This window comes from Streptomyces sp. NPDC006197 (assembly GCF_040613865.1).
Classification (GTDB): domain Bacteria; phylum Actinomycetota; class Actinomycetes; order Streptomycetales; family Streptomycetaceae; genus Streptomyces.
In genome coordinates this window covers 55463-99426 of the sequence record NZ_JBEXSZ010000011.1, presented here as the reverse complement: position 1 = coordinate 99426, position 43964 = coordinate 55463, and the positions used below count along the sequence as shown (strand labels likewise).

At 72.8% G+C, this 43964-nt stretch carries 40 protein-coding genes and 2 pseudogenes (1 of these 42 cut by a window edge); 20 read left to right on the top strand and 22 right to left on the bottom strand.

Annotated features, from left to right (window positions below):
* Positions 1-95 precede the first annotated feature (95 nt).
* The 4 genes and pseudogenes from ABZ318_RS05810 to ABZ318_RS05795 form a co-directional block, all read right to left on the bottom strand.
* Positions 96-2639, bottom strand: a pseudogene (locus ABZ318_RS05810) (alpha-amylase family glycosyl hydrolase); the annotation flags it as partial.
* 140 nt (positions 2640-2779) lie between these two features.
* A pseudogene (locus ABZ318_RS05805) lies at positions 2780-5848 on the bottom strand (alpha-amylase family glycosyl hydrolase); the annotation flags it as partial.
* Between the two features lie 141 nt (positions 5849-5989).
* Complete coding sequence (gene rfbB / locus ABZ318_RS05800) at positions 5990-6982, bottom strand: dTDP-glucose 4,6-dehydratase (RefSeq protein WP_356901248.1); 993 nt, start codon at positions 6980-6982, stop codon at positions 5990-5992.
* Positions 6979-8046, bottom strand: a complete 1068-nt coding sequence (locus tag ABZ318_RS05795; RefSeq protein ID WP_356901247.1) for a glucose-1-phosphate thymidylyltransferase — start codon at positions 8044-8046, stop codon at positions 6979-6981. Before ABZ318_RS05795 ends, rfbB begins: the two co-directional genes overlap by 4 nt.
* A 240-nt stretch (positions 8047-8286) precedes the next feature.
* On the opposite strand from ABZ318_RS05795, the gene ABZ318_RS05790 reads away from it, so the two are divergent.
* From ABZ318_RS05790 to ABZ318_RS05730, 13 genes are read left to right on the top strand one after another with little or no spacing between them, the layout of a single operon-like run.
* Positions 8287-9579 carry an aminotransferase class III-fold pyridoxal phosphate-dependent enzyme gene (locus ABZ318_RS05790; RefSeq protein ID WP_356901246.1) on the top strand — a complete coding sequence of 431 codons (1293 nt, stop codon included), beginning with the start codon at positions 8287-8289 and terminating at the stop codon, positions 9577-9579.
* The gene (locus ABZ318_RS05785; protein ID WP_356901245.1) at positions 9576-10598 is read left to right on the top strand and encodes an ATP-binding cassette domain-containing protein; all 1023 of its coding nucleotides are present in this window, start codon (positions 9576-9578) and stop codon (positions 10596-10598) included. Before ABZ318_RS05790 ends, ABZ318_RS05785 begins: the two co-directional genes overlap by 4 nt.
* Positions 10595-11410, top strand: coding sequence for an ABC-2 family transporter protein (locus tag ABZ318_RS05780; protein ID WP_356901244.1), 816 nt, complete (start codon positions 10595-10597; stop codon positions 11408-11410). The genes ABZ318_RS05785 and ABZ318_RS05780 overlap by 4 nt, the downstream gene beginning before the upstream one ends.
* Positions 11407-12207 carry an ABC-2 family transporter protein gene (locus ABZ318_RS05775; protein ID WP_356901243.1) on the top strand — a complete coding sequence of 267 codons (801 nt, stop codon included), beginning with the start codon at positions 11407-11409 and terminating at the stop codon, positions 12205-12207. Before ABZ318_RS05780 ends, ABZ318_RS05775 begins: the two co-directional genes overlap by 4 nt.
* Positions 12208-12215: 8 nt before the next feature.
* The gene (locus tag ABZ318_RS05770; protein ID WP_356901242.1) at positions 12216-13730 is read left to right on the top strand and encodes a phosphotransferase; all 1515 of its coding nucleotides are present in this window, start codon (positions 12216-12218) and stop codon (positions 13728-13730) included.
* A gap of 1 nt (position 13731) precedes the next feature.
* Positions 13732-15855: a glycosyltransferase gene (locus tag ABZ318_RS05765; protein ID WP_356901241.1), complete on the top strand. Its 2124-nt coding sequence runs from the start codon at positions 13732-13734 to the stop codon at positions 15853-15855.
* Positions 15848-16963, top strand: a complete 1116-nt coding sequence (locus tag ABZ318_RS05760; protein ID WP_356901240.1) for a sugar phosphate nucleotidyltransferase — start codon at positions 15848-15850, stop codon at positions 16961-16963. Before ABZ318_RS05765 ends, ABZ318_RS05760 begins: the two co-directional genes overlap by 8 nt.
* A gap of 12 nt (positions 16964-16975) precedes the next feature.
* On the top strand, positions 16976-20062 hold the full coding sequence (locus tag ABZ318_RS05755) for an HAD hydrolase family protein (RefSeq protein WP_356901239.1): 3087 nt from the start codon (positions 16976-16978) through the stop codon (positions 20060-20062).
* Entirely contained in the window at positions 20059-22137 is a 2079-nt protein-coding gene (malQ, locus tag ABZ318_RS05750) for a 4-alpha-glucanotransferase (RefSeq protein ID WP_356901238.1), read from the top strand. Before ABZ318_RS05755 ends, malQ begins: the two co-directional genes overlap by 4 nt.
* A 19-nt stretch (positions 22138-22156) precedes the next feature.
* Complete coding sequence (locus tag ABZ318_RS05745) at positions 22157-23317, top strand: sedoheptulose 7-phosphate cyclase (RefSeq protein WP_356901237.1); 1161 nt, start codon at positions 22157-22159, stop codon at positions 23315-23317.
* Complete coding sequence (locus ABZ318_RS05740) at positions 23314-23718, top strand: cupin domain-containing protein (protein ID WP_356901236.1); 405 nt, start codon at positions 23314-23316, stop codon at positions 23716-23718. The genes ABZ318_RS05745 and ABZ318_RS05740 overlap by 4 nt, the downstream gene beginning before the upstream one ends.
* Positions 23699-24787, top strand: a complete 1089-nt coding sequence (locus ABZ318_RS05735; protein WP_356901235.1) for an ROK family protein — start codon at positions 23699-23701, stop codon at positions 24785-24787. The genes ABZ318_RS05740 and ABZ318_RS05735 overlap by 20 nt, the downstream gene beginning before the upstream one ends.
* Positions 24787-25758 carry an NAD-dependent epimerase/dehydratase family protein gene (locus ABZ318_RS05730; protein ID WP_356901234.1) on the top strand — a complete coding sequence of 324 codons (972 nt, stop codon included), beginning with the start codon at positions 24787-24789 and terminating at the stop codon, positions 25756-25758. The genes ABZ318_RS05735 and ABZ318_RS05730 overlap by 1 nt, the downstream gene beginning before the upstream one ends.
* A gap of 35 nt (positions 25759-25793) precedes the next feature.
* Here the strand turns inward: ABZ318_RS05730 and ABZ318_RS05725 are convergent, their stop codons facing one another.
* Positions 25794-26663 carry an alpha/beta hydrolase gene (locus tag ABZ318_RS05725; protein WP_356901233.1) on the bottom strand — a complete coding sequence of 290 codons (870 nt, stop codon included), beginning with the start codon at positions 26661-26663 and terminating at the stop codon, positions 25794-25796.
* Between the two features lie 67 nt (positions 26664-26730).
* Here ABZ318_RS05725 and ABZ318_RS05720 point away from each other — a divergent pair, with 67 nt between their 5' ends.
* Positions 26731-27186 carry a MarR family transcriptional regulator gene (locus ABZ318_RS05720; RefSeq protein WP_356901232.1) on the top strand — a complete coding sequence of 152 codons (456 nt, stop codon included), beginning with the start codon at positions 26731-26733 and terminating at the stop codon, positions 27184-27186.
* Positions 27187-27338: 152 nt separating this feature from the next.
* Here ABZ318_RS05720 and ABZ318_RS05715 read toward each other — a convergent pair whose 3' ends face one another.
* The 3 genes from ABZ318_RS05715 to ABZ318_RS05705 all read right to left on the bottom strand — a co-directional run bounded on the left by ABZ318_RS05715 (position 27339) and on the right by ABZ318_RS05705 (position 28769).
* Positions 27339-27776, bottom strand: coding sequence for a DUF2267 domain-containing protein (locus ABZ318_RS05715; RefSeq protein WP_356901231.1), 438 nt, complete (start codon positions 27774-27776; stop codon positions 27339-27341).
* Positions 27777-27842: 66 nt separating this feature from the next.
* Complete coding sequence (locus ABZ318_RS05710; RefSeq protein WP_356901230.1) at positions 27843-28238, bottom strand: DUF2267 domain-containing protein; 396 nt, start codon at positions 28236-28238, stop codon at positions 27843-27845.
* A 99-nt stretch (positions 28239-28337) separates the two neighbouring features.
* Positions 28338-28769, bottom strand: a complete 432-nt coding sequence (locus tag ABZ318_RS05705) for an Hsp20/alpha crystallin family protein (RefSeq protein ID WP_356901229.1) — start codon at positions 28767-28769, stop codon at positions 28338-28340.
* Positions 28770-28895: 126 nt separating this feature from the next.
* Between ABZ318_RS05705 and ABZ318_RS05700 the strand changes: the two genes are divergently transcribed.
* On the top strand, positions 28896-29525 hold the full coding sequence (locus ABZ318_RS05700) for a type III effector protein (RefSeq protein WP_356901228.1): 630 nt from the start codon (positions 28896-28898) through the stop codon (positions 29523-29525).
* A 182-nt stretch (positions 29526-29707) separates the two neighbouring features.
* The gene (locus tag ABZ318_RS05695) at positions 29708-30121 is read left to right on the top strand and encodes an SsgA family sporulation/cell division regulator (RefSeq protein ID WP_356901227.1); all 414 of its coding nucleotides are present in this window, start codon (positions 29708-29710) and stop codon (positions 30119-30121) included.
* 58 nt (positions 30122-30179) lie between these two features.
* Here the strand turns inward: ABZ318_RS05695 and ABZ318_RS05690 are convergent, their stop codons facing one another.
* Complete coding sequence (locus ABZ318_RS05690) at positions 30180-30860, bottom strand: DUF6445 family protein (protein ID WP_356901226.1); 681 nt, start codon at positions 30858-30860, stop codon at positions 30180-30182.
* 156 nt (positions 30861-31016) lie between these two features.
* On the opposite strand from ABZ318_RS05690, the gene ABZ318_RS05685 reads away from it, so the two are divergent.
* Complete coding sequence (locus ABZ318_RS05685; RefSeq protein WP_356901225.1) at positions 31017-31613, top strand: TIGR03086 family metal-binding protein; 597 nt, start codon at positions 31017-31019, stop codon at positions 31611-31613.
* A gap of 301 nt (positions 31614-31914) precedes the next feature.
* Entirely contained in the window at positions 31915-33171 is a 1257-nt protein-coding gene (locus ABZ318_RS05680) for an extracellular solute-binding protein (RefSeq protein ID WP_356901224.1), read from the top strand.
* Positions 33172-33175: 4 nt separating this feature from the next.
* Here the strand turns inward: ABZ318_RS05680 and ABZ318_RS05675 are convergent, their stop codons facing one another.
* The 11 genes from ABZ318_RS05675 to ABZ318_RS05625 form a co-directional block, all read right to left on the bottom strand.
* Positions 33176-34069 (bottom strand): SDR family oxidoreductase, encoded by an 894-nt coding sequence (locus tag ABZ318_RS05675; protein WP_356901222.1) that lies wholly within the window; start codon positions 34067-34069, stop codon positions 33176-33178.
* 111 nt (positions 34070-34180) lie between these two features.
* Positions 34181-34804, bottom strand: a complete 624-nt coding sequence (locus ABZ318_RS05670) for an NAD(P)H-dependent oxidoreductase (RefSeq protein WP_356901221.1) — start codon at positions 34802-34804, stop codon at positions 34181-34183.
* Between the two features lie 88 nt (positions 34805-34892).
* Positions 34893-37025, bottom strand: a complete 2133-nt coding sequence (locus ABZ318_RS05665) for a SpoIIE family protein phosphatase (protein ID WP_356901219.1) — start codon at positions 37023-37025, stop codon at positions 34893-34895.
* 248 nt (positions 37026-37273) lie between these two features.
* Complete coding sequence (locus tag ABZ318_RS05660; RefSeq protein WP_356901218.1) at positions 37274-37654, bottom strand: gas vesicle protein K; 381 nt, start codon at positions 37652-37654, stop codon at positions 37274-37276.
* Complete coding sequence (locus tag ABZ318_RS05655; RefSeq protein WP_356901217.1) at positions 37644-37886, bottom strand: gas vesicle protein; 243 nt, start codon at positions 37884-37886, stop codon at positions 37644-37646. The genes ABZ318_RS05660 and ABZ318_RS05655 overlap by 11 nt, the downstream gene beginning before the upstream one ends.
* A complete protein-coding gene (locus tag ABZ318_RS05650) occupies positions 37873-38739 on the bottom strand; it encodes a GvpL/GvpF family gas vesicle protein (protein WP_356901216.1) in 867 nt (288 codons plus the stop codon). The genes ABZ318_RS05655 and ABZ318_RS05650 overlap by 14 nt, the downstream gene beginning before the upstream one ends.
* Positions 38736-39194 (bottom strand): gas vesicle protein, encoded by a 459-nt coding sequence (locus tag ABZ318_RS05645; protein WP_356901251.1) that lies wholly within the window; start codon positions 39192-39194, stop codon positions 38736-38738. The genes ABZ318_RS05650 and ABZ318_RS05645 overlap by 4 nt, the downstream gene beginning before the upstream one ends.
* Positions 39195-39287: 93 nt before the next feature.
* Entirely contained in the window at positions 39288-39536 is a 249-nt protein-coding gene (locus ABZ318_RS05640) for a gas vesicle protein GvpG (RefSeq protein ID WP_356901215.1), read from the bottom strand.
* 44 nt (positions 39537-39580) lie between these two features.
* Positions 39581-40297, bottom strand: coding sequence for a GvpL/GvpF family gas vesicle protein (locus ABZ318_RS05635; protein WP_356901214.1), 717 nt, complete (start codon positions 40295-40297; stop codon positions 39581-39583).
* A 2-nt stretch (positions 40298-40299) separates the two neighbouring features.
* The gene (locus tag ABZ318_RS05630; RefSeq protein WP_356901213.1) at positions 40300-40761 is read right to left on the bottom strand and encodes a gas vesicle structural protein GvpA; all 462 of its coding nucleotides are present in this window, start codon (positions 40759-40761) and stop codon (positions 40300-40302) included.
* Between the two features lie 27 nt (positions 40762-40788).
* Positions 40789-41151, bottom strand: a complete 363-nt coding sequence (locus ABZ318_RS05625; protein ID WP_356901212.1) for a gas vesicle protein — start codon at positions 41149-41151, stop codon at positions 40789-40791.
* Between the two features lie 199 nt (positions 41152-41350).
* Here ABZ318_RS05625 and ABZ318_RS05620 point away from each other — a divergent pair, with 199 nt between their 5' ends.
* Together ABZ318_RS05620 and ABZ318_RS05615 are read left to right on the top strand one after the other, a co-directional pair.
* Complete coding sequence (locus ABZ318_RS05620) at positions 41351-42328, top strand: histone protein (RefSeq protein ID WP_356901211.1); 978 nt, start codon at positions 41351-41353, stop codon at positions 42326-42328.
* 4 nt (positions 42329-42332) lie between these two features.
* Positions 42333-43385 (top strand): SRPBCC family protein, encoded by a 1053-nt coding sequence (locus ABZ318_RS05615; RefSeq protein WP_356901210.1) that lies wholly within the window; start codon positions 42333-42335, stop codon positions 43383-43385.
* 100 nt (positions 43386-43485) lie between these two features.
* On the opposite strand, the gene ABZ318_RS05610 is transcribed toward ABZ318_RS05615, so the two are convergent.
* Together ABZ318_RS05610 and ABZ318_RS05605 are read right to left on the bottom strand one after the other, a co-directional pair.
* Positions 43486-43659, bottom strand: coding sequence for a CsbD family protein (locus ABZ318_RS05610; RefSeq protein WP_356901209.1), 174 nt, complete (start codon positions 43657-43659; stop codon positions 43486-43488).
* Between the two features lie 287 nt (positions 43660-43946).
* Positions 43947-43964, bottom strand: partial view of a GlsB/YeaQ/YmgE family stress response membrane protein gene (locus ABZ318_RS05605; protein ID WP_356901208.1) — the 3' portion only. Its footprint extends 249 nt past the window's final position; 18 of the gene's 267 nt are visible here — the last part of the coding sequence; the start codon falls outside the window, past its right edge; it ends in the stop codon at positions 43947-43949.

Here is a 43964-nt window from a genome sequence, read left to right as displayed (position 1 = left end):
GCGATTGCCCAGGTAGGTCCAGGGGGAGGTGTTGCAGATTATGGAGAGGACCAGGTCCTCGACCGGCTCCGTGCCGGGGCGCTCCAGGGTGATCGCTCGAAGACCGCGCCGAAGGCGTCGCTGCGGACCGGGGTGAGCGGCCGGGACCAGTCGGTGGGGGCGGCGGCGCCGGTCCAGGTGTGCAGTCCCCAGCCGGTGTAGTCGCCGTCCGGGCGGTAGTAGTGGATGACGGCCTTCCTCTCGTCCTGCGGCGGGTAGACCCCGGCCGGGACGGTCTCGGACTGGCCGTCGGCGCCGGCCTCGACCCAGACCTCTCCGGTGCGCCGCAGTTCCACGGTGCGCCGGGGCCCGTCCGTCACGCCGTCCTTCTCGACGGTGTAGGGGACGCTGCCGGTGGCGGGGTCGACCTTGACCCAGGCGAAGGCGCCGTAGGCGTCGCGGCCGGTGAACTCGGCGGTGGTGCCGCCGGACACGAGCTTCCAGCCGGTGTAGTCCCCCTCGGGGCGCCGGTAGTGGACGACGGCGTAGTCGCGTGCGAAGGCGCTGGGCCGCGTGGGCGCGGCGGGCTCACCGGTGGTGGAGGCGGCGCGGCTGCTCGCGAGGCGTCCGCGGTCGTCGACGACGACGGCCTTGTAGCGCAGGGGGGTGCGCGCGGGCGTGTCGCCGGGCAGCGTCTGCGTGACCTTGTACGGGGCGTGGTCGGCGGAGCCGAGGACGCGCCAGGGTCCGTCGCCGACCTGGGCGGCGAAGACCACGCGGCTCAGTTCTCCGCCCCGGACGTCGGCGGAGAGCTCGACGGTGCCGGTGGCTCCGGCGGCCGGGGCCTTGAGCGTCAGGGCGGGTGCGGTGCGGGGGGTGTCCAGGGGGCGGCCGGCCTTGAGGACGACCGAGGACAGGGCCGGGACGGTGAGCGTGACCGCACGGTCGCCGTCGCTGCGGACCGCCGTGGTGTGTCCGTAGAGCGGGGTGAAGGAGGTGCGCGAGGTCCCGGTGCGGAAGGTGACGGTCCGTGGGGTGGTGGCGTTGTTGACCGCGACCAGGTACTCGGTCCGCCGCTTCGGGTCGATCCTGGAGGTGGCGTGGACTCCCGCGGCGCGGGTGTCCGCGTACCGCTCGATCTGCACGCCGTCGCGGAGGGCGGGGTGTCGCTTCGTCAGGCGGGAGAGGTCGGCGATGGAGCGGTAGAGCGGGTGGGTGGTGTCGTAGGCGTCGGTCGCGTGGGTGCGGTCGGTGCCGATGAGGTCGTCGTCGAGGTAGTCGGGGACCTTCGAGGCGAAGAGGGTCTGGCGGGCGTCCTTGTCGCCGCCTGCGCCGGTGAAGCCCTGTTCGTCGCCGGCGTAGACGACGGGGTTGCCCCGGGAGAGGAAGAGGATCTCGTCGGCGAGGCGGGCCCGGGCGAGGAGTTCCCGGTCGTCGGCGCCGGGGTTGTCCTTGCGCAGGAAGCCGCCCAGGCGGCCCATGTCGTGGTTGCCGAGGAAGGTGACCTGCTCGTAGGCGTTGGCCTTGTCGGTGGTGTAGCGGTAGTCCTGGGCGAAGACGTCGGCGAGGGAGGAGGCCGGGCGGCCGAGGGACACGACGTCGCGGACGGCCTGCTGGAGCGGGAAGTCGAGGGTGGAGTCGAGCCGCCCCCGGGTGACGTAGGGAGCGGTGACGGCGGGGTCGGAGGAGAGGACCTCGCCGAAGATGAGGAAGTCCTTCCGTCCGTGCTCGGCGGCGTAGGCGTCCAGGGCCGTGGCCCACCGGGTCCAGAACTCCATGTCGACGTTCTTGACGGTGTCGACGCGGAAGCCGTCGACGGCGAAGTCCCCGACCCAGCGCTCGTAGATCTCGGCGAGCCCGCGCACGACCTCGGGACGTTCGGTCCACAGGTCGTCGAGGCCGGTGTGGTCGCCGTAGAGGCCGCTCTCGCCGACGAAGGTGGAGTCGCCCCGGTTGTGGTACATCGTGGGGTCGTTGAGCCAGGCGGGCTTCTTGGCGTTCTGTTCCGCGGGGGCGGTGACGGGGGTGTAGGGGAGGCCGTCGGCGTCCACGGGGGCGGCGGTCCTCGTGTCGTCGAAGGGCCGGCCGGTGCTGTCCAGGTAGGGGTAGGCGCCCTTGCTGCGGTAGGCGTACCGGTTCTCGCCCGACCGGATGACGTCGGCGGTGTGGTTGGTGATGACGTCGAAGAAGACCTTCATGCCCTTGGCGTGGGCGGCGGCGATCAGCTTCCTGAGGTCGTCGTTGGTGCCGAAGTGCGGGTCGACCTGGGTGAAGTCGGTGATCCAGTAGCCGTGGTAGCCGGCGGAGGCGTCCTTGCCGGTGCCCTGGACGGGCTTGTTCTTGAAGATCGGCGCCATCCAGATGGCGGTGGTGCCCAGGCCCTTGATGTAGTCGAGCCGCTCGGTCAGGCCCTTGAGATCGCCGCCCTGGTAGAAGCCCTTGTCCTCGGGGTCGAAGCCGGTCTCCAGACGGCTGCCGGTGAGCCCGCCCCGGTCGTTGGAGGCGTCGCCGTTGGCGAACCGGTCCGGCAGGAGGAAGTAGAACTGCTCGCGGGTGAGGTCGTGCCGGGCGGGCTGGGCGGCGAGGGCCCGGTCCGACGGCGGCGGCGGGGTCCGGTGGTCGGCCGCCGCCGGGCTGTGGGCGGCGACGGCCGTCGCCATCAGCGCGACGGCGGTGGCTATGGCGACGCGTGCTCCGGGGCGTGCGGGGTGCGGCGCCGTGCGGGGTGCGGCGGGGGTGGGGGTGGCTGGCTCGTGCACGTCTGGGTCCCTTCCAGAGGGGCGGTTCAACGGGTGGGCTGTTGGACGCCGGTCGCGCCCAGGAGGGCGCCGTCGGCGGCCCGCTGGGTGGCGATCAACTGTCCTCGTCGCGCCTCGGCGGCTCGGTCGAGGTCGCGGGGATCGAGGGCGAAGGCCGACCAGCCCTCGTACCGGGGATGGCGTGCGCGCTGGTCGGCGGTGAGGGTGGTGGGGGTGAGGCGGAGCCACCGGCCCTCGTCGGAGAGGGCCCCGTCGGCGAGCGCGATGCCTCCGGGGGCGTAGACGAGCTGCTGGCTGGCGACTCCGGTGCCGGTGCCGCGCCAGACGACGGTGGTGTCGTCGAGCCAGACGGCGTCGCTGCGGCTCAGGTCGAGCGGGAAGGCCCCGCCGAGGGAGGGAGACAGGTGGACGGGGTCTCCGGCGAGGCGCCAGACCTCGCGGCCGTGGAGGCGGAAGTCGAGGACTTCGTCGGTGGGGACGTCCTTCTCCTCCTTCCTGTGGAGGATGTAGCTCAGGGAGCCGGCCCTCTCGCCGAGGGGCACCTCGAAGACGAGGCCGAAGGCGTCGCGGCGCGCGGGCCGGATCGGGTCGTTCCATTCGGGCGGGTGCGCGGCGCCGGTCCAGGCGTGCAGTCCCCAGCCGTCGTAGTCGCCGTCGGGCCGGTGGTAGTGGATCACGGCCTTGGTCGGGTCCTGGGGGGCCTCGGCGGCGGCGGGGCGGACGGCGTCGACCAGGGTGGTGCCCTGGTGGGTCCAGACCTCGCCGGCGGCGGTGACGTCGAGGACGCGTTCGGGGCCGTCGGGGACGCCGTCCTTCTCCACGGTGAAGGAGAGGCTCGTCGTTCCCTCGGGCGGGGTCACCCACGCGAAGGCGCCGTACGCGTCCCGGCCGGCGAACTCCGCGGTGACGGAACCGGCGCGCAGCCGCAGGCCGTCGCGGTCGCCGTCGGACCGCCGGTAGTGCACGACGAGGTGCCGGTGTTCCGCCTTCGGCCTGACCGGGGGCGGGTTCTCGCCGGTCGTGGTGGCGCCGAGGGCGGCGGCGGTGCGGCCGGAACCGTCCACTGCGACGGCCTTGTAGCGGACCGTCGTGCCGGCGGGCACGGTGGCGGGCAGCTGCTGCGTGACCCGGTACGGGGCGTGGTCGGCGGAGCCGAGGACCTGCCAGGGTCCGTCGCCGACCTGGGCGGCGAAGACCACCCGGCTGAGGGGGTCTCCGGAGACGGCCGCGCCGATCTCCACGGTGCCGCGGGCTCCGGCCGGGGGGACGGAGAGGGCGAGGGCGGGTGCGGCCGCGCTGCGGGGGAGCGGGGTACGGGCCCTGAGGACGACGGCCGACAGGGCGGGCACGGTGACGGTCACGCTGCCGGTGGGTCCGCTGCGCAGGGGGCGGTGGGTGCCGTAGAGGGGGAGGAGGTCCTGGTGGGGGGCGCCGGTGGGGACGTCGGCGGTGCGGGGCTCCTCGGCGTTGTTGACGGCGACGAGGTACTCGGTGCGGTCCCGGGGGTCGACGCGGGAGAAGGCGTAGACGCCCTGCCCGTCGGCGACGTGGCGCTCGATCTGGACGCCGTCGCGCAGCGCGGGGTGCCGTTTCGTCAGGCGGGAGAGCCGGGCGATCGCCCGGTAGAGGGGGTGGCTCGGCTCGAAGGCGTCGGTAGCGTGGGTGCGGTCGGTGCCGATGAGGTCGTCGTCGAGGTAGTCGGGGACCCGCGAGGCGAAGAGGGTCTGGCGGGCGTCGGCGTCACCGCCGGCGCCGGTGAAGCCCTGCTCGTCGCCGGCGTAGACGACCGGGTTGCCGCGGCTCAGGAGGAGCAGTTCGTGGGCGAGCCGGTCGCGGCGGAGCAGTTCGGCGTCGGTGGCGCCGGGGTTGTCCTGGGTGAGGAAGGCGCCGATCCGGCCCATGTCGTGGCTGCCGAGGAAGGTGACCTGCTCGTACGCGTTGGCCTTGTCGGTGGTGTAGCGGTGGTCCTGGGCAAGGACGTGCGCGAGGTCTCCGGCGGGTCCGCCGCGCGAGACGTAGTTGCGCAGGGCGGCCTGGAGGGGGAAGTCGAGCGTCGAGTCGAGCCGCCCCCGGGTGACGTAGGGGGCGGTGATCGTCGCGTCGGCCGAGAAGGCCTCGGCGAACATGAAGAAGTCCTCCCGGCCCCGCGTGGCGGCGTAGGCGTCGAGCGCGGTGGCCCACTGGGTCCAGAAGTCCATGTCGACGTTCTTGGCGGTGTCGACGCGGAAGCCGTCGATGGCGAAGTCCCCGACCCACTTCTCGTAGATCTCCTTCATGCCCTCGACGACCTCGGGACGTTCGGTCCACAGGTCGTCGTGGCCGAAGAAGTCCCCGTTGAGGCCGCTCTCGCCGACGAAGGTGGAGTCGCCGCGGTTGTGGTACATCGTGGGGTCGTTGAGCCAGGCCGGGACCTTGGTCCGTTCCGTGGCGACGGGGGTGTACGGGAAGGAGTCGGCGTCGACCCGGGGGGTCTCGGCGGTGTCGTCGAAGGGGCGGCCGGTGCTGTCGAGGTAGGGGAACGCGCCCTTGGGGCGGTAGCCGTACTCCTTCTCGGCGTAGTCGACGGTGTCGGCGGTGTGGTTGGTGATGACGTCGAAGAAGACCTTCATGCCCTTGGCGTGGGCCGCGTCGACCAGTGTCCTCAGGTCCTCGTTGGTGCCGAAGTGCGGGTCGACCCGGGTGAAGTCGGTGATCCAGTACCCGTGGTAGCCGGCCGTGGCGTCCTTCGCGTCTCCCCTGATCTGGACGGGGATGTTGGTGAAGACGGGGGCCATCCACAGGGCGGTGGTGCCGAGGCCCTTGATGTAGTCGAGCCGCTGGGTGAGGCCCTTGAGGTCCCCGCCCTGGAAGAACTTCTTGTCGGCGGGGTCGAAGCCGGTCTCCAGGCGGCTGCCGGTGAGCCCGCCCCGGTCGTTGGAGGCGTCGCCGTTGGAGAACCGGTCGGGCAGGGCCAGGTAGAACTGTTCGCGGGTCAGGTCGTGTCGGGCGGGCTGTGCGGCGAGCGCCCGGTCCGACGGGGGCGGTGGCGCCGGCGACGGTGCCGGTGTCGTGGACGCCGTCGACGGTGTGCCGGTGAGGGCCGTCGTCAGGAGGGCGGTCGCCAGGGTCATGGCGGAGCGCCGGAGAGGTCCGGTCACGGGTGTGCTGCTCCTCGGGAGCGTGGATGGGCATGCGTACGGAAGGGGCGGCCGGGCACGGCTCGGCCCGGCTCCGGGGAGGCGGAAGCGGCTCGACGGGGCGCCGGCCGGGTCTCAGCGGCGGACGGCCCCGTCGGCGGAGTGGTCGCCGGACGTCCGCGGGCTCCGGTCCGCGTACCAGCGGACCGTGTCGGCGAGGGCCGTGGCGAAGTCGGCGCGGGGCTCGTAGCCCAGCTCTCGCCGGATACGGGTGTCGTCCACCGCGTACCGCCGGTCGTGGCCCTTGCGGTCCGTCACCCGGACGATCCGTTCGGGTCCGGCACCGCAGAGCTCCAGGAGGTGGTGGGTCAGGTCCAGGTTGGTCAGGGAGGTCCCGCCGCCGATGTTGTAGATCCGGCCGGGGCGTCCGCCGGTCCTGACCAGTTCGACGGCGGTGACGTGGTCCTCCACGTGGAGCCAGTCCCGGATCTGGGAGCCGTCGCCGTACAGGGGCACGTCCTGGCCGGCCAGGAGGGCGGTCACGAAGCGCGGGATCAGCTTCTCGGGGTGCTGGCGCGGTCCGAAGTTGTTGGAGCAGCGGGTGACCCGGACGTCCAGGCCGTGGGTCGCGTGGTAGGCGAGTGCCATCAGGTCCGCGGCGGCCTTGGAGGCGGAGTAGGGCGAGCTGGGCCGGAGCGGGGCGTCCTCCGTGGCCGCGCCCGCGGCGATCGAGCCGTACACCTCGTCGGTGGAGATCTGGACGTGGGTCCGCACCCCGTGCCGGACGGCCGCGTCCAGGAGGGTCTGCGTGCCCAGGACGTTGGTGCGGACGAAGGGCGAGCCGTCCTCGATCGACCGGTCGACGTGGGACTCGGCCGCGAAGTGCACGATCTCCTCGTGTCCGGGCACGATCCGGTCGACGAGCGCCGCGTCGGCGACGCTGCCGTGGACGAACCGGAAGAGCGGGTGGTCGCGCACCGGGTCCAGATGGGCGGGGGCGGCCGCGTAGGTCAGGTCGTCGAGGACGGTCACGGAGACCTCCGGCGGCCCGTCGGGGCCGAGGAGGCGCAGGACGTGGGCCGAGCCGATGAATCCGGCGCCGCCGGTGACGAGTATGCGTCGGGTCATGGGTGGAGTTGCACCTTGCTGTGGTCGCCGAGGACGAGGCGGTGGGCGTACGGGAACCGGGGGGCCGCCACGACGGCGTCACGGCCGATGAAGGAGCGTTCGATGCGGCCGGCGCATTCGACGTCCGCCCCGTCGAGGAGGACCGAGGCCTCGATCGAGCTGTCGTGGACGCGGCAGTTGGCGCCGATCGAGGTGTAGGGGCCGATGACGGCGTTGCTGATGACGCTGCCCGGGCCGATGACGACGGGGCCGGTGATCCGCGACCCCCGGACCACGGCGCCCTCGCCGAGGCTGACGCGGCCCACGACGGCGCTGTCGGGGTCCACCTTTCCGTCGAGTCGCCCGCTCAGGCCGTCCAGGACGTGGCGGTTCACCTCCAGCATGTCGTCGACGCTGCCGGTGTCGCGCCACACGGAGGTGGTCGTCTCGGCGCGGACGTCCTGCCCGTCGTCGATCAGCCACTGGACCGCGTGGGTGATCTCCAGTTCGCCCCGGGCGGACGGGCGAATCGCGCCCACCGCCTCGTGGACGGCGGGGCTGAAGGCATAGACGCCGATGAGGGCGAGGTCGCTGCGGGGGTGCGCGGGCTTCTCCTCCACCCGTGTCACGCGGCCGGTCGCCCCGACCTCCGCCACGCCGAAGGCACTGGGGTCGGGGACGGAGGTGACGAGCAGTCGGGCGGCGGCGGGCTGGAGCGCCGCGTGGGCGATGAAGTCCCGTACGCCGTCCTGGAGGTAGTTGTCGCCCAGGTAGACGAGGAAGTCGTCGTCGGCGAGGAAGTCGCGGGCGGTGGAGACCGCGTGGGCGAGGCCGAGCGGGCGGCTCTGCGGGATGTACGTGACGTCGAGTCCGAAGGCGGAGCCGCCGTCGCCGACGGCCCGTCGGATGTCGTCCGCGTAGTCGCCCACGACGAGGCCCACCTCGCTGATGCCGGCCTCCGCGATGGACTCCAGGCCGTAGAAGAGCACCGGCTTGTTGGCGATCGGCAGGAGCTGTTTGGTCCCGGAGTGGGTGAAGGGGCGCAGTCGGCTGCCGGTTCCGCCGGCCAGGACCAGGGCTTTCACATCGGCTGCCTTCGGTGGGGTGCGGCCTGGCGGTGTCTGTGCACGGTCCCTCCTCGGTCTCGAGGCGCTTGTCGGCGGTCGCACCGGCGACTCAAGCAGAGCCGCGCGGTGCACTGCAAGACATGCCTGAAAGTTTCTGAAATCTCTTGCTAGTCATCACCGGAGGGTGTTTCACTCGCACATCGGAACGATCAACTGGCTTTCGGCGCACTTCAGTTCGTCCGACCCATGGGGGCATCGGTGGCAGGTCACCAGCGAGAACTGCTGGTCAGAGAGGCACGGCATCTGGCCCCTGGCGCCTCGGAGGAGGCGGCGCTCGCCGGGCGCGTCTTCACCGAAGGACGCGGGGCCGTCCTCACGGACCTCGACGGCAACCAGTACCTGGATTTCGCCGCCGGCACGCTCACCCAGTCGCTGGGGCACGGCCATCCGGAGGTCGTCGCGGCACTGACCCGCCAGGCCGAGCGGCTGTGGAACGTGCACGACAGCCCCACCCCCGAACGGGCCGCCTTCTTCGAGCTGCTGGCGCGCCTGCTGCCCGAACACCTCGACACGTACGCGCTGTTCTCCACCGGCGCGGAAGTGGTGGAGGCCGCGCTCCGGGTCGTCCAGTCCACGGCCGAGCCGGGCCGCAACCGCATCGGCGCGCTGCGGCACGGTTTCCACGGCAAGACCATGGGCGCCCGGATGCTGGTCCACTGGGACGTCGGCCACCAGGCCTTCGCCGGGAACAGCGTCCTCGGCTACGCGCCGTACTGCTACCGCTGCCCGCTGGAACTGGAGTACCCCACCTGCGGCGTCCGGTGCGCCACCCTCGTCGACCGGCACATCGCGTCGAAGCCGAACGTCTCCGCCCTGGTCTTCGAGCCGGTGCTCGGCGCCGCGGGAGTCATCGTGCCGCCCCCCGGCTACTGGGAGCGGATCTCGGACTCCTGCCGCGACAACGGCGTCCTCCTCGTCGCCGACGAGGTGGCGACCGGCGGCGGCCGTACGGGGGCCTTCCTCGCGTCCGAACTCCTCGGCGTGGAACCGGACCTCGTGACGATGTCGAAGGGGATGGCGAACGGCTTCCCCTTCGCCGTCCTCGCGGGACGGCGCGACCTGCTGCACTCCCCCGCCGCCGCCCCGCCCGGCGCCTACGCCTCCACCTACGCCGGAAACCCCCTGGGCATCGCCGCCGCACGGGCGACGCTCGAAGTCGTGGAGCGCGACCGGCTCATCGACCGGGTCCGGGTGCTGGGAGACCGGCTGGGCGAGCGACTCGCCGCCCTGCACGCCCGGTTCGACGTGCTCGGGGAGGTCCGGGGCGTCGGACTGCTGCACGGCCTCGAATTCGTCCGTGACCGCGCCACCCGCGCCCCCGCCCCCGAGACCGCCCGCGCCGTGTACACCACCGCCCTCGACCTGGGGCTCCGCACCTCGGTCGGCGGCCACGTCATCCGGCTTGCGCCGCCCTTCACGCTGGACGAGGCGCTCCTCGACGAGGGCGTGCGGATCCTCGGGCAGGCCATCGAACGGGTGGTGGCCGCGTGATCGTCGCCGAACGGCTCACCAAGGACTTCCGCGTCGCCGAGCGGCGGCCGGGCCTCCTCGGCAGCCTCTCCACCCTCCTCACCCGCGAGTACCGGACCGTGCGCGCCGTGGACGGCATCTCCTTCCACCTGCGCGCCGGCTCCAAGACCGCGTACATCGGCGCCAACGGGGCCGGCAAGTCGACCACGATCAAGATGCTCACCGGCATCATGACCCCCAGCTCCGGCCGGTGCCTGGTGAACGGCGTCGAGCCCTACCGGCAGCGCCGGGACAACGCCCGTGCGATCGGCGTGGTCTTCGGGCAGCGCAGCCAGTTGTGGTGGGACCTCTCCGTGCCGGACTCCTTCCAGATCCTGCGCAGGATCTACGGGATACCGGACGCGGTGTACGAGCGGAACCTGGCGCTCTACCGCGAGCTCCTCGACATCGACGCCCTGGGGACCACCCCGGTACGCCAGTTGAGCCTCGGGCAGCGGATGCGGGCCGAGATCGCGGCGAGCCTGCTGCACGACCCGAAGGTCGTCTTCTGGGACGAGCCCACGATCGGCCTGGACATGGTGCTCAAGGAAGCCGTCCGCACCCTCGTCAACCGCGCCAACGCCGAACTGGGCACGACCGTGCTGCTCACCAGCCACGACCTCTCCGACATCTCGGCCATCTGCGACGACGCGCTCGTCGTGGACGGCGGCCGGGTCGTGCACGAGGGCACGCTCCACGAGCTGCTGCGCCGCGCCGACCGCCGGTCGGTCGTCTTCGACCACCGCGGCGGCCTCGGCGTGGCGGACACCGTGCTCCGGATCGAGACGGGGCTCCCTGGCGCCACGGCGGGCCTCACGGCCGAGGGACGGATCCGGGTCGACTATCCGGCGGAGGCCTTCACCTCCCGGCACGTGCTCGGCTTCCTCCTGGACCACTTCGAGCTCGCCGACTGCTACGCCCCCGAGCCCGACCTGGAGACCGTGCTCCGCCAGACCTACCGGGGCGGCGCTCCCGCCGCGCGGGACGGCGGTGCCGGATGAGGGCCGCACCGCGCGCCGGCACCTACGTGCCCTTCGCCACCAGCGGGCTGCAGTCCCTGCTGCAGTACCGCTCCACCTTCCTGATCACCGGCGTCACCGCCGCGGCGGGCGCCGCCGTCACCGTCTTCCTGTGGCGGGCGGTCTACGCCGGCTCCACGGGCCCCGGGCCCGGCGGCTTCACCCCGGCGAGCGTCACCACCTACCTGGTGGTCGCCCAGGTCCTGGCCGTGGTGCACGCGAACCGGGTCGACGACGAGGTCGCGGCCGAGGTCTACCGCGGCGACATCGCGGTGATGCTCGTGCGCCCCGTGAGCTATCCCCTGGTCCGCTTCGCCGCCTGCCTCCCCGTGATCGCCGCCAACGCGCTCCTCGTGGGCGTCCCGCTGCTCGTGCTCTTCGCGGTCCTCGTCCCGCTGACCGTCCCCACCCCGGTGGACGCGGCGCTCTTCGTCCTGTCCACCGCGCTCTCCACGGTCATCGCCTTCTGCGTGAACCTGCTGACCGGCATGGCCGGGTTCGTCACCACCAACACCTGGGGCGTCCGCATGGTCAAGCAGGGGATCGTCTCCTTCTTCGCGGGGCAGACGGTCCCCCTGGCCCTGCTGCCCGGCCCCCTGCACGCCCTGGCGATGGTCCTGCCCTTCCGCGCCATGGCGGACGGCCCCCTCACCCTGCTCCTCGGCCGGTACGAGGGGGTCGGCGGGGCGTCCGCCGTCCTCGGCCACCAGCTCGGCTGGGCCGTGGGGCTCGTGCTGCTGTGCGCCGTGCTGTGGCGCGCCGCGGCGAGCCGGCTGGAGGTGCTGGGCGGATGAACCGGCCCCTCGGCGGCCATCTGCGCCTGGCCTTCTTCCTCGGCGGCGTGGGCCTGCACCGGCTCACCGCGTACCGTCTCGACTTCCTCCTCGGCTCCGGGGCCTTCCTCGTCCGGGTGGGGCTCCAGACCTTGGCGGTGGGCGTGGTCTTCACCCACGTCCCGGCCGTCGCCGGCTGGTCCTACCACCAGGTGCTCTTCCTCCTCGGCTGCTCCCTGCTGCCGCGCGGGCTCGACCACCTCTTCACCGACCAGTTGTGGGAGCTGAGCCGCAAGCTGATCCAGCGGGGCGAGTTCTACCGCTACCTGATCCGCCCGGTGGACCCCCTCTTCTCGCTCCTGTCGGAACGCTTCTTCCACCCGGACGGCTTCGGCGAACTGGCCGTCGGCACCGTCCTGGTGCTCTGGTCCGGAGCCGAGCTGGGCCTCGACCCCACCGCCCTGCAATGGGCGCTCGTGGTGCCGCTGATCCTCTGCGGAGCGCTCGTCCACGCCGCCGTGAAGCTCTTCTTCGCGTCCCTGTCGTTCTGGACGGTGACGAGCATGCCGGCGATGCAGACGGCCACCCAGGTGTCCGAGTTCGCCGGCTATCCGCTCGACCTGTACCACCCGTCGCTGCGGATGCTCCTCACCTGGGTGCTGCCCTTCGCCTTCACGTCGTACGCGCCGGCCGTCTACCTGCTGCACGGCTCCACCGAACTGGTCCGGTGGCTTCCGGTCGTGACCGGCCTTTCCCTGCTCGCCGCGCTGTCGCTCTGGCGGCGCGGCCTTTCCAGATACGAGATGACCGGGAGTTGACGAACTGCGTGACCAGCGACACCCAGCTCCATGAACTGCTGCGCGGCGCGGACTGGCCACCGGAGGACGTCCGCCGGGCCGACCGCTACGCGCCGATCGACGAGGCCCCCCTCGGCTCCGGCACCACGCTGTTCGTCGTGTCCGTCGTCGGCGGCCCGGCGCACGGCAGGCTCCTCCTCGTCCCCGCCCGCGCGGACGGGTCGGGCCGCCTGGTGGACGCCCAGGGCTCCGCGGGCTTCGACCTCGCCTGTGTGCGGCTGATGACGGCCGGAGGCCGGATCCGCACCGCCCGCGGCGGTCACGTCGACTTCCGCGGCGGGACCGAGGCCCGCACGGTCTCCCCCCTCCCCTTCGCACAGGGCCGGTCCTCGAACTCGCTCTCGCTCCTCGACATCGACGGCCGCCCCCACCTCCACAAGACCTACCGCTCCCTCGGTGCCGAGGTGCGGGAGCCCGAACTGCTGCGCCTGATGGACGGCAGCGCCCACACGCCCCGGTGGTTCGGCGACTACGGCTACGTGCCCCCGGGCGGGGCGGAGCGACTGGCGCTCGGGGTGGTCTACACGTACACGCCGGGCAGCGGGATCGACACCCCGCTGCGCGCGAACCTGCGCGCGCTCTGGCCCAGGCTGACGGGCGATCCGACGAGCGTTCCGCACCACGGGGAGCCCGCTGCCCTGGACGGCCTCGTCCGGGAGCACCTCGCTCCCCTCGCCGCCCCGCTCCGCGCGGCCCGCTCGTTCCTCGGCGGGTTCCACGAAGAACTGCGCGTACGCCTCGGCCGGGGGACTCCCCCGCCGGACTACCCCGTCGAGCGTGCTCTCCGCGCCGCCGAGGAGCGGTGCCACGCGCTCGCCGAGCGGGCCGGCCGCGAGGCGGGTCTCCCCGCGGCCGCGCTGGACTCCGCCTTCGACTCCCTGGCCCGGGAGATCGCGCTGCTGCGGACGGCCTTCGACGCGGCCGGCACGCACCCCGCGGGGCCCTGCCACGGCGACCTCCATCTGTCGCACCTGCTGTGGGACCCGCCCCGGCTCATCGACATCTCCACCCCGAGCACGGGCCCGGACGCCCCAGGCTGGGCCGAGCAGTCCCCGCTGCAGGACCTGGTCGCGCTGGGACGCGCCCTGGAGTACTTCGGCGCCGACGAGGCCGCGTACGAGAGCGCCCGGCTCCTGGGCGTCGACTCGACGGAGACGATGCTCGCCTCGCTCGACGGCGGCGCCGGCCTGCCGCCGCGCGAGCGGGCCGTCCTCCTGCTCGTGTTCGAGGCGGCGGACACCTGGCGCCGGCACGTCGCCGGCCTGCTGCTCGCACACGCCGGATCCGGCGAGGGCCCTGCCGGGCCCGGGCCCGGCGCCCCCGACGAGCCGTTGCGACGGTTGCTCTACCTGCGCCGCCTGCTGCACGAACTCGACTACAACTTCGCGCACGCCCGGCCCTACCACGCCGCGATCGACCTGCGCCACGCCATGGCGCTCGGTCTTCCCTCCCCGCTCGCCCGCACCCTGACCACGAGGACCTGACGTGAGTCACGTGACCGACGAACCGCTGCACGTCATCGAGACGTACTTCGAATGCTGCGGCTTCGACCACACCTTCCTCCAGGGCGGCACCTCGGTGTACCTCTGGAACCTCTCCCGCGCCTTCGCCCGCAAGGGCCACCGGGTGTCCATCGTGACGCCCGCCCACGGGCGCCTCGACGACCTGCGCCGTCGCCACGCGGTCGAGGACCTCCCCTACGAGGACCGCTACACCCTCCCCCTCGTCCTCGACCCCGAGGTGTGGCGGGGCTTCCCCGCCGAGGTGCACGTGGCGCTGCGCACCACGGCGCACCGCATCCGTCTGGAGGGCGTCGACCTCTACTTCCTGTCGAACGACCACCTGGACCGGCTGCCCGACACCTTCTACCCGCCGTACTCGGCGAAGGGCCGGGACCTCACCTTCTTCAAACCGCTGGTCTTCCAGGTCGACAGCGTGCGCTTCCTGCGCGGCTGGTTCGGCGACGAACGGGCGATCGTCCACGCCCACGAGCCCTACTACCACTACCTGCTGCCGCCGGCGCTGAGCGGCGACCCGCTGAAGAGCGTGGTCACCACCGTGCAGAGCAACATGCCGATTACCAAGAAGGTGTACGGACCCGAGGTCCGCAGGCTCCTCGAACTCCTCGGCGCGCCACCGCTGCCGGACGAGGAACCGTCGCTTCCGGCCGGTGAGCGCGAGGCCCAGCGCCAGTACCAGACGCGTACCCATCTGCACTACGAGTACCCGGCCGACCACCTCACCGTCTACGGTCTGGTCGCCGACCACTCCGACGGGATCGACTTCCTCTGCCCCGGCCAGCGGGACTTCTACAACGGTTTCCGCGACACCCCGTTCGAGGAGCTGTTCGCGGCGCTGCCGATCTCCCGGACGGTCCGGCGCAACGCGCACAAGCAGTTCGTCGGCGGCTGCGCGATCTCGGACAGCTGGCTCGCCCGGGACCCGGACGCGGTGGACCGGGACGGCGTCCTCTCCGGGCTCGGTCTGGACCCGTCCCTGCCGACGTTCTTCCACAACGCCCGCTACGCGGTCCACCACAAGGGCCAGGTCGAACTGGTCAGGGCGATCGACCGGGTCCTCACCGACGGGCTCGCGGCTAATTTCGTCCTGCGCTGCATCACTGGCACCGGCATCGACGACCCGTACTTCCACGAGGTCGCCGAACGCCACAAGGGCCGGGTGCACCTGGAGTGGGAACGGGTCGACGAGAGCCGGGTCTTCGCCTACGCCGCCTCCGCCGATTTCTGCGTGTTCCCGTCCAAGTTCGAGATGGACACCTTCCTCATCGCCCAGGGCGAGGCCATGGCGTGCGGGGCGGTGCCGGTGGCCACCGCCCAGTGGGGCACGGCCCACTTCCGGCACGCCGACGAGGGCGCGACGCGGACCGGCTTCTCGGTCAACCGGTCGTTCGCCGAGGACGACGCGCTCCTCGTCGACGGGCTCGCCGACCGCTTCCACCGGGCCGTACGGCTCTTCCACGACGATCCCGACGAGTACCGGGCCCTGTCGGCCCGCGCCCGGCAGGTGGCCCGCACCTTCACCTGGGACCACTGCGCCGATCTCCACCTGGAGGTCTTCCGGGACCTCTGGCACGGGATCACCCCCCGGCCGACGGCCGACACGGCCCTGCGGCACGGCTGGTTCGACGCCCTGCCGTCCCGGACCTGGGAGGAGCGCCCCCGGGAGGTGCTCGACGCGGCCGTGGCGGCCGGCGACCTGGCCGCCGCCGAGCGGCTGGGCCCCGTCACCCCGGCACTGGCCCTCCGGTTCTTCGACGCCGCCTGGGAACGCGCCGACTTCGCCGTGTGCGAGGCGGTGGCGGGACGGTGGCCGGACGCGATACCCCCGGAGCGGGTGACCCGCCTCGGCGACCGGTGCGCGCCCCACGGCGAGGGCCTGCGGTACCGGCTCGCCCACGCGGAGCGCGTCGAACTGGTCGTCCCCGGCCCCCGGGACCCCGAGGGCCGGGCGGAGGCGGAGGTCACCGAGTGGACCCGTGGCGCGGCCGGGGAGTTCGTCGGCGCCGCCCCGCCCGCGGGCACGGGCGCCCGGCTGCTCCTGACGCTTTCGAACGGCCGGATCGCCTGGGACGAGGTGCGTCATGGCTGAGTTCGACCCGGTCCGCACCGTCCTGCTCGCCGGCGGCCGGGGTGAGCGCATGGGGCGGCTCGGCGAAGGCCGGCTGAAGCCGCTCGTGCCGTACGGCGGCGCCTGCCGGCTCGTCGACTTCAGCCTGGCGAACGCGCGCGACTCCGGACTCGGGGAGGTGCTCCTGCTCTCGCAGTACGAGGAGCGCCTCCTGATGGACGACCTGCACTCCGCCTGGAACGGCGCCTCGCGCGACTTCCGGATCCACTTCGGGCCGTACGACGCGGCGTACCGCGCCACGGGCGAGGAGCTGCCCCCGCGGCTTCCCGACCGCACCTGGCCCCTGGAGAAGGGCACGGCCGACGCCCTCATCCGCAAGGGGGAGTACATCTTCGGCCCCCGGACCGAGCACGTCATGGTGCTCCACGCCGACCACGTCTACCGCTTCGACTACGGCCCGCTGATCCGGCGGCACATCGCGTCGCGGGCGGCGCTCACCCTCGCCTACCAGCGGATCGACCCGCGCTGGGTCCACCTCTTCGGCATGGTCGCGTTCGACCGGGACGGCTCCCTGACCACCTTCGTGGAGAAGCCCGAGCACCCCACGTCCGACCTCGTGTTCGCCGCCTTCTGCGTGTTCGACGCCAAGGTGCTCCGGCGGTACCTGGAGGAGCTGGAGGGCACGGACTGGCAGCACGACATCAGCCGGGACGTGATCCCGGCGATGCTCGCGGCCGGGGAACGGATCCGGGGGCACCGCGTCGAGGGCCACTGGGAGGACATCGGCACGGTGGAGCGCTACCACCGCGCCCATCTCGCGATGACCCGCCCCGACGCCGGCCTGCCGGTCGAGGCGCTGCCCTGGACCATCTCGCCCTATCTGCACCGGCGTCGGGTCGACTCGCCGGGCGTCCGCCGCTCCGTGGTCCCCTTCGACATGGTCAGCCGGGGGCACGTCGAGGACAGCGTGCTCTTCCCGGGTGTCCGGATCGGCGAGGGGGCGCGGGTGCGGCGCAGCGTGGTGCTGCCCGGCGCCGTGGTGCCGGACGGCGCCGACATCGACTCCGCGGTCGTCCTGGAGAACGGCTTCGTCCAGCACGTCGAACCCGCGCCGAACGCCGCACGCTGAGGGAGCACATCCATGCACATCATCAACTTCGCCTACGAATGCGGCGGCTTCGACCCCCGGCTGATGCGCGGGGGCCTCTCGCCGCTGGTGTGGAACCTGTCCCGGGAGTACGCCTCCCTGGGGCACCGGGTGTCGATCGTCACCCCCGCGCACGGGCACCTCGACCGGCTGCGCGAGTCGTACGCGATCGAGGACCTGGACTTCCGGCTCGACCACACGGTGCCGCTGGTGCTCGATCCGAAGACCTGGCCCGGCCGTCCCGCCGAGACGGCGCTGTCGCTGACGACCCGGGCCCATCTCCTGCGGCTCGACGGCGTGGACGTGTACTTCCTGTCCGACGCCCAGCTGGACCTGCTGCCCGACCGGCTGTATCCCCCGCCGGACTCCGAGGGCCGGGACCTGTCGTTCTTCAAGCCGCTGGTCTTCCAGGTGGCCGGACTGCGCTTCCTGCGGGAGCGGCTCGGCGGGGAGGAGCCGGCGATCGTCCACGGCTTCGAGCCGTCCTACCACCACCTCGTCCCGCTGGTGCTGCGCGACGACCCCCGGTGGCGCTGTGTCAGTACGGTGGCGGCCAACGCGCCGATCACGCAGAAGGTCTACCGGCCCCAGGTCGAGGCCCTGCTGGGCCTCTTCGACGCGTCACCCGGGCCGGCCGGTGCCGGGACGGTCGGGGCGGTCTCCCTCGACGCCTGGGAGGAGGTGCCGCCGCCGGAGGACTCGCCGGCCGCCGCCATGGTGCGGGCCCTCGCGGCGACGCGCCTGCACACCGAGTACGGTCCCGACCACGTGGGCCTCTTCCCGCAACTCCTCGCCCACGCCGACCTCGTGGACTTCGTCTCCCCCGGCCAGCGCGACCACTACAGCACCTTCGCCGACACCCCGATGGAGCGGTACGTCGCCTCGCTGCCCGTCTCCGGCCTGCTGCGGGAGCAGGCGGGCAAGCTCTTCGACGGGGGCTGCGGAGTCTCCGGGGCGTGGCTGGAGAGGGACCCGGCGGGGGTCGACCGCGACGCGGTGCTGCGCTCCCTGGGACTCGATCCGGCCCGGCCGGTCTTCTACCACGCGGCCCGGTACGCCGTGCACCACAAGGGCCAGCTGGAGCTGATGCGGGCCGTGGAGGAGGTCCTGGCCGGCGGTGCGGAGGTCAGCTTCCTCCTGCGGTGTGCGACGGGCGCGGGCGGAGCGGCCGAGGCGTCGCCCGCCAACGCGTACTTCCAGCGGGTCGCCGACGCGTACCCGGACCGGGTGCGGCTCGACTGGCGGCTCGTCGACGAGGACGCGCTCTTCGCGGAGGCCGCCTGCGCCGACTTCTGCGTCTATCCGTCGAAGTTCGAGCTCGACGGGTTCCTCATCGCGCAGGCCGAGGCGATGGCCTGCGGCGCCGTGCCCGTCGCCACCGCGCAGCGGACCACCGCCCACTTCGGGCACGCGCTTCCCCACGAGGACCCGGCGGCGACGGGTTTCGCGGTGCGCGGCTCGTTCCGCGACGACGACCGCGAGCTCGCGTCGCTGCTCGCGGACCGGATCCGTGCCGCGGAGCGGACGTTCCGCGAGGCGCCCGGGGAGTACGCGCGGCTGTCCGCCGCGGCCTCCGGGACCGCCCGCGGTTTCACCTGGGGCGAGAGCGCGCGCCGCCGCCTCGGCGCGTTCCGGGAGCTCCTCGACGGCGTCCCCCGCCGGCTGCCGGCGGGGGACGCGATCCGGTACGGATGGTTCGAGCTGCTCGACGGGGCGGAGTGGACCGAGCACCGGGAGGCGATCGCCCGGCGCGCCCTCGAACTGGGGGACGCCGCCGCCTACGGGCGGTGCGCCGAGCTCGACGGGGCCGCGTACGAGGCGCTGTTCGCCGCCGCGTTCCGGCGGGCGGACTTCCCGCGCTGCGCCGAGCTGGCGGAGGCGGCGGGCCGCGAGGCGCTGATGGCCCCGGTCCGGCACCGCTGCCGTGTCTCGCCCGCCGAGCCGGACGGGACGCTCCGGGTGGAGTACCGGCATCCGGAGGTGACGGCGGTCGACGTCGTGATCGAGGGGGACGTGACGGCGGACCCCGGCGGCACGGACCCGGCCGGTCCGGAACCCCTCGAATCGGCGGCCGAGGCCGCGCTGTCGGACGAGCCGGTGCCGCCGGCCGGCACGACCCGGACCACCGCGCTGCGGCGGGACGCCGACGGCGTCTTCCGGGGCTCCGTCCGGGCCGACGGTCTGCGGGCGGGCCTCGTCCTCCGGCTCACGCTCACCGGCGGCCGCGTGACCTGGGACAACGTCCCTCTCCCGGAGGCACCGCCCTACCGCGTCGTGGCCACCGACCTCGACGGCACGCTGCTCCGCGGCGATCTGACGGTCTCGTCGCGGACCCGGCGCGCGCTCGATCTGGTGGCCGCGTCGGGGGCCCGGCACCTCGTGGTGACCGGCCGTCCGGCCGCCGCGTGCCGCCGGCTGCTCGACTCCCTCGGCTACACGGGGCTCGCCGTCTGCGGGCAGGGCGCGCAGCTGTACGACGCGGGCGCGGACCGGCTGCTGTCCGCGGAGCGGCTCGACACCGGACTGGCGCGCTCGGTCGTCGCCCGCGTCGAGGACTTCGTCGGCCCGCTCGAACTCGGGGTGGTGACCTCGCCCCCGGAGAGCCGCTTCAAGGTCACACCGGGTTTCGGCGAGCGGGTGCGGCACGGCTGGGACGTCACGGCCGACCGCTCGCTGCTGTGGGAGGCGCCGATCGACAAGCTGGTGCTGCACCACCGTGTCCTCGGGGACGACGAGCTGGCCGAGACGGCCCGCCGGCTCTGCGGTGAGGAGGTGACCGTCGTGCACTCCGTCCAGGGCATGGTCGAGGTCCTGCCGCGGGGCATCACCAAGGGCACCGGGGTGGCGCGGGCCCTGGAACTCCTCGGCGCCGCGGGCGAGGAGACCGTGGCCTTCGGCGACATGCCCAACGACCTGCCGATGCTCGTGCTCGCCGGCCACGGCGTGGCGGTCGCCAATGCGCATCCGGCGCTGCGGGCCGTCGCGGACGAGATCGCGCCGGGCAACGAGGAGGACGGCGTGGCGGCGGTCCTGGAGCGCCTCTTCGGCACGCCGGTGGCGCCCATGGGGGGTGGCGTGTGAGCGACCCGCTCTCCCGTCTCGCCGAGGCCCACGGCGTGGCGACGGGCTACCGCACCGACCGGGGGCGCCCGGTCGAGGTCCCCCGGGACACCCTGGTCGCGGTGCTCGCCGCGTGCGGCGTCGACGCCTCGACACCCGCCGCCGCGGAAGCCGCCCTCGCGGCCCACCGCGCCGAGCGGGCCCGCCGGCTCGTCCCGCCGTGCGTCGTGGTGCGGGGGCCTCGTGGCCCCCGCCCGGAGCTGCCGGCCGGGGCCGGGGCCGAGGTGTTCTGCGCCGACGGCCGTACGCGGGGACTCGACGAGCCGCTGCCGGTGGGGTCCCACACCCTGAGCGTGGAGCGGGACGGACGGCGGGACGCCGCGGTGCTGCTGGTCGCGCCGGAGCGGTCTGCCCCGGCGCCGTACTCCTGGGGCTTCCTCGTCCAGCTCTACTTCCTGCTCTCGCGCCGTTCCTGGGGCATGGGCGACCTCGGCGACCTGACCGAGCTGGTCTCCTGGGCGGGACGGGACCTGGGGGCGGACTTCGTCCAGCTGGGTCCGCTGCACGCGATGGAGCCCGGTCCGCTGCCGGATCCGTCGCCCTACCGTCCGAGCAGCCGGCGCTTCCCCGATCCGATGCACGTGCGGGTCGAGGCCGTCCCCGAGTTCGCGTACCTGGCGGAGGGGCCGCGTGCCCGCGTCCGGCGGCTCGCGGACCGGGCCGCGTCCCTCAACTCCGCCGTCCTGGCCGGGGAGTCGCTCATCCGCCGCGAGGAGGTGCGCGAGCTGAAGCTGGCGGCCCTGCGCGAGGTGTACGAGGTGCCCCGCTCACCGGGGCGTGCGGCGGCGTTCGCCGCGTTCACGGCGCGGGAGGGCCGCGACCTCACGGACTTCGCCACCTGGTGCGCGCTGGCGGAGGTCCACGGCCCGGCCTGGCGTTCCTGGCCCGCCGCGCTGCGCGACCCGCGGTCGGCGGTCGTGGCCGACGCCCGGCGGGTCCTGTCCGGCGCCGTCGACTTCCACCGGTGGCTCGCCTGGATCACCGACGAGCAGCTCGCCGGCGCCCAGCGCGCCGCGCGGGAGGCCGGGATGCACGTCGGACTCGTCCACGACCTGGCGGTGGGGGTGGCCCCCGAGGGGGCCGACGCCTGGGCGCTCCAACACTGTCTGGCCGAGGGCATGTCGGTGGGGGCTCCGCCGGACGACTTCAATCCGGCCGGTCAGGACTGGGGTCAGCCGCCGTGGCGTCCGGACGCGCTGGCCGCGGAGGGCTACCGGCCCTTCGCCCGTCTGCTGCGTGCGGGGCTGCGGCACTCCGGCGCCCTCCGCGTCGACCACGTCATGGGGCTCTTCCGCCTCTGGTGGGTGCCCGAGGGGCGGCCTCCGACCGACGGCACCTACGTCCGGTACGACGGCGCGGCGATGCTGGCCGTGCTGGGCGCCGAGGCGGCGGCCGCCGGGGCGTTCGTCATCGGGGAGGACCTGGGCACGGTCGAGCCGGAGGTCCGCGAGGAGCTCGCGGCGCGGGGCGTGCTGGGGACGGCCGTGCAGCGCTTCGAGTACGAGGGCGGTTCCGAGGGCCGGGCGGGTCCCCTGCCGCCGGAACAGTGGCGTGAGCACTGCCTGGCCACCCTGACCACGCACGATCTGCCCACCACGGCGGCCTGGCTCAGCGGTGAACACGTCGACCTGCGGGCCTCGCTGGGGCTGCTCGCCCGGCCGCCCGAGCAGGAGAAGGCCGAGGCCGCCGCCGAACGGGACGGCTGGCTCGACGCGTTGGAACGGCTCGGGCTGCTGCCCGACCCCGCCGGCGAGGTCGCGGCCCTGCACACGTACCTGAGTCTGACGCCGGCCCGGATGATCGGCGTCTGGCTTCCGGACACGACCGGCGACCGGCGGCCGCAGAACCTGCCGGGCACGGCGGGGATCCACCCCAACTGGTGCCTGCCGATCGCCGACGGGCAGGGCCGCCCCGTATCCCTGGAGGAGCTGTCCGAGGCTCCGCTCGTCCGCCACCTGGCCGAGGTGTACGCACGCCGGCCGCAAGCACACCGAGTGACCAACGAGGAGAGGCATGTCAAGCCGGGTTCTAGTTGACGAGGCACGTCTGTCGGGGGTGTGGGAGGACGCCGACGGCTTCAGCCTGCTCGCGCCGGACGGCACCGGGTACCGGTCGGACCTCGTCCCGGGGGTGCTCTCCCCCGGGAATCCCGCACTCGCCCGCGCCGTGGGCGGACGCCGGGTCGTCGCCTTCACGGGGCCGACCGTCGACCGCCTGTACGGACGGGCGCTGCGCGACTACCTGGAGGCGAACCTGACACCGGGGACGTGGACCCTGCACACGATCCCCACCGGGGAGAAGAACAAGACCCTGGCCATGGCGGAGCGGGTCTGCTCGCTCGCCAAGGCGGCGGGGCTCGACCGGCACGGGGTCATGCTGGCCCTCGGCGGCGGGATCGTCTCGGACGTCGTGGGCTTCGCCGCCTCGATGTACTCCCGGGGGATCCGCTACGTCCGGATCAACACCACCCTCGTCGGCCAGGTGGACGTCGGTGTCGGCGTCAAGACGGGGGTCAACGCCCTGCACACGAAGAACATGTTCGGCGCCTACCACCCCGCGCACGCCTCGCTGAGCGATCCCGCGTTCCTCTCCACCCTGCCCCCGCGGGAGATCCGGTGCGGTCTCGCCGAGATCGTGAAGATGGCCGTGATCCTGGACGAGGAGCTGTTCCGCACGCTGGAGCGGTACCCGGACGCCTTCCGGCGGGACGGGACCCCGACGCCGCCCGAGGTCGAGACGTACGTCCTGCGCACCTCGATGCGGCTGATGATGGAGGAGCTGTGCCCGAACCTGCGGGAGCACCAGCTCGCCCGCCTGGTGGACTTCGGCCACACCTTCAGCCCCGTGATCGAGACGGCCGGCGACCACCGCCTCGAACACGGCGAGGCCGTCGCCGTCGACATGGCGCTCTCGGCCTGTCTGGCGCTGCGGCTCGGTCTGGTCGACGAGCGGGAGTGCGACCGGATCATCGGTCTCCTCGCCCGCATCGGGCTGCCCGTCTTCGACGCGGAGACCTGCACGCCGGAACTGATGACGCGGGCGCTCGAGGAGTCCTGGGAACGGCGCGGCCGCCGGCTGCACCTGGTGGTCCCCATCGCCGCGGGCAAGGCGACGTTCGTCGACGACCTCGCCGACGTGCCCCGCGACGTGCTCCGCCTCGCCCTGGACGACCTCGCCCTGAGAGCCGACGGCATCGCCGCGGGGGGCCGGCCGTGACCCGGGGCACCGGGACCGCGCGGCCCCTCGCGAACCTGCGGCACCTGCTCTCCCCGAAGCCGCACGACCACGGCGGGGCGGGGACGATCCTCGCCCACCGGATCTTCGCCCGGGGCGAGGGGGCCGGCGCCGGCTTCATCGACCTGGCCGTCCTGCCGCCGGGGACGTCCATCGGGCGGCACCGGCACGGCCGTGACCGCGAGACGTACGTCGTGCTCAGCGGCAGCGGCGTGATGTACCGGGACGGAGAGGCGTTCCGGGTGGAGGCCGGGGACGTCATCCCCAACGAGCCCTTCGGCGAACACGGTCTGAGCAATGACACGGACACGGAACTGGCGCTTCTCGTCTTCGAGGTGGAGGCCGACGACAGGAGGGACCCCGATGGCGATCCCGCCCGGTGACCCGGCGGTGACGAGGACCGGCGGGCCCCTGATCGTCATGGACGTCGGGGGGACGACGCTGCGCGTCGGCACCTTCGACGTCCGGGGCGGCGGACGGCTGTCGGACGTGGCCCGGATGCGGGTGGACGGCATGGACCGTCACCCCGGTACGCCGGTGCCCGTGCTCCAGCGGCAGGTGGTCGACCAGATCGTGCGCGAGGCCGAGCGACGGGCCGGGACGCCGTGGGCCGGGACGCGCCCCGGTCCCGCGCCGGCCGCCCTGGCCGTCGCCTTCGCCGGCCCGGTCGCCCGGGACGGGATCGTCCTGGGCGCCCCGACGGTGTGGGGCGAGGGCGGCGAGCCCCTCCCGCTCCAGGAGGTCCTGAGCGCCCGGCTCTCCGTGCCGGTGCTCGTCGTCAACGACCTCACGGCGGCCGCCTGGCGGTACGGGACGGAGAGCACGGTCCCGTTCTGTCTGCTGACCGTCAGCTCCGGCATCGGGAACAAGGTGTTCCGCGACGGCGACGTACTCCTCGACGCCGGGGGGTACGGCGGGGAGCTCGGTCACTGGACCTGCGACCGCTCCCCCGACGCCCCGCTGTGCGACTGCGGGGGGCGCGGGCACCTGGGGGCGATCGCCTCGGGGCGGGGCGTCCTCGCCGCGGTGCGCCGGGCGGCGGCGGCCGACCCGGCGGGGTACGCCCGGTCGGCACCGGCCCGCGCCGGAACGGCCGATCCGCGCTTCCTCGGCAATCCGGAGATCGCGGAGGCCGTACGGAACGGGGACCCGTTCACCACGGCCGTGCTGCGCTCCACCCTCGTGCACCTGGCGGCGGCCGTGGGCGCGGTGTTCGCCTCGATCGGGATCCGCCGCTACGTCCTGATGGGAGGCTTCGCCCTCGCGATCGGCGAGCGCTACCGGGAGCTGCTGGTGGAGGAGCTCGTACGGCAGGGTTGCTTCGGCCTGGCAGCCGCCCAGGTCGACGCCATGGTCGTGCTGGGCGAGGACGACGACGACCACGGCCTGATCGGGGTGGGCCGGCTCATGGCCCGCCGTCTCGCGGCGCACCGGGAGAAGGTGACCCTCTGATGTCCGTCCGTACGGAGGACTCCGCGTCCGTCGCGGTCGCGCCACCCGGCACGGCCCGCCGGACGCTGGTGGTCGGCAGCGGGTTCGTCGGTTCCGAGATCGCCCGCCGGCTCGTCCTCGAGGGCCATGAGGTGACGCTCGGCTCCCGGGGGCGGCCCGCCGTCGCACCCGAGGCGTACGGAGCGCGGTGGAGGGCGCTGGACGCCACCGACGCGAGGGCCTGCGCCCGGGTCGTGGCGGCCGTCGCACCCCGCACGGTCGTCCTGGTCCACGGGCCGTCCGACGTCACCTGGTGCGAGGCGCATCCCGAGGAGGCGGCCGCGGCGCACAGGGCCGCGACCGCCCACTTCGCCGCGCTGCCGGGCCTGGACCGCGTCCTGATGATCTCGACGGACAACGTGTTCGACGGCAGGTGCGCCGAGAACGTCGAGTCCACCCCGGTCGCGCCCGCCAACGCCTACGGGGCGGCGAAACGCGCCGCCGAGGAGATCCTGCTGTCCCGGGCGGTCTCCCCGGCGACGGCCCTGCGCGTCAGTCTCGTGTACGGCCACGAGCCCGCGGACGGCGGGAAGTGGCTGAACTTCTTCTCGTCCTGCGCTCACCGCCTGGCCCGTGGCGAGACGGTGGAGGCACCGGCCGACCAGTGGACCACGCCGGTCCTCGTGGACGATGTCGCCCTGGTGGTCGCCCTGCTCCTCGCGCACGAGGGCGTCCTTCCTCCCGTGCTGCACCTGGGAGGTCCGGAGCGTGTCTCCCGTGCGGCGTGGGCCGGCGAGATCGCCCGTGTCCTGGACGTGCCGGCGGACCTGGTGAAGCCGGTCCCCCGGGCCGCCGGTCGCTACGCCTCCCGGCCGCGGAACACGTGCCTCTCCAGCACGTTGCTGTCGGCCGTGCCCGGGATGGACGCCGTTCCCCTGCGGGACGTGGCGGCGGCCGCCGAGTCCCTGGCGCCGCTGTTCCTCCGGCGCTGAGGCACCGGGAGGCGTCACCTCCGCGCCCTCGTCCGTCACGACGGCGGCGCGGAGCGTCTCCCGGGAGAGCGGCCGTCTCCGTCCAGGAAGGCCGTCAGCCGGTCGTCGAGCTCCTTCGGTGCGGTGAGCGGCAGGGAGTGGTGGGTGGCTCCGGGGAGCAGGGCCACCTCGGCGTGCGGGAGCGCCCGGCGGGCCCGGTCGGCGACCGCGGCGGCGTGGTGGGTGCGGCTGTCTTCCGCGAGCAGGACCAGGACGGGCATGTCGAGGTCGGCGGCGCGGGGGCGGGTGCCGGTGATCAGCTTGCGGCCGGGGACGGTGGTGGCGAGCGCGTAGAGCCGCTGCCAGGTCTCGTCCGGGTGGGTGCCCGCCGTCTCCCAGGCCAGGAAGGCGCGCGCCCGGGCCTCGCTCGGGCGGATCAGGGTGGGCAGCGCGCGCAGCAGGTAGCCGGGGCGGAAGCCGGCGAAGACCTGGGTGGGGTCCACGAGGGCGAGGCGGTCCACCCGTGACGGTGCGTGCGCCGCGTACCGGGCGGCCATCCAGGCGCCGTACGAGTGGCCGCACAGGTGTGTGCGGGCGAGCCCGAGGCCGTCCAGGAGCGCGTCCAGCCAGGCCGTGAGGTCGTCGGCGTTCCTCAGCGGTGTGCCCTGGCGCCGGGTGCGGCCGGCGTCGCCCATCAGGTCCACCGCGTGGACCCGGTACTGCTCCCCCAGTGCCGGTGCGTTGGCGAACCAGACGAGGCCGGTCGCGGAGCCGCCGGGCAGCAGGAGCAGGGGGCTGCCGCCCGGCGCGCCGTACACGTGGACCCGGGTGGGCCCGTACGGGGTGGCGACGTCACGCTCCTCGGTGGATTCGGGCCAGCGGGCCCGGAGCGCGTCGTAGGCGCGGTCGAACTCGGACGGGGACACGGCGATTCCTCTCGCTGGGCGATAATCTCGCTCAGCGAGATATTAGCCGTGAGACCGAGGAGTGTGCATGGACGATCGGAGTCCGGTGATGGGACTGGTGCACCTGCTGCGCGCGGTCACCGTGGAGTTCGACGTGCTCGGCGCCGAGTTCGCGGCGCGCCACGGGCTGCATCCCACCGATGTGCGCGCGCTGATCCACCTGTTGGACGCGGAGCGCGCGGGCGTCCGGGCCACGCCCGGGTGGCTCGGCGAACAACTGCGGCTGAACTCCGCCGGGACCACCTCCCTGGTGGACCGGCTGGAGCGGCTCGGGCTGGTCTCGCGCAGCAGGGACACGGCGGACCGGCGGCGCGTGCTGCTGAAGGTGGAGGAGAAGGCCACCGAGCTCGGATGGGCTTTCTTCGGGCCGGTGATCGGCGAAGTGGTGGCGGTCGCGGAGGATTTCGAGGCGGGCGAGCTGGAGTCGGTGCGCCGTTTCCTCACCGCCGTGCTGGAGTCCGTCGGGCGGGCGCGTTCGGCCTGACGGGGCTTCGGCCGGTGAGGGTGACCGGTCCCGGCGGTGGCCGCCTCGCCCGGTCCCGGTGGCCGCCCGCCCCACCCGGTCCCGGCACGGAGTGGGGGTGGGGCGGACAGCCGCGCGCCGGTCGTGTCCGCCCCGGGCCCCCGCGTCGCGCGCTACGCGGCGGGGGCGAGTTCGGCGCGGCCGAACAGCAGCGCGTAGCCGGTGGGGAGCTGGCGGAGGATGCGGGTCAGGAGGTCGGGGCCGGCGTAGGCCGCGACGGCGGAGAAGACCGATCCGGTGTCCCAGCGGGTGGTGGCCAGGGAGGAGCCGGTGCGGGCGGCGAGGTCCTTGACGAACGCCCATCCCCCCAGCGGCCGGGGGTCGGGGATCTGGGCGGTGAGGATGCACGCGGCCTCGAACGGCAGGCGGGCGGCCAGTTCGACGCGTTCGTCGCCGGTCAGCTGGCGCCCCAGCCCCCCGAGGACGAGGCGGACGGCTTCCTCGGCCCTCGCGCGGTCGGGATAGGCGCCGTCGTAGCGGACCTTCTCCAGCATCTGCTCGTACGCCCTGCCGTGGGGCTGCCGGAACGGTGCGCTCTGGTCGGACATCACTGCGGTGGTTGCCTTTCTGTCACCGGGGTCGTGGTGGCCGGTGCGCGGCCACCGGAGGTGGGGGGGTCAGGTGGGCTGGGGGCGGCCGAAGAGGAGGTCGTAGCCCTCGGGCAGCTGGAGCAGGACCTCCTTGAGGAGGCCGTCGCCGGCGGCGTCGGCGACCGTGGAGAGGACGGCGCCGACGTCCCAGGCCGCGGTCCGTTCCGTCGCGCCCTCGATCCAGGCCGCCGTCGCCCGTACGAACCGCTCGGGCGAGAGCGGCTCGGCGCTCTGCAGCGGGTTGAGCAGGATCAGGGCGAAGGCTTCCGGCAGGCGCGCGGCCAACCGGGCGCGCACCTCGCCCACCAGGTGTGCGCCCAGCAGGGCGAGCACCACGCGGGCCGCGCGTTCGGCCTCCTGCACGGTGTCGTATGTGCCGCGTTCCTTCACCTGATCGAGAAACGCTTCCCGTCGTACGGTCACGTCGGCCGCCACCCTTCCTCGGTCCAGGGGCGCGGAGGACGGGCGAGGGGGAGATCAGATGCCCGTCCTCCGCCGCTGTTCAGCCCTTGTTCGTCCGGCTCAGCCGGAGATCTCCTTGCGGCCCGCGCCGACGCCGATGGCGATCTTGCGGGGCTTGGCGCGCTCGGCGATCGGGATGCGCAGGGTGAGCACGCCCGCCTCGTAGTCGGCCTGGATGCGCTCGGTGTCCAGCGTGTCGGCCAGCACGATCTGGCGCGAGAAGACACCCAGCGGCCGCTCCGAGAGTTCCATCTGCACGTCGTCGGCCTTCGTCACGGGCCGGCGCTCGGCCTTGACGGTCAGCATGTTCCGTTCGACGTCGATGTCGATCGCGTCCGGACCGACACCGGGGATGTCGAAGGCCACCACGTACTCGTCGCCCTCGCGGTAGGCGTCCATGGGCATCGGGGACGGTCGCGTCCAGGTCCCCGGACCCATCACCTGCTGGGCCAGCCGGTCGAGCTCGCGGAAGGGGTCAGTGCGCATCAACATCGAAGAACACCTCCAGAGGTTCGGGCAGTTGCTGCCAATGCGCCTCACTGAAACCGTTGTAACATGTCATCCAATGGATGACAAGCGAGGGCGTCATCCAAAGGACGACCACCGAGGGAGATGCCCATGACCCCGGCCGACCGACCGGAACAGTCCGGCGCCGACGCACAGAGCCCGGCGTCCTTCCTCGCCGCCGCGGCGGCTCTCCGGGCCATAGACGAGGCCCTGCGGGCCGCTCGGCACACGGCCCCCGGCAGCGGCGAGGCCCCCGCCGTCGGCACGGACCAGGCCCTGGCCTCGCTGCTGCTGCTGCGGCAGGTGCGCGAGGAGCTCGCCGGATGGGAGACCGGCCTGATCGAGACCGCCCGCCACGCGGGCGCCAGCTGGGCCGAGCTCGCCCACCCCCTCGGCGTCGCCAGCCGCCAGGCCGCCGAGCGCCGCTATCTGCGCAACCGGCCCGGACCCGACGGAACGACCGGCGAGCAGCGCGTCCAGGCCACCCGCGAGCGCCGCGCGGCCGAGCGCACCACCGCCACCTGGGCCCGGCGCAACGCGGCGGACCTGCGCAGCATCGCCGGGCGGATCACCGCCCTCACCGACCTGCCGACAGCGGCCGACCTGCCGCTGAGCAGGCTCCACGCGGCCCTCGCCCACAACGACCCGGCGGAGCTCGTCGACCCCCTCACCGCGACCCGCCCCCACCTGACCACCCATCCCGAACTCGCGGCGCAGCTCGACGACCTGACGCCCCCTTGAATCCGCCGGGGTCCACGCCGCGCGTGGCCCCGCCGGGGACCGGGAGGCGCCCGGACGCGGATCTTCTCCACAGGATCACGACAGGGTCATCGCATCCGCCTCACGAAGGCGAGGAGTAAGGAGGGACAGAGGGGTGAGGAGCACACCACACCCGCTTCCGACGCACGAAGCCGGAGGATCCCATGTCCCAGTCGCTCCCCGCGGTGAAGACCCTGACCCGGAGCATGTCCATGGACCTGCTCACCCCGGACACGACGGTCCCGATCGACACCACCCTCGGTTACACCTCCCGCAATCCCCACGCCCTGAGCATCACCTTCCACCTCCTGGATCCCGATCCCGTCGTCTGGCACCTGGACCGGGAGATGGTCGTCATAGGCTCGCTCGCGCCGACCGGCGACGGGGAGGTCCATCTGCGGCCCGCCGCCGACGGCATGCTGCTGATCCGGCTCGGTCCCGCCGGGCACCGCGCCGAGGTCCTGGTCGACGCGAACCGGCTGACCGCCGTGGTACGGGAGACGTTCGCCCTGGTCCCCCAGGGCACGGAGGAACACCACATCGACTGGCGCCCCCTGCTCTCCTCGCTCGGCCGCTGACCGCCGACCGGTGCCGGTCCCCGATCCGGCCCGGCCGACGGGAATGGTCGGACACCCCCTAGGCCATCCAGAAGAAGACGGCCGTCATCCGCTTGTCCCGCAAGGCCGTGCCCGTGTAACCGGTCGCGGTGTGGATGAGGTTGGCCGAGTACAGCAGCAGACGGTTGTAACGGGGCGGGACGCGCAGGTCCTCGGTGAAGGAGTCCTCCGGCACGAAGCGAGTGCCCAGCGCGTCGACCAGGTTGTTGTGCGGGGCGAGCACCTGATTGCCGCCGAGCACACCGCCGGGCAGGTTCTGGCGGTAGAAGCTGGTGCCGCAGTCCTTGGGCAGGTCCGGACTGAGGTACAGCACCGCCGCGTAGCGGCACAGGCTCCGGGAGTCGGTGTGCGGGCGCGGTGCGCACTCGTCCTTGCCGACGACCTGGACGCAGTTGTGGTTGAAGGTGCCACCGCCGGCGGGGTCCACGGTCCAGAGCTTCTGGGCCCCGACGGTCTTGCGCACCAGCTTCTCCACGTGCGCGAGCTCCGCCGGTTCGAGGCCGGGCATCGTGCGCAGCCCCGGCCACGGCTCGGGCTTGTGGGGGTAGCCCTCCACCCAGTCGTCCCGTTCGAGCATGCGGGCTCGTACGGCGTCGGGGTCGGGCAGGACGTCGTCCAGGATCCAGTAGTCCCGGCCGCGGGTGGGTTTGCGGTACGGCAGGACCTGAAGCGCGCTGGCGCGTGGGGGGTATGACGGCATGGCGGGAACGCTAGTGCGAGGAGGGATGCGGCCCACCAAAGCGTCGCCAAAGCAGCGCCAAGACTGCGGCAAGACATCACCATGCAGGCAATCCGCAGGAAAAACCGGCGGGGGCGCGGGGCGATGAGTTTCCGACGGCCCGGCGGTCCACCCCGCATGGAGAACACTTCACGCACGGAGCCCATCGACCTGGGGGCGGCCGCCGAGCGCGTCGCCCGGATCGCGGAGGGGATCGACGACGAGCGGCTCGACGATCCGACACCCTGCCCCGAATACGCGGTACGGGAGGTGCTCGCCCATGTCGCCGGACTCAGCGTCGCCTTCCGCGACGCGGCCCGCAAGCATGTGGGGCCCACCACCGCCACGCCGCCCGGCTCGTCCCGTCCGGTACTGACGGAGGACTGGCGGACGGCCCTGCCGCAGGCGCTGGGCGAGCTGGCCGCCGCCTGGCGGGAGCCGGGCGCCTGGGAAGGGGACACACAGGCGGGCGGGGTCCGCCTGCCGGCCGCCGTCATGGGCCGGGTCGCGCTCGACGAACTGCTGGTCCACGGCTGGGACCTGGCACGGGCGAGCGGTCAGGCGTACGAGGTGAGCGAGGAGGAACTGAGGGTTTCCGAGGCCCTGCTGACCCCGGCCGACGGCTCCTCCGACGAGGGCTTCTTCGGCCCCGTCGTCGCGGTGCCGGACACCGCGCCCCTGCTGGACCGCGTGATCGGCCTCAGCGGCCGTCGACCCGACTGGCGTCCGGCCTGATCGGCGGGACTCCCCCGGACCGGACGTCCCTCCGGCCGGCCGCGCGCCGAGGGTCATGGCGCGCGGCCGTTCGCCTTCTCGTCAATGCTCCGCACCGGAGTCACGGTGGACTTGGTGGAAGGTTCTACGCGCGTCAGAATCAGCGCCCTCATATCGAAAGACACCATGGGGAGTCCGCCCGCTTGGAGCTATGACACAACCGTCGAGTAGGGGGCGAAATATGCCTCTGGCCAGGGGAGAATCCCGGACGCACTGTCCAGAAAATCAAGAGGGAAGAGCCATGCGACCGAGAATCTTCGGCATGACCGTCTCCGTGGCCGCATTCGGACTGCTGGGCTCGCTCGCCACCGCCTGCGACTCGTCCGAGAGCGCCGGGACGACGCTGCGTCTGGTGGCTCCCGAGTACGGTGACAGCCCGGCGACCAGCTCCAAGGCGTACTGGGACAAGCTGGCCGCCGCCTTCACCGCCGCCCACCCCGGCAAGAAGGTCGAGGTGACGCTCTATCCGTGGGCCGACGTCGACCGCGAGGTCACCCGCATGGTCGAGGAGGACAACGCCCCGGACGTCGCTCTGATGGGCGCGTACTCCGACTTCGCCGCGGAGGGACGCCTCTACCCCGCCGACGAACTGCTGTCGATCAGGGCGGAGGCGAACTTCCTGCGGCCGCTCGCGGCGGCGGGCTCGGTCGACAACACCCTGTACGGTCTGCCCTTCGTGGCCAGCAGCCGGCTGCTCTTCTACAACGAGGAGCTGTTCGACAAGGCCGGGGCCAAGCCGCCGAAGACCTGGTCGGACCTGAAGGAAGCGGCCGAGGCCCTGAAGAAGGAGCGTGTGCTCTATCCGTACGCCCTGCCGCTCGGCCCCGAGGAGGCGCACGCCGAAGCCCTGATCTGGGAGCTGAGCAACGGCGGCGGGTACACCGACATCAGCGGCCAGTACACCATCGCCTCCGAGCAGAACACCCAGACGTTCCGCTGGATCAGGGACAACCTGGTCGTGCCCGGCCTGACGGGCCCGGTCCCGCCGGCCAAGCTCAACCGGCAGGACGCCTTCGACGCCTTCCTCCGCGGCGACGTCGGCATGGTCAACGGCTACCCCTCGCTCCTCCACGAGGCGAGGGCGAGGGGGATGAAGGTCGGCACCCTGAACATGCCGGTGTCGGACACGCTGGAGGAGGGGAGGACCCCGCCGGCGGCGGGCGTAGCCGACTGGATGATGGCCTTCAAGCGGGACGGCAACCACGAACTGGTGGGCTCGTTCCTGGACTTCGTCTACCAGGACAAGAACCTCAGCGAGTTCGCGGGGCGCTACCACCTGCTGCCGTCGACGGTGACCGCCGCCGAGGCGTCCCAGGGCCCGCAGGCCGATCCCGACACCGAGCAGTTCCTGGAAGCGCTGCACAGTGCGCAGCTCTACCCGGTCAACGAACCGTCCTGGCTGCAGATCAGCAACACCATCAAGCGGAACATCGGCAAGGCCGTCGCACCGTCCGCCGATCCGAAGGCCGTGCTGGAGGACATCGCCCAGCAGGCACAGGAGGCGAAGCGGCAGGAGTAGCGGCTCAGGGCAGTGGTGTCCCGCCCGTGGCGTTCACGATCTCCCCGGTGATGTAACTCGCCCGGGGCGAGGCCAGGAAGACGTAGGCGGGAGCCATCTCCGCCGGCTGGGCCGGACGTCCCAGCGGTGACTGTTCGCCGAAGTGCTTCGTCTCCGGCATCGTCGCGGGGATCAGCGGGGTCCAGACCGGCCCGGGGGCGACCGCGTTCACCCGGATGCCGCGTTCCGCGACCATCTGGGCGAGGCCGTGGGTGAAGGAGATGATGGCCGCCTTCGTCATCGCGTAGTCGAGGAGATGGGGGCTGGGCTGGTAGCCCTGGACGGACGTGGTGTTGATGACGCATCCGCCGCGCGGCATGTGGGCCAGTGCCCGGCGGGTGAGCCAGAACATGCCGTACAGGTTGGTCTTCATCACCCGGTCGAACTGCTCCGTGGTGATCGCCTCGATGCCGTCGGGCTGTGACATCTGGTACGCGGCGTTGTTGACGAGGAGGTCGACGCGGCCGAGTTCGCCGACCGTGCGGTCGATCAGGTCGGTGCACTGCCGCTCGTCCCGGATGTCGCACGGCACGGCGACCGCGGTGCGGCCCGCTGCGCGGACCAGACGGGCGGTCTCCTCGGCGTCGGCCTTCTCCTCGGGCAGGTGCGTGAACACGACGTCCGCGCCTTCCCGTGCGAACGCCAGGCACACGGCCCTGCCGATCCCGGAGTCGCCGCCGGTGACGATCGCCGCCCTGTCGGTCAGCAGGCCGTGGCCCTCGTAGGAATCCTCGCCGTGGTCGGGCCGCGGCTCCATGGCCTCGGTCGAGCCGGGGTGCCGCTGCTGCTGGTCGGGTTGGGGCGGAGTGGGGTGGTGGGTGGAGGGGTCGGGGACGGCGGGGGCCTGTCGGTCGGACATCGCGGGTCCTTTCGTACGGTCATGCGCTCGGCATCGGTCGCGGTCTCGTGCGCGGTCGTGGCCTCGGGCCCGGGCCCGGGCGCCACTGCGGTCGCGGTCGTGGGCTCCAGGTCAGGAGGAGGGGTACGGAGCGCCCCGGAGGAGCCGGGCGAGGTGGGCGGTGTTGGCGGCGAGGGTCGCCGTCGTGGCCTCGGTCTTCTCGGGGGTCTTGTCCAGGTCCTGGTAGTCCGTGCCCTGCATCGCTTCGCCGACCCAGTAGGTGACGGCGTTGGGGGCGAGGGAGAAGCCCACGTCGTCGAGGCCCTGGAAGAGATCGGCGCTGACCTTGTGGGCGCCGTCCTCGTTGCCGACGACGCAGACGGCGGCGACTTTCCCGTAGGTGAGCATGCGGCCCTCGTCGTCGGACTCGGAGAGCTCGGCGTCCAGACGTTCCAGGACCCGTTGGGCCAGGCTGGAGGGATGTCCGAGCCAGATCGGGGTGGACAGGATCAGGATGTCGGCGTCCAGGACGGCGGAACGGATGGCCGGCCACTCGTCGCCCTCGCCCATGTCGGTCTTCACGCCGGGCTTCACGTCGTGGTCGGCGATCCGGATGGCCCTTCCCGTGACTCCGTGGCCGGAGAGCTGCTCCAGCACCTGCTCCGCCAGCAGCTGGGAGCTGGAGGGGGCGGGGGAAGGGGACAGCGTGCACACGAGCGCGACGGCACGGAGCGGGGCCTTGTCGTTGGCAGTCATACCCCCCGGCTACCCGCACGGCGCGGACGAATCCTGCCCGTTCCCCGCCAATGCCCCGTACGGATGTACGCGGCCCACGCGAAGGCCGTCACCCGGGCTCCGAGGTGCGCAGCAGGAGCACGGCGATGTCGTCGGTGTAGTGAGCGGTGGGCCGGGCCCGGTGCAGGAGCGTGTCGATCAGCCGGTCGAGGTCCTGTCCGCTGTGCTCGGCGAGGTGGACGGCCAGGTCTCCGACGATCCGGTCCGGATCCACACCGGGCGTTTCGACGAGGCCGTCGGTGTAGAAGGCGAGCGTCGAGCCGGGGCTGAGGGGCAGTGTGGTGACGGGGTAGGAGAGGCCGGGGTCGATGCCCAGCAGCGGACCGGGGTCGAGTTCCACCGCGCGGGCCCGTCGGCCGGGGATGTGCAGCAGCGGGGGCGGGTGGCCCGCGCTGGCCAGGACGGCCTCCTGACGGGCGAGGTCGATGTGCGCGTACGTGCAGGAGACGAGGAGATCGGTCTCCAGGTCGGCCAGGACGTGGTTGGTCCGGGCGAGGACCTGCCCGGGCGACCCCCCGGCGGTGGCGTGGATGGCGGTGCGGACCTGTCCCATGAGGGCGGCGGCCGCCGCGCTGTGGCCCTGGACGTCGCCGATCACCGCCGCGGCGGTGGTGCCGTCGAGGCGGATGACGTCGTAGAAGTCGCCTCCGATGTCCATCCCGTGGCTGGCCGGGAGGTAGCGGGCCGCCGTGTCCAGGCCGGGCAGGGCGGGCAGCCGGTGCGGCAGAAGGGCCTGCTGCAGGCCGCGGGCGAGGTCCCGGGCGGCGTCGTAGAGACGGGCGCGGTCCAGGGCCTGGGCGATCAGCCCGGCGAGGGAGGTCAGGACGGCCCGCTCGTCGGCGCTGAATTCGTGGGGCCGGTCGTAGGAGAGGATGCAGCAGCCGACGGGCCGGCCGGAGACGATCAGCGGCAGGAACGCCCATGCCTGCTTGTCACTGATCTGCGGCGCCCCGGGGTGGCGCCGCGCCATCTCCTCCCGGTCGGCGAAGAACGACGGGACCCCGTCGGCCAGGACCTGTCCGGCGGGGGTGAGGTCCGTGTCGAGGGGAAGGCCGTCCAGACGGTCGATGGTCTCCTGGTCGTATCCGTGGTGTCCGGTGATCTTGAGTCGTCCGGCGTCGGCCGCGGACAGCACCAGGCCGTCGGCGCCGAAGGCGGGCAGCACCTGGTCCGCGACGAGCTCGACGACGTCGCGGACGGCGACCGTCTCGGTCAGGGCCGCGGCCAGGTGAACCAGTTGGTAGAGGCGTCCGGCCTGCGCCGTACCCGACGGGGTGGAGGTGGAAGGGACGGACCGGGCCGCCGTGGCGGCCGGCGGCCGGCCGGGGGCGGCCGCGTCGGCGCGGGTGATGCGGACGCTGATACCGCTGGCGTCCGGATAGAGCTGGAAGCGCAGCCACGTGGACGGGGGGCGCAGGGACGTGAAGGCGACGGGATCCCGGCTGATGACGGCGGTGCGGTAGTGGTCCTCGACCACCGCGTCGTCCAGCCAGGGCAGGGACTGCCAGGGCCGGGTGCCGAGCAGCCGTTCGGCTTCGAGGCCGAGCAGCGACGCCGCCTCGGTGGTCAGGAAGGTGATCCTGCCTTCCAGGTCCATGCCGAGGGCTCCCTCGGGCAGGCGCTCGGCGTAGTCCGCGGCGGCCTGGGACGGCCGGGCGCCGTACGAGCGGGCGACCGGGGCGACCGGGACGAGGCGGGGCTGATCGGGAAGGGGGAACGGCACGGTGACCTCGTCCAGTACACGGGCCATGCGCCGGGCGGCGGACGCGATGTGGCCGCGCTCGCGGCGGGAGGCCTCGGCGGGGTGACTGGCGGGCCAGAGGAGGAAGATCGCTCCCCGACAGCGGTCGCGCCCGGACAGCGGGGCAGCGGCGAGGGCGAACCGGTACGGCAGGCTGGCCGCGGCGCGGGGATAGGTGCGGGCCATGTCGTTCTGCGAGCCCACCCACACCAGGCGGTTCTCGCGGATCGCGTCGCTCACCGGGACGGGCGCGTTCAGCGACACCCTCCGCCAGGGCCACGCCACTTCCAGGGGCACGCCGCAGAGCGCCGTCATGGCCAGGATCCCGGTGGCCTCGTCGAGCAGGTAGACGGCCCCGGCGGAGGCCCCGGTGCGCCGGACCGTGTCGGCCAGTGCCTCGTCCAGCAGCCTGTCCCCGTCCGGATCCTCCGGTCCGTCCATTCGCCGCACCTCGCCTCCTCCGCCCGTGTTCCGCGACGTCTCCGAGCGGTTGCGCGGGTGCCGACCGTCACGACCGTCGGGCGGACAAGAACGTCCTGCCACGCCCGTATATCGACCATACGCCCGATACGCCTCCTCACCAGGTAGCGCCTCCCGGTCGGCGCCCGGTACGGGACCCGCGGTCAGCGCCCGGGCCCGGCGGCCCGGCGAACAGGTCCGGGAAACCGACGTCGGAATCCCTCAGGGGCCTAGGACTCGGGGGGCGGAAGCAGGGGGCCGAGGGGGCCCAGGTCGAGGTTGAGGTCGTCCAGGCTGAAGCCGTGCTGGGCGCACAGTTCGGTCATGCGGTCGTGGAGGGCCAGCAGGGTCGCGCCGAGTTCCTCTTCCTGGCCCTCCGTGAGGCCGCCGGCGTCGACACGGCGCAGGGCCTGGCGTTCGATGAGCTGGCGGAGGAGTTCGACCACGGTCAGGACCAGCTTGACCAGGTCCTCCTCGACCGTGTCCGAGCCGGTGCGGATCCGCCGCGCGGGCGGCTGCCGGGCGGTGTCGGTGGGTGGGGCGGGCAGGAGCCGTACGGCATCGGCCATCGCCTCGCCGACGGCCCGCACGTCGGGGGTTTCACGGCCCATCGGGCTCACCCCCGCCCCGCCCTGCCGGGCGCGGGGCTCCGAGGCCGCCGACCGAGTCGGTGACGGAGCTGATGAGGGCACGGAGGGAGATCCGTACGAGGTCGATGTCCGCGATGGACAGGACGATGTCCCCGGTGATGACGACGCCTCCGGCGAGCAGCCGGTCGAGGAGGTCGACGAGTGCGACCTGCCGGCCCGGCAGGGCGGGGTCGTTGCGGTCAGCGGGGCTCATGACCGGGACCGGGCGGCGGTTCGGGGAGCGGAACGTCGAGGATCGGGGCTTCGGGGGTCGGGGGGAGAGCCGTGAACGAGTACGGGGCCCAGGGGCCGGTCGTTTCGAGCAGGATTCCGGGGAGGTCCTCCGCGGCGGCCTGGACCGCCCTGCGGAAGGCGTCGGCTTCGGCGTCGGGCACCAGGAAGGCGGCGTTGACCACGTTCTCCCCGACCGAGGCGGCGGTCAGCGGGCCGCTCTGCGGTGGATGGGCGACGTGGTCGGCCGCGTACCGCAGGGCGATCTCGGCGATCCGGTCGGCCGCGGTCCTGGCCTGCCGGTAGTGGTCCTCGTGGGCGTCGCGCTGCGCCCGGCGGGCCTGGAGGTAGGCCTTGCCGGGGCCGGCGGACGGCGCGGCCGCCCCGGTGTCCGGGGCGGTGGCGGGGCGTACGTAGATCTTGACGCCGTACTCGGTGTGGGCGGCGAGCCGGGCCAGCTGGGTGGCGAACTCCTGGCTCTGGCTCTGCAGGGCCCGCATGGCGCGGGTGTGGTCCTGGTAGAGGGTGGCCATGCGCAGGGGCAGGACGGTGGTGCGGGCCGCGAGGGTCTCGATGACCCGGTGGTGGGCGCGCGCGGTCTCCTCCAGCCAGCGCAGGTCCTCGAAGCGGGCGGGGAGCACCGCTTCCTCGAAGTCGGCGCGGGGGACGTCGCTGATGGCGAAGACGACCGGCCCGGTGTCGTCGGGGGCGGGGGCGAGGAGGGCGACCCGGCTGCCCGCCACCCCGGTCAGGGTGGGCAGGACGTCGTCCAGGGCGGGCGTCGGGGGTGTGACGGCGTAGACGTAGGTGAGCGTCGCCGTGGCGGGCCCGTTCATGTCCCGGTCCTCCGCTTCGCCGTACGGCGGGCCGGCCGGGCCTCGTCCTCGGCCCCCTCCTCCTCGATGCCGACCGCCTCGGGGGCCGGGCCGGACCCTGCGGTGATCCCGTCGCGGCGCAGTCGCGCGATCTCCTCCCGCAGGCGCTGGTTCTCGGCGGCGAGCGAGCTGACGTCGTCCTGGCGGGAGGAGTCCAGGTGGGAGGCATCGCGGCGGGAGGAATCGAGGCGGGACGGATCGTGGCGGGAGGAGAGGGACGGGTCGTGCTCCCACCAGTCGATGCCCATCTCCTTGGCCTTGTCCACGGAGGCGATCAGGATGCGCAGTTTGATGGTGAGGAGTTCGATGTCGAGCAGGTTGATGCGGATGTCGCCGGCGATGACGATGCCCTTGTCCAGGACCCGCTCGAGGATGTCGGCGAGACTGCTTGCGGAGCTCGGCGGATAACCGGCCATCGGCGGATCGGCACCGAACCTGCGGGCGAGGGGGTCGGTCACGAAGGTTCGCCTCCCAGTGTCTGCCGTCGGACTCGGATCGGGGTCGCCCGGTCAGAGGCCGCCCCTGCGGTACCTGTCGATCTCCTCGAGACGGTCGATCAGCAGGTCTTCCTCACGGTCGAAGGTCTCCTCGTCGATCTCGCCCGCCGTCAGCCGGCGTTCCAGTTCGGCGAGCCGGGCCATGACCGGTGCCGGGTCGTAGTACTCGGCCTCCGCCTTCTCCGCGACGCGCTGGGCAGCCCACACGGCGGTGCGGACCGGGGCCAGCGGCAGAGTGACGATTTTCCCCAGCAGGCCCATCGCGCTCCCTCCTTCCTCGCTCCCTCCGGGCGGTCGCCGACGGCCTACGACATGAAGCTGTAAGGGGGCAGCGGCCCGGTCAGCCGGACCTCGACGCCGTCGCCAAGGTTCCCCGTGCGTTCGTCGAGGGCGTTCAGGGCCCCTTCGTCGTCCCGCCGGACGAGCAGGGACAGGGCGAGGAAGTCGTCGTCGCCGCCGACGGGGTGGACGACGTACTCCCGCCCCAGCGGTGCCAGGGAGCCGATCAGCCTCTCGGCCGCGTTCGCGCGGCGCTGCTCGACCTCTTCGGCGACCATGCGCCCCAGCTCCACGGGCAGCCGGGGATCCTCGGAGCCCTGGCGGATCTCGTCGTTGAGCCGGCGCGCCTCGGGCAGGTCCTCGAGGATCTCCCGGAGCATGATGTCCTGCGCCCGGGAGGCCTTCACGTGGTACTCGGCGCAGTCGGCGACGCGCTCCAGCGCCGCGCCGTAGAAGTCCTCCTTCTCCTCGAGCGCCCGCAGGACGGCGTCGTCGTCGGGGGCGGTGTAGCCGAACCGCAGCGGCAGGGGGGTGCCGTCCTCCATCAGACGCTCCTGGACCGCCTGGTGGGCGGCCACGTCCCGCCGCTTCGGGCGGATCTCTTCCTCGATGTCACTCACCACGGCGCGCAGCGCCCCCGTGGACAGGACCCGCACCGCCGCTCCGTCGGAGCCCACCCCCGTCATTCCCTCGACCCGGCAGGGGTGGTCGCGCGTTGTCACCGCGTAGACGTAGACGGCCATGATCATTCCCTCTCACGCCGCGCCGTCCGCCGCGCCGGCTTCCGGCGTCGAGGAGCCTCCTGCTCCTCCTGTTCCTCGTCGTCCTCGTCCTCGTCCTGCCCTCCGCCGGACAGCGACTGGGTGACAGCCTCCATCGCGCCGCTGAGCGCGCCCTTGGTCTTGCCCCGACTGCCGCCCTCGACCATCTTGTCCATCATGTCGGGCAGCTGGGTGGGCGCCTTGCGGCCAGACTCCAGGTCGAGGCGGTTGCACGCCTCCGCGAAGCGGAGGTACGTGTCGACGCTGGCCACGACCACCCGGACGTCGATCTTGAGGATTTCGATTCCGACCAGCGAGACGCGTACGAACGCGTCGATGACCAGCCCGCGGTCGAGGATGAGCTCCAGGACGTCGTAGAGGCTGCCCGTACCGCCTTGGCCGCCGCGAGCGGGACTTCCGCTCGCTCCCTGCGGCATCACCGTCATGACGTTTCCCTTCACGGTCCGGCCGCCTCAGTGGCCGGACCGGTCGATCATGCCCCGGCTGTAGCGCCGGGTGCGTTCGTAGGAGATCAGCTCGCCGGACCCGTCCAGCTCGACCCGGTAGCTGCCCATGACGCTGGTGGTCTCCGGGATGCGTTCGAGCTCGACCACCTCCACCACCGCCTCCCAGCCCTCGTCCGTGGGCTTCAGGGAGGACACCGACTCCGGGCGCCTGCCGAGCAGTTCCGACAGCTGCTCGGCCGCGGCCCGCATCGCCGCCGCCGCGCCCTGTCTGCGGGAGCCGGCCGCCTTGCGCGCGGGCCTGGTGGGACGCTGCGTGTCGTCGTCCCGTGCGGGACGGCGTCGGCGGCGTTCTGGATCCGGTGTGGTCATCTGATTCCTTCGTGAATCGGACTTCCCTTGACCCACGCGTCTCCCCCGGGAGATCGGCCCCACTCCACCTGAAGAGAATTTTCTTCGCATACCGCCGCATATCCGGCGCATCGTCGAGCACCTACCAGATGAGGCCCCGAGCGTCGGGGTCGGCCGTCACCTGACGTCGGCCACCCATCACCCGGGAAGGACGAGGCTGATGGAGGACACGACCAAGATCGCCCTGGCAGCCGCCGTTGCGGGAGGCTACGTACTGGGGCGGGCGAAGAAGGGCCGCATGGCCCTGTCGCTCGCGACCTACATCGCGGGACGCAAACTCGATCTCCAGCCCGGGCAGCTCGTGACACAGGGGCTGCGGAAACTCGGGGAGATGCCCCAGACCGCCGAGCTCGGCCAGCAGCTCCGGGGCGAAGCCCTCCAAGCAGGCCGCAAGGCCCTCTCCGCGGCCGCCAACCGTCAGCTCTCCGGCCTCGCCGACTCCATCCACCAGCGCACGCTCGACCTCGGTCGCCGCGGCGAGGAGGACGAGGGGGAGGACGAGGCGTACGAGGAGGAACCGTACGAGGACGAGGAGGAGGACCTCGACGAGGAGCCCTACGAGGACGACAGGCCTGACGACGAGGAAGCGGGCCCGGACGAGGCACGGGGAGAGGAAGAGGAGGAAGAGGAAGAGGAGGAAGAAGAGCCCTACGACGAGGAGGAAGAGGAAGAAGAGGAGGAGCCCGAGGACGAGCAGGAGGAAGAGGAGCCCCCGAAGCGGTCTCGCCGCGAGAGCTCACGGACCTCCACGACGGGCCGCAGCGCGCCCGCCCGTCGCTCCGCGCCCCGCAAGAGCGCCGCGAAGAAGTCGGAGCCGGCGGCCGCCAAGAAGACCGCGGCGAAGAAGACCGCGTCGGCCGGGAGCCGGGGCACGGCGAAGAAGACCGCGCCGGCGAAGAAGAGCGCGACCTCGCGCGGAGGCGCCGCGGCGAAGAAGGCACCGGCGAAGAAGACCGCCTCGTCCGGAAGCCGTACCGCGGCGAAGAAGACCACGTCGTCCCGGCCCCCCGCCAAGAAGGCGGCGGCGAAGCGGACACCGGCGAAGAAGACCACCGCGCGCAAGTCGGCGGGCGGCAGCGCCAGGAAGACCACGTCGGCGAAGAAGACGACGGCACGCAAGCCGTCTACGCGGAGGTAGCGCCATGGCCACCGATCGTGAACGCTCGGCGTCGAACTCCTCCTCCCCCATGGACCAATTGTTCGAAGAAGTCGGTGAATACCTGCGGGCGCAGGCGGACCGCCTGGCCGACAAGGCCGTGGACAAAGTGGAGGGCCTCACCGACCAGCTCTCCGAGGTGGCGGAGAACGGAGGGTCGCTCGCCGGTATCGGCGGTCGCCTCCTCAAGGGCGACTCCCCCCTGAAGGCCGTCGCGGGCACCACCTTCGACGGCATCAAGGACAAGGTCAAGGACATCGGCGGCAGCCTGACCGGCAAAGGAGGCAGGTCCCGCAAGAGCGGATCCAAACCGATACACATCTGCGAGTCGATCGACGTCGGCGTCCCGCTGCGCACCGCGTACGACCAGTGGACGCAGTACGAGGACTTCAGCACGTTCGCCAAGGGGGTGCGCAGCGTCTCCCAGGGCGACGACACCACCTCAGACTGGAAGGTCAAGGTCGGCCCCTCCACACGCAGCTGGAAGGCCAGCGTCCAGGAGCAGGTGCCGGACGAGCGGATCATGTGGAGCTCCGACGGTCCCAAAGGCACCACGCGTGGATGCGTCAGCTTCCACGAACTGGCCCCGGCCCTCACCCGGGTGCTCGTGATCGTCGAGTACTACCCCTCCGGCCTCTTCGAGAAGACGGGCAACATCTGGCGTGCCCAGGGGAGACGGCTGCGCCTGGACCTCAAGCACTTCGCCCGTCACGTGACCCTCTCCCAGGAGGAGCCGGACGGCTGGCGGGGCGAGATCCGCGACGGCGAGGTGGTGCGCAGCCACGAGGAGGTCGTCGAGGAGGAGGAGGCCTCGCAGGACGAGGACCAGGGCGAGGAGGAGGCCTCGCAGGACCAGCCGGAGGAGTACGAGGACGAGGAGTACGACGACGAGGAAGAGGGCGAAGAGGAGGAGGGGAACGACGGCGAGGAGGAGGGCGAGTACGAGGACGAGGAGGAGGGCGCGTACGAGGACGAGAACGAGGGCGACTGGGATGAGGATGAGGAGGAGGCTCGCCCCGGCCGCCGGGCGAGGCGCTGAGGGTGAAGAGAACGGACAAAGGAGGCTGTCGTCCTTCGAGGACGACAGCCTCCTTCGGTGACTCCTTGACCGGGCCGGTCAGTGCTTCTGACGGGGCCAGTCAGTGCTTCATCGTGTCCTTGGCCTTCTGCCCGGCCTGCTTGGCGTCCGCTGCCGCCTGTTCGGCCTTGCCCTTGACCTCCAGGCTCTCGTTGCCGACGGCCTTACCGGTGGTCTCCTTCACCTTGCCCTTCATTTCCTTGCCGACGTTCTTGGCCTTCTTTCCGGTGGCCATTTCCGTTCACCTCCGACTTCTCGTCTTCGACCTCTTGTCGACTTCCCCGAGTCAGGACGCCCCCAGAGGTGCCCACGCCTCCAGCCGCAGCCATCTCGGCAGCAGGGCCCGGAACGTGGTGCGCACCATTCGGCCGGCCATCCATCGCCCGCCACGGGCCGTCATCCGCATCCCCCACCGCGACGTCCGCACGGCGCCGCGGCACATCACGGCGCGGGGCGTCCAGTGGGCGAGCCCGCGGCGACGGGCCCGCTTCCGGCGATGCCGTCTCCGGCCCATGGCGGTCCTCACGAGTGTCTTCTGCC

Coding starts and splice junctions, on each gene's coding strand:
- rfbB (WP_356901248.1), bottom strand. CDS start 6,982: ATGACCCGACGCATACTCGTCACCGGCGGCGCCGGATTCATCGGCTCG.
- ABZ318_RS05780 (WP_356901244.1), top strand. CDS start 10,595: ATGAGGGCCGCACCGCGCGCCGGCACCTACGTGCCCTTCGCCACCAGC.
- ABZ318_RS05775 (WP_356901243.1), top strand. CDS start 11,407: ATGAACCGGCCCCTCGGCGGCCATCTGCGCCTGGCCTTCTTCCTCGGC.
- ABZ318_RS05760 (WP_356901240.1), top strand. CDS start 15,848: ATGGCTGAGTTCGACCCGGTCCGCACCGTCCTGCTCGCCGGCGGCCGG.
- ABZ318_RS05755 (WP_356901239.1), top strand. CDS start 16,976: ATGCACATCATCAACTTCGCCTACGAATGCGGCGGCTTCGACCCCCGG.
- ABZ318_RS05735 (WP_356901235.1), top strand. CDS start 23,699: ATGGCGATCCCGCCCGGTGACCCGGCGGTGACGAGGACCGGCGGGCCC.
- ABZ318_RS05730 (WP_356901234.1), top strand. CDS start 24,787: ATGTCCGTCCGTACGGAGGACTCCGCGTCCGTCGCGGTCGCGCCACCC.
- ABZ318_RS05720 (WP_356901232.1), top strand. CDS start 26,731: ATGGACGATCGGAGTCCGGTGATGGGACTGGTGCACCTGCTGCGCGCG.
- ABZ318_RS05705 (WP_356901229.1), bottom strand. CDS start 28,769: ATGTTGATGCGCACTGACCCCTTCCGCGAGCTCGACCGGCTGGCCCAG.
- ABZ318_RS05700 (WP_356901228.1), top strand. CDS start 28,896: ATGACCCCGGCCGACCGACCGGAACAGTCCGGCGCCGACGCACAGAGC.
- ABZ318_RS05695 (WP_356901227.1), top strand. CDS start 29,708: ATGTCCCAGTCGCTCCCCGCGGTGAAGACCCTGACCCGGAGCATGTCC.
- ABZ318_RS05690 (WP_356901226.1), bottom strand. CDS start 30,860: ATGCCGTCATACCCCCCACGCGCCAGCGCGCTTCAGGTCCTGCCGTAC.
- ABZ318_RS05685 (WP_356901225.1), top strand. CDS start 31,017: ATGGAGAACACTTCACGCACGGAGCCCATCGACCTGGGGGCGGCCGCC.
- ABZ318_RS05680 (WP_356901224.1), top strand. CDS start 31,915: ATGACCGTCTCCGTGGCCGCATTCGGACTGCTGGGCTCGCTCGCCACC.
- ABZ318_RS05675 (WP_356901222.1), bottom strand. CDS start 34,069: ATGTCCGACCGACAGGCCCCCGCCGTCCCCGACCCCTCCACCCACCAC.
- ABZ318_RS05670 (WP_356901221.1), bottom strand. CDS start 34,804: ATGACTGCCAACGACAAGGCCCCGCTCCGTGCCGTCGCGCTCGTGTGC.
- ABZ318_RS05665 (WP_356901219.1), bottom strand. CDS start 37,025: ATGGACGGACCGGAGGATCCGGACGGGGACAGGCTGCTGGACGAGGCA.
- ABZ318_RS05660 (WP_356901218.1), bottom strand. CDS start 37,654: ATGGGCCGTGAAACCCCCGACGTGCGGGCCGTCGGCGAGGCGATGGCC.
- ABZ318_RS05655 (WP_356901217.1), bottom strand. CDS start 37,886: ATGAGCCCCGCTGACCGCAACGACCCCGCCCTGCCGGGCCGGCAGGTC.
- ABZ318_RS05650 (WP_356901216.1), bottom strand. CDS start 38,739: ATGAACGGGCCCGCCACGGCGACGCTCACCTACGTCTACGCCGTCACA.
- ABZ318_RS05645 (WP_356901251.1), bottom strand. CDS start 39,194: ATGGCCGGTTATCCGCCGAGCTCCGCAAGCAGTCTCGCCGACATCCTC.
- ABZ318_RS05640 (WP_356901215.1), bottom strand. CDS start 39,536: ATGGGCCTGCTGGGGAAAATCGTCACTCTGCCGCTGGCCCCGGTCCGC.
- ABZ318_RS05635 (WP_356901214.1), bottom strand. CDS start 40,297: ATGGCCGTCTACGTCTACGCGGTGACAACGCGCGACCACCCCTGCCGG.
- ABZ318_RS05630 (WP_356901213.1), bottom strand. CDS start 40,761: ATGACGGTGATGCCGCAGGGAGCGAGCGGAAGTCCCGCTCGCGGCGGC.
- ABZ318_RS05625 (WP_356901212.1), bottom strand. CDS start 41,151: ATGACCACACCGGATCCAGAACGCCGCCGACGCCGTCCCGCACGGGAC.
- ABZ318_RS05620 (WP_356901211.1), top strand. CDS start 41,351: ATGGAGGACACGACCAAGATCGCCCTGGCAGCCGCCGTTGCGGGAGGC.
- ABZ318_RS05615 (WP_356901210.1), top strand. CDS start 42,333: ATGGCCACCGATCGTGAACGCTCGGCGTCGAACTCCTCCTCCCCCATG.
- ABZ318_RS05610 (WP_356901209.1), bottom strand. CDS start 43,659: ATGGCCACCGGAAAGAAGGCCAAGAACGTCGGCAAGGAAATGAAGGGC.